This is a genomic window from Dellaglioa algida DSM 15638 (assembly GCF_001434695.1).
In the GTDB taxonomy this organism is placed as follows: Bacteria; Bacillota; Bacilli; order Lactobacillales; family Lactobacillaceae; genus Dellaglioa; species Dellaglioa algida.
In genome coordinates, this window is the sequence record NZ_AZDI01000011.1 from 1 (window position 1) to 45122 (window position 45122).

At 36.3% G+C, this 45122-nt stretch carries 42 protein-coding genes; 35 read left to right on the plus strand and 7 right to left on the minus strand.

Translation table 11 applies throughout. The annotated features are described in order from the left end of the window. Positions 1-28: 28 nt before the first annotated feature. A complete protein-coding gene (locus tag FC66_RS06900; protein WP_057974655.1) occupies positions 29-634 on the minus strand; it encodes a TetR/AcrR family transcriptional regulator in 606 nt (201 codons plus the stop codon). 169 nt (positions 635-803) lie between these two features. Between FC66_RS06900 and FC66_RS06905 the strand changes: the two genes are divergently transcribed. The 8 genes from FC66_RS06905 (at position 804) to FC66_RS06940 (ending at position 8114) form a co-directional block, all read left to right on the plus strand. Further along, positions 804-2234, plus strand: coding sequence for a DHA2 family efflux MFS transporter permease subunit (locus FC66_RS06905; protein ID WP_057974656.1), 1431 nt, complete (start codon positions 804-806; stop codon positions 2232-2234). A 95-nt stretch (positions 2235-2329) separates the two neighbouring features. Beyond that, the gene (locus FC66_RS06910) at positions 2330-2566 is read left to right on the plus strand and encodes a hypothetical protein (RefSeq protein ID WP_057974657.1); all 237 of its coding nucleotides are present in this window, start codon (positions 2330-2332) and stop codon (positions 2564-2566) included. A 76-nt stretch (positions 2567-2642) separates the two neighbouring features. After that, the gene (locus FC66_RS06915) at positions 2643-4028 is read left to right on the plus strand and encodes a TrkH family potassium uptake protein (protein ID WP_057974658.1); all 1386 of its coding nucleotides are present in this window, start codon (positions 2643-2645) and stop codon (positions 4026-4028) included. Between the two features lie 95 nt (positions 4029-4123). Then, a complete protein-coding gene (locus FC66_RS06920; protein WP_057974659.1) occupies positions 4124-4903 on the plus strand; it encodes an AzlC family ABC transporter permease in 780 nt (259 codons plus the stop codon). A 2-nt stretch (positions 4904-4905) separates the two neighbouring features. Next, a complete protein-coding gene (locus FC66_RS06925) occupies positions 4906-5238 on the plus strand; it encodes an AzlD domain-containing protein (protein ID WP_057974660.1) in 333 nt (110 codons plus the stop codon). Between the two features lie 126 nt (positions 5239-5364). Continuing rightward, the gene (locus FC66_RS06930) at positions 5365-6291 is read left to right on the plus strand and encodes a hypothetical protein (RefSeq protein WP_057974661.1); all 927 of its coding nucleotides are present in this window, start codon (positions 5365-5367) and stop codon (positions 6289-6291) included. Positions 6292-6385: 94 nt separating this feature from the next. Then, entirely contained in the window at positions 6386-7447 is a 1062-nt protein-coding gene (locus FC66_RS06935; protein ID WP_057974662.1) for an ABC transporter permease, read from the plus strand. A gap of 10 nt (positions 7448-7457) precedes the next feature. Continuing rightward, positions 7458-8114 (plus strand): ABC transporter ATP-binding protein, encoded by a 657-nt coding sequence (locus FC66_RS06940; RefSeq protein ID WP_318530524.1) that lies wholly within the window; start codon positions 7458-7460, stop codon positions 8112-8114. A 103-nt stretch (positions 8115-8217) separates the two neighbouring features. Here FC66_RS06940 and FC66_RS06945 read toward each other — a convergent pair whose 3' ends face one another. Together FC66_RS06945 and FC66_RS06950 are read right to left on the minus strand one after the other, a co-directional pair. Further along, positions 8218-10596, minus strand: coding sequence for a phosphoketolase family protein (locus FC66_RS06945; protein WP_057974664.1), 2379 nt, complete (start codon positions 10594-10596; stop codon positions 8218-8220). A gap of 148 nt (positions 10597-10744) precedes the next feature. Then, positions 10745-11467, minus strand: a complete 723-nt coding sequence (locus FC66_RS06950; protein WP_057974665.1) for a GntR family transcriptional regulator — start codon at positions 11465-11467, stop codon at positions 10745-10747. A gap of 172 nt (positions 11468-11639) precedes the next feature. Between FC66_RS06950 and FC66_RS06955 the strand changes: the two genes are divergently transcribed. The 3 genes from FC66_RS06955 to FC66_RS06965 all read left to right on the plus strand — a co-directional run bounded on the left by FC66_RS06955 (position 11640) and on the right by FC66_RS06965 (position 14663). Continuing rightward, positions 11640-12716 (plus strand): AI-2E family transporter, encoded by a 1077-nt coding sequence (locus FC66_RS06955; RefSeq protein WP_057974666.1) that lies wholly within the window; start codon positions 11640-11642, stop codon positions 12714-12716. After that, positions 12700-13905: a MalY/PatB family protein gene (locus tag FC66_RS06960; RefSeq protein ID WP_057974667.1), complete on the plus strand. Its 1206-nt coding sequence runs from the start codon at positions 12700-12702 to the stop codon at positions 13903-13905. Before FC66_RS06955 ends, FC66_RS06960 begins: the two co-directional genes overlap by 17 nt. Positions 13906-13976: 71 nt before the next feature. Next, the gene (locus FC66_RS06965; protein ID WP_057974668.1) at positions 13977-14663 is read left to right on the plus strand and encodes a 2,3-diphosphoglycerate-dependent phosphoglycerate mutase; all 687 of its coding nucleotides are present in this window, start codon (positions 13977-13979) and stop codon (positions 14661-14663) included. A gap of 135 nt (positions 14664-14798) precedes the next feature. Here the strand turns inward: FC66_RS06965 and FC66_RS06970 are convergent, their stop codons facing one another. Next, positions 14799-15473, minus strand: a complete 675-nt coding sequence (locus FC66_RS06970; protein ID WP_057974669.1) for a YoaK family protein — start codon at positions 15471-15473, stop codon at positions 14799-14801. A gap of 388 nt (positions 15474-15861) precedes the next feature. On the opposite strand from FC66_RS06970, the gene FC66_RS06975 reads away from it, so the two are divergent. The 10 genes from FC66_RS06975 (at position 15862) to FC66_RS07025 (ending at position 27308) form a co-directional block, all read left to right on the plus strand. Beyond that, the gene (locus FC66_RS06975) at positions 15862-16797 is read left to right on the plus strand and encodes an agmatine deiminase family protein (RefSeq protein ID WP_057974670.1); all 936 of its coding nucleotides are present in this window, start codon (positions 15862-15864) and stop codon (positions 16795-16797) included. 317 nt (positions 16798-17114) lie between these two features. Further along, positions 17115-17887, plus strand: a 773-nt coding sequence (locus tag FC66_RS08205; protein ID WP_420911480.1) for a serine hydrolase domain-containing protein, incomplete at its 3' end; no start/stop codon positions are given. A 474-nt stretch (positions 17888-18361) separates the two neighbouring features. Beyond that, positions 18362-19021 (plus strand): deoxyribose-phosphate aldolase, encoded by a 660-nt coding sequence (deoC, locus tag FC66_RS06990; protein WP_057974673.1) that lies wholly within the window; start codon positions 18362-18364, stop codon positions 19019-19021. 10 nt (positions 19022-19031) lie between these two features. Further along, complete coding sequence (locus tag FC66_RS06995; protein ID WP_057974674.1) at positions 19032-20219, plus strand: phosphopentomutase; 1188 nt, start codon at positions 19032-19034, stop codon at positions 20217-20219. A 40-nt stretch (positions 20220-20259) separates the two neighbouring features. Next, entirely contained in the window at positions 20260-21207 is a 948-nt protein-coding gene (locus FC66_RS07000; RefSeq protein ID WP_057974675.1) for a sugar-binding transcriptional regulator, read from the plus strand. 18 nt (positions 21208-21225) lie between these two features. Beyond that, positions 21226-22524 (plus strand): pyrimidine-nucleoside phosphorylase, encoded by a 1299-nt coding sequence (locus FC66_RS07005; protein ID WP_057974676.1) that lies wholly within the window; start codon positions 21226-21228, stop codon positions 22522-22524. Between the two features lie 63 nt (positions 22525-22587). Then, a complete protein-coding gene (gene deoD, locus FC66_RS07010) occupies positions 22588-23298 on the plus strand; it encodes a purine-nucleoside phosphorylase (protein WP_057974677.1) in 711 nt (236 codons plus the stop codon). A gap of 16 nt (positions 23299-23314) precedes the next feature. After that, the gene (locus tag FC66_RS07015; protein WP_057974678.1) at positions 23315-24520 is read left to right on the plus strand and encodes a NupC/NupG family nucleoside CNT transporter; all 1206 of its coding nucleotides are present in this window, start codon (positions 23315-23317) and stop codon (positions 24518-24520) included. 23 nt (positions 24521-24543) lie between these two features. Beyond that, positions 24544-25845: an NCS2 family permease gene (locus FC66_RS07020; protein ID WP_083478989.1), complete on the plus strand. Its 1302-nt coding sequence runs from the start codon at positions 24544-24546 to the stop codon at positions 25843-25845. Positions 25846-26072: 227 nt separating this feature from the next. After that, on the plus strand, positions 26073-27308 hold the full coding sequence (locus FC66_RS07025) for an MFS transporter (RefSeq protein ID WP_057974679.1): 1236 nt from the start codon (positions 26073-26075) through the stop codon (positions 27306-27308). 82 nt (positions 27309-27390) lie between these two features. Here the strand turns inward: FC66_RS07025 and FC66_RS07030 are convergent, their stop codons facing one another. Then, positions 27391-28272, minus strand: a complete 882-nt coding sequence (locus tag FC66_RS07030; protein ID WP_083478990.1) for a polysaccharide deacetylase family protein — start codon at positions 28270-28272, stop codon at positions 27391-27393. A 288-nt stretch (positions 28273-28560) separates the two neighbouring features. Here FC66_RS07030 and rbsK point away from each other — a divergent pair, with 288 nt between their 5' ends. The 11 genes from rbsK to FC66_RS07085 all read left to right on the plus strand — a co-directional run bounded on the left by rbsK (position 28561) and on the right by FC66_RS07085 (position 40818). Continuing rightward, on the plus strand, positions 28561-29496 hold the full coding sequence (gene rbsK / locus FC66_RS07035) for a ribokinase (protein WP_057974680.1): 936 nt from the start codon (positions 28561-28563) through the stop codon (positions 29494-29496). A gap of 29 nt (positions 29497-29525) precedes the next feature. Next, complete coding sequence (gene rbsD, locus FC66_RS07040) at positions 29526-29948, plus strand: D-ribose pyranase (RefSeq protein WP_057974681.1); 423 nt, start codon at positions 29526-29528, stop codon at positions 29946-29948. 32 nt (positions 29949-29980) lie between these two features. Next, positions 29981-30895, plus strand: a complete 915-nt coding sequence (locus FC66_RS07045) for a GRP family sugar transporter (protein WP_057974682.1) — start codon at positions 29981-29983, stop codon at positions 30893-30895. A 227-nt stretch (positions 30896-31122) separates the two neighbouring features. Beyond that, the gene (ptcA, locus tag FC66_RS07050; protein WP_057974683.1) at positions 31123-32154 is read left to right on the plus strand and encodes a putrescine carbamoyltransferase; all 1032 of its coding nucleotides are present in this window, start codon (positions 31123-31125) and stop codon (positions 32152-32154) included. Positions 32155-32187: 33 nt separating this feature from the next. Continuing rightward, on the plus strand, positions 32188-33546 hold the full coding sequence (locus FC66_RS07055) for an APC family permease (RefSeq protein ID WP_057974684.1): 1359 nt from the start codon (positions 32188-32190) through the stop codon (positions 33544-33546). Positions 33547-33570: 24 nt separating this feature from the next. Continuing rightward, positions 33571-34668: an agmatine deiminase gene (gene aguA / locus FC66_RS07060; protein WP_057974685.1), complete on the plus strand. Its 1098-nt coding sequence runs from the start codon at positions 33571-33573 to the stop codon at positions 34666-34668. A 9-nt stretch (positions 34669-34677) separates the two neighbouring features. Continuing rightward, on the plus strand, positions 34678-35613 hold the full coding sequence (arcC, locus tag FC66_RS07065; RefSeq protein ID WP_057974686.1) for a carbamate kinase: 936 nt from the start codon (positions 34678-34680) through the stop codon (positions 35611-35613). Positions 35614-35698: 85 nt separating this feature from the next. Then, on the plus strand, positions 35699-36802 hold the full coding sequence (gene aguA / locus FC66_RS07070; RefSeq protein ID WP_057974687.1) for an agmatine deiminase: 1104 nt from the start codon (positions 35699-35701) through the stop codon (positions 36800-36802). A gap of 1 nt (position 36803) precedes the next feature. Next, positions 36804-37577, plus strand: coding sequence for a MurR/RpiR family transcriptional regulator (locus FC66_RS07075; protein ID WP_057974688.1), 774 nt, complete (start codon positions 36804-36806; stop codon positions 37575-37577). 487 nt (positions 37578-38064) lie between these two features. Further along, positions 38065-38664 (plus strand): WxL domain-containing protein, encoded by a 600-nt coding sequence (locus tag FC66_RS07080; RefSeq protein ID WP_057974689.1) that lies wholly within the window; start codon positions 38065-38067, stop codon positions 38662-38664. A 117-nt stretch (positions 38665-38781) separates the two neighbouring features. Further along, positions 38782-40818: a lectin-like domain-containing protein gene (locus tag FC66_RS07085; protein WP_057974690.1), complete on the plus strand. Its 2037-nt coding sequence runs from the start codon at positions 38782-38784 to the stop codon at positions 40816-40818. Positions 40819-40887: 69 nt separating this feature from the next. Here the strand turns inward: FC66_RS07085 and FC66_RS07090 are convergent, their stop codons facing one another. Beyond that, positions 40888-41253, minus strand: a complete 366-nt coding sequence (locus FC66_RS07090; RefSeq protein ID WP_057974691.1) for a DUF805 domain-containing protein — start codon at positions 41251-41253, stop codon at positions 40888-40890. Between the two features lie 267 nt (positions 41254-41520). On the opposite strand from FC66_RS07090, the gene FC66_RS07095 reads away from it, so the two are divergent. Next, a complete protein-coding gene (locus FC66_RS07095; protein ID WP_057974692.1) occupies positions 41521-43335 on the plus strand; it encodes a glycerophosphoryl diester phosphodiesterase membrane domain-containing protein in 1815 nt (604 codons plus the stop codon). Positions 43336-43452: 117 nt separating this feature from the next. Beyond that, positions 43453-44256: a Cof-type HAD-IIB family hydrolase gene (locus tag FC66_RS07100; protein WP_057974693.1), complete on the plus strand. Its 804-nt coding sequence runs from the start codon at positions 43453-43455 to the stop codon at positions 44254-44256. A 53-nt stretch (positions 44257-44309) separates the two neighbouring features. On the opposite strand, the gene FC66_RS07105 is transcribed toward FC66_RS07100, so the two are convergent. Further along, the gene (locus FC66_RS07105) at positions 44310-44711 is read right to left on the minus strand and encodes a pyridoxamine 5'-phosphate oxidase family protein (RefSeq protein WP_057974694.1); all 402 of its coding nucleotides are present in this window, start codon (positions 44709-44711) and stop codon (positions 44310-44312) included. Positions 44712-44920: 209 nt separating this feature from the next. On the opposite strand from FC66_RS07105, the gene FC66_RS07110 reads away from it, so the two are divergent. Further along, the coding region (locus FC66_RS07110; RefSeq protein ID WP_162253182.1) for a PadR family transcriptional regulator at positions 44921-45122 on the plus strand (202 nt) is incomplete at its 3' end.

A 45122-nucleotide genomic window follows, 5' to 3' on the forward strand; every position in this document is an offset into this window, starting at 1 on the left:
TAATTTAGAAACTTATGTCACAGCCTCCTTATTTTTTTTGTTGGGCTAAGATGGCTGGTAAAACAATCCGATCAACAATCCGAACTGCAAAATCAGTAACGAATTGTGGTGTCATATCATTGGGTGTCATCATTGCCTGATACTGTAATAAATTAAAAGGTAAAAGCTTAATATCCTCAGTAACAGTGTATTGAAGCTCGCCAGAGAGCTGGGCTTGTGACAATAATTGATCCATTAATGATAAGTTTTGTTGGCGCATTTGATTTGAATATTTTTGAACAGACGGCGTGTCTTGACCAAGTTCGAATAAGAAAGCACGCATGAACTGAGATGATGCATTGAAATGACTAAGTATTGAAATTAAATTATCACGTAATGTTTTATCTGAAAAATCAATAGTTGAATAATCGGAAATCTCATCTTCTGAGAAATAATCAACGGCATCTAGAAGTAAATCAAATGGCGTTTTCCAACGGCGATAAAGGACGGGCCGTCCTGTTCCTGCCAGTCGAGCAACATTTGAAAAAGTGACATTTTCATAGCCTTCTTCATTTAAAATATTGATGGCTGATTGAAAGATATCTTTAGTTAATTCTTTTTTTGTTTTCCGGGGTGCTCTTTTTTTATCCGTCATTATCTTTAAATCCCTTCATTTTAGGTACGTTAAGTATAACATAGTTACATAATGTTATTAAAATAAATACAACATGTAATTAAAAGTTGACTTTGAGTTTACGTTGACGTATATTATATTTAAGATACAACGTGTACTTTAAATATAATTATTAGGAGATTTATTAAATATGAAGAATAAAAATTTGAAACTTGAACCAATTCCGCATAACTTGGTTATTATTGCGTGGATTATGGTACTTGGTATTATGGCACCAATGTTAGATTCCACTATGGTTAATATTGCAGTTAATCAGTTAAGTATTGATTTTCATGTCAGTTTATCAATTGTTCAATGGACGGTTACCGGATTTATTCTGGCTATGGGTGCTGCCGTACCATTTTCAAGTTGGTTAGTAATGAGGTTCTCTGGTAAATCTGTTTATCTGTGGGCAGAAATCGCTTTTGGAATGGCATCTTTATTGGCGGGTATTTCTTGGAATATTAATGGTTTAATTATCTTTCGATTAATCCAAGGATTTGCTGGTGGACTATTAATGCCGGTGATGTTCACCTTGCTTGTTGATTCCGTTGGTGGTGATAGAATGGGACGAATGATGGCCGTTATTGGTCTTCCAATGACCCTTGGTCCAATGGTTGGTCCAATAATTGGCGGACTATTAGTTCAGTATCTCTCATGGCGCTGGATTTTCTTTATCAATGTACCGGTCGTTATTGTGGCGATTATATTACTGATACTTAAAGTACCGCAGGTTGCACCAAAAAATAAGTCTATAAAATTTGATTATTTTGGTGTTGCATTGCTAATTGCCATTTCTACGACAAGTATCTATGGCGTTGTGCAAGCCAGCACTAAAGGAACGTTTAACAATACGGCGACGTTATCATACGTTGGTACCGGAATCTTTCTAGCTATGATCTATGTAGGGTACGCACTATTGAATAGTAAAAGGGTCGTGATGCCTTTACATTTATTTAAACAACGTCATTTTTCTGGATCCATGTTAGGAATCTTTTTATCGGGATTTGTGACCTCTGGACCAATGTTACTTTTACCTCTTTTCTTTCAAGATATTCGAGGTGAAAGCGTAATTGTTGCGGCGGTATCTTTGATTCCACAATCAATTGGGATGCTAGTTTCGCGAACTGCAATTGGTAATTTAATTGATTCTTTGGGAGCTCGTTGGGTTACTATTATTGGAATTGGCATAACGCTCGTTGGGACTATTCCATTTAGTTACTTTGACGCATCAAGTCATTATTTATTAATTGCAATTGTCATGTTCATACGAGGAGTTGGTGGTTCAGCGGTAAAATCTGCGACGCAAGCGGATGCTTATGTGGGATTAGATAAAGTAGACTCAGCAGCAGCCTCACTTAGTTCTAATTTATTTCAACAAATTGGTGCTGGGTTTGCAACAGCCATTTTAGCGACGGCTGTCACAACCTATACGACGACGCATCATGTTGTAAATGTTACGCAGTTGGCTCAGGCGTATCACTATGGATTTATGTGGTCGGCAATATTCGTTGTCAGCCTTACCATTCCAGCTATGATGTTGAGTCGTAAAAGACAAACTGGCGGGATAAAAGAACTATAGATGAGTTATATTTGGTTAGCACTAATGGGTCGTAATCATCATTGAAAAGCGGTATACTGTATTTATTAATATTTAAAACAATAGGAGGCCAAATTATGTTAAGTCATTTTGATGAAAAAAATCTTGAAGTCAACGAAAAAGGGATTCCATTCCCAGCTGATACACGCGTTAGTTTCGAAACTAACAACGAATTCTTTACTGGGGTCGTTGAAAAACAACTAAAAAATTCGGCTATTATTAAATTCGATAAGGAATTTATTAAGAACGAAACGGCTGAAGAATTAAAACAAAAAGTTGTCATTAGTTATGCAGGATTAGAACTAATTAAATAATTAGAATGAGAGGTTAGCGTGCGTACTTAGCGCTAACCTCTTTTTTTAAATTAAACTAAAAAAGGGGGATGACAAGATGAATAGATGGATTCAAAAATATCTAGATAAAGCCAATCTGTTGGCATCCCCCGTACAAATTGTCGTGTTTTATTATTTGTCATTAATTGTGGTTACTAGTCTCTTGTTATGTATCCCATTTTTTAAACAACCGGGTGTGAATATCTCGTTTATCGATACGATCTTTATGGCCGTTTCAACTGTTAGTGTTACCGGACTGACGACATTTCCGTTAGAGCAAGTCTATAATCAAAATGGTATTGTTTTACTCGAAATATTATTTCAAATAGGTGGTTTTGGAATCACCATGTTATCGACATTTATCTTGGTAATTGCTGGACGTCGAATTGGATTACAACAGCGACGACTGATTCAGACCGATATGAATCAACCACGTTTAAGTGGGAATGTTCGTTTGGTTTACACGATCTTTGGTATTATGTTGGCAATTCAGGCCGTATTTGGCGTAATTTTTTCATGTTACCTGTACGCACGTGATGGATTTGAACATCTAGCCAAATCAATTTTTGACGGTTTTTATATTTCGATTTCAGCACTGACAAATGCGGGCTTTGATATTACTGGTCAATCCATTATTCCGTATTCAAAAGATTACTTTTTTTTATTTTTAATTATGATTTTAATTTTTATAGGTGGTCTTGGGTTCCCAGTTATCATTGAAGTATTAGCGTGGATTAAAATGACTTGGTTTAAGCCGGGTAATCAGAAATTTAGATTCTCACTATTTGCAAAATTAGCGGGTAGCTTCGCGGTTGGATTCTTCTTTATTGGAACTATTCTGATATTTTTATCTGAGAATAATGGCTATTTTGCAAATAAAACGGTTATTGAGAAAACAATCACGGCCATGTTTTATAGTGTGACAACGCGAAATGCGGGATTACAGATAAATCAAATTGGCGATTTTAATACAACAACTTTACTGATTTTCTCTATTTTAATGTTTATTGGTGCCAGTCCGAGCTCTGTTGGTGGTGGTGTCCGAACGACGACAATTGGTATTTTGGGGTTATATTTACTCTCATTTATCCGGGGGCATAAGAACGTGAATGTCTTCAACCGAAGAATTCATGAAAATGATATTCAAAAATCGATTGTCGTTGTTAATTTGTCCATCTTGATGTGTCTGATGGCGGTTTTTATTTTAAGTATTACGGAAAACCAATCACTCATTTCGTTAATTGTGGAAGTAACCTCTGCCTTTGGGACAACGGGATTATCAACAGGTATTACTAGTTCGCTTAGCGTCATTGGTAAAATGGTCATTATTATCCTGATGTTTGTTGGACGTGTAGGGATGTTATATATGTTGATATTCTTCGTTTCGAAAAAAGATCGGGATGAAAAATACCGTTTTCCTTCAGAACAAATCATTATTGGATGACTTTTCGATTAAAGTTATTAAATAAAGAGTATTAAAAAACAGATGTATGCTATAATTTATACCGCAAAACCATTTTATATTACTGGAGGATTATCGTGAAAGAAACGGAAAAACGCTGGCTCACAGTCCTAAAAATTGCGCTGCCACTTTGTCTGAGTTACATCCCAATTGGACTCGCATGTGGGATTTTACTCCATGCGGCAGGCTTCAATACGATATTAGCAGGATTAGTTTCCGTGCTTGTTTTCTCAGGTGGTGCACAGTTTTTGATTGCATCTATGCTGACAATTCATTCGCCGATTCTTTCGATTGTTACCATGTTATTCTTCCTTGAATTGCGTTACGCCTTATTAGGTGCTAGTTTATCGCAATACATTCGAGGGACTAGTCGTAAATTCCTATACATATTTGCGGCATCACTGAACGATGAAAATTATGCAGTTAATTACTTAAAGTTTGCGACAGATAAAGAATGGAAACCAAAAGATGCCTTGATGGTTGAACATTACTCATTATTATTTTGGACAATGAGTAATGTTGTGGGTAGCCTCATTGGTGCCGGATTAAAAATTAATTTAAGTATTGTTGAATTTGCACTAACATCACTATTTATTTATATGATTGTTATGCAACTCAAAAATTACTTAACAATCCTGATTAGCGTCTTGTCAGGAATATTGGCAATTATATTTATGACGTTATTTCAAAGTACGATGGGATTAGTTGTAGCAACGTTGTTAGCCTCTTTTGTTGGGTTCTTAATAGAGCACGAAGTCGTTAAAAAAGGTAAACGTAGCAAGTTATTGAATACGATTAAACCAAGAGCAAGTCGACATACGATCAGTAGAAAATCTAAAGTTTCTGAGGAAAGTTAACTATGGAAATGACAACAATGGATCATTTTTTATTAATTATTTTATCTGCGTTTGTTGCATATTTACCTCGATTCATTCCATTACGAATTTTCGCATCTCGAGAAATTCCGGAATGGTTTAATGAATGGATGAAGTATGTACCCGTTTCTTTATTTTCAGCATTAGTTTTTAAAGATCTTTTTATTAATTCAAGATTTCAGTTTGTTGGTGTAGATAACGTAACAAAGTTAATAGCAGCAGTAATCGTCTTTGCGATTGCTTACCGTACGCGGTCAATGGGTCTATCAGTTGTTCTTGGACTCTGTGCTATTATGTTATTGTCACTTGTTTTGTAGATATAAATTAAAATAAGAATTCGGTTTCATTGGGAATCCGAATTCTTATTTTTGATTAGCGATTGAACAATATTCCGTGATATAATGGCGTTAGTATAAATATGATAATTAAGAGGTGTAGTTAGAATGAAAAAATGGGTATGGGGAATAGTAGTGATCATCATTGTAGGTATGTTTGGTGGTTACGGGTTAACAAAACACGCGGAAACTGGAAAAAGTTATGATACAGCAATGAAGGACGGTAAAGCCGCAATCAAGGATGCAGAGTATGCTAGCGCTGAAAAGTACTTCGACATTGCTTTACAAAAGAAATCAAATGATGTTACTGCACAAGCTTATAAGACACAGGTAACTCATTACAGGACTGTTCTTGATAAGGTTGAAGCACGCCAGTATGCTAAGGCAAAAGATGCAATAAGTGTTGTTTTAGCAGATCGTGATGCATCTACGGTTATTAAAAAACGTGCGACAAATTTAGAAAAAGAATTAACAACAGTTATTAAAAAACGTGAATCATTTACAACAAGCTATGATACTGCAAAAGATTTAACTGCAAAAAATAGTTATACGGCATCGAATACTGAGTTAGACAAAATTTTAAAAGATAGTGATATTGATAAAAATTATTATTCAGATTTTAAGAAAGAAGCAACTGATTTACAAAAGAGCAATGATAAGAAATTAGCAGCTATTGGATATCCAACAAGTAGTTCAACGAGCTCAAGCTCATCATCTTTATCATCAAGTAGCAGTAGCGTTACTTCGAAGCCTAATACCGATTCTGGTTCATCATCAGCGGAACTAACATCAGAAGAAAAGGATGATGCGGCGAAGTATTCTGGATCAAATGAGTACACGACGAATTCATCGGATTATGTTGATGCAAGTAGTGATAAAATTACGGCAGCACGTATCAAGGAAGCACGTGACGCAATTAGATCTGCTGGGGTAAATCCTAGAGCGTTTAGCGATTCAGACGTTGCTAAAATTATTAAACAGTCTATTAAAGAAAAAACAACTGTTAAGGCCATTGCAGCACGTGATTACAAATAAAATACTTTTAAGAGCACGATCCTTGATTTTACTGGGGTTGTGTTCTTTTTCTTAAGTATTCATATGACATAGTAAAAAATTGGGGGAATAGGTTATGTACTTAGCTATTAAAGAAATAAAACATAATAAGTTTCGATATGGGCTTATTATTTTCACGATCTTTCTAGTATCATATCTCATCTTTTTTTTAACGGGTTTAGCATTCGGACTTGCGAATAATAATCGTTCATCAATTGATAATTGGCATGCAGATAATGTTGTTATTAGCCAATACGCGAATGATAACTTATCATCATCGGAAATTCAAAGTAACGCATTACCTGAAATTTCAGGATCAAGCTCTGACTATGCTTACTTAGGTCAAATGATGGGTGTCGCTAGTCGTAAGAATGAAAAAAAAGCTAATATCAGCGTTTTTGGTATTCAATTTAATAAGTTTTTGAAACCAAAATTAATTCAAGGACGTATGCCACAAAAAGCTAACGAAGTTGTTGTTGATAATGGATTGGAAGCAACTAAACTAGGTCAAAAAATAAAAATTAATAACGTGGATGAAGTTTATACGGTCGTTGGATTAACTACCAGGAACAAATATACGACATCACCTGTTGTTTACTTACGATTAACTGATTATCAGACATTGAGGTATGGGCCGGGTAGTTCAAATAAAAAAATAAATGCAATCGTTTTAAAAAATTCGGCAGGTATAAAAAAAGAAACACAATTTACAACGTTAACAACGAATGAATTAATTAACAATATACCGGGATACGCTCCAGAGGTAAAAACATTTGCATTAATGATTGGGGCTCTTTTTGTTATTATTGCGTTTATCGTCGGTATATTTATGTATATCTTAACGATTGAGAAAACGGCTGTTTATGGTGTTTTACGGGCACAAGGGATTTCTGGTGGAACCTTAGTTAAAAGTTTAATCTGGGAATCATCATTGTTAGGAATAGCAGGGATTGGGCTTGGAATTATTGCGGATGTGGCAACGGCATTGACGCTACCGGCCGCTGTGCCATTTTTAAATAACGCGTTTTTAGTTTCTGGATTCTCACTTGTTTTATTGCTAATGATTATTCTGGGATCACTATTTTCAATTTCTAAAATATTACGTGTTGATCCGCTTGATGCAATTGGGGGTGTCTGAATTGAGTTTAATGCGATTATCGAATGTGTCCAAGATGTTTGGAAAAGGTGATAGTGCCAAATTAGCACTCAAAGATATTAATTTAGTTGTTGAACCTGGAATGTTTATTGGATTAACTGGTCCTTCAGGCTCCGGAAAAACAACGTTGTTAACAATTATGGGTGGGCTGCAGGGACTAACCGATGGTGAAGTTTATTTTAAAGATTTAGAAATTGGTAAATTAAGTGAAAAAGAACGCACGCATTTACGATTTAACGAATTTGGATTTATTTTACAAGGCTCAAATTTAGTTCCTTTTTTAACAGTTTTAGAACAGTTTGAGTTAGTAAGTAAAATGCGTAGTAAAAAAGGGAATAATGATCCTGAAGCAATGTTACGTGAATTGGGCGTATGGGACCAAAGAAATCAGTATCCGGCAAGTCTTTCAGGTGGACAAAGACAACGTGTTGCAATCGCTAGGGCATTGTTTAGTCAGCCAGAGATAGTCTTTGCAGATGAACCCACGGCAAGTCTGGACAGCAAAAGAGCAAAGCAAGTTGCTAAACAGTTGGCCGATATTACGAAGAAAACAGGTCAAACGATTATTATGGTTTCGCACGATGAGGATGTATTAGCTTATACAGATAAAACATTCTTTATGCGGGACGGACAATTGACGGAAGAATAGTAATGGATAAATTAAAAGACAGTATTCTTATTTAAAAAGAATGCTGTCTTTTAATTTGGAACAAAAAAAGAGACGCAATTGCGTCTCCCTTTAATTTAATAGTTTATGATCTTAATGATGTCCATTTCCAGTTGTTAACTTCTGGAAGATCATCACCATGTTCGCGAATGTAAGCTTCATGTTCTGCAATCTTAGCATCCATTTCTTTAACAAATGCATCACCCATAGCGCCTAAATGGCCAGCTTGTAAGACAGCATCTTTAGCAAGGTTGAAACGATCCATTTGGTTCAAGACACGCATATCGAATGGTGTAGTAATATCACCATTTTCACGGTAACCATGAATTGCGATGTTATGGTTGTGACGATCATAGAAGATGTCACGAACCATAGCTTCGAAACCATGGAATGCGAATACGACTGGTTTGTCAGTTGTGAAGTAGCTATCAAATTCTTCATCAGAGAAACCGCGAGGGTCAATCTTAGGATGACGTAATTTTAAGATATCTACAACGTTGATGAAACGAATTTTTAATTCTGGGAAGGCTGCGTTTAAAAGATCAACAGCAGCTAAAGATTCCAAGTTAGGTTCTGTACCAGCAGCGGCAATAACGATATCAGCGTCGTCGCCCTTAGCAGTACTTGCCCAATCGATAACTTTCAAACCGTTTTCAACAAGTTCTTGAGCTTCATCAGCTGAGTAGAATTGAGGACGTGGATGTTTACTTGAAACAACCAAGTTAATCAATTCTTCGCTTTGAAGTGTTGTATTCATAACAGCTAATAAACTGTTAGCATCAGCTGGTGTATATTCACGGATGAATTCAGGTTTCTTATCAGCTAAATGGCCAAGGATACCTGGATCTTGATGAGTATAACCATTATGATCTTGTTGGAATACAGTTGATGTTGCAATAACATTCAATGATGGGTAATGGTTGCGCCATGATTGTTCTTTGGCTTTACGTAACCACTTGAAATGTTGTGTCAACATTGAATCAACAACGCGTAAGAATGATTCATAACTAGCGAAGAAACCATGACGTCCAGTTAAGACGTAACCTTCCATCCAACCTTCAGCTTGATGTTCTGATAATTGAGAATCAAGAACACGGCCTACAGGACTTTGCCATTCATCGTTACCTTTTTTGATTGGTTCTAACCATTGACGGTTAGTTGCTTCAAAGACAGCATTCAAACGGTTTGATTTAGTTTCATCTGGTCCGAAGATACGGAAGTTTTTAGGATTTTCTTCGATAATATCACGAGCAAAATCACCGAAAACAATCATATCTTGTGCTGTTACAGCACCTGGAGTTGATGTATCAACAGCATTTTTCTTCCAGTCTGGCATAACTAATTTTTGAGGATTAATCCCACCGTTAGTAATAGGGTTCATTGCCATACGTTGGTTGCCTTTAGGTGCCATTTCTTTTAATTCAGGAATTAATTTACCATCTTTTGTAAATAATTCTTCTGGACGGTATGATTTCATCCAATCAACAAGTGAGTCAATATGTTCCATGTGACGTTGTGTTACAGGAATTGGCACTTGGTGAGCACGGAATGAAGCTTCGATTGGTTCGTTATCCCATTGTGCTGGACCAGTCCAGCCTTTAGGTGTACGGACAATCATAACAGGCCATTTAGGCATTGTTGCTTCTTCAGCTGGATGTTTGCGAGCTTCAGTTTGGATTGCTTTAATTTTTTCGATAGCAAGATCCATTTTTTTAGCCATATCAGGATGGATGATCTCAGGATCAGTTCCTTCAACGAAAATTGGATCCCAACCCATACCTTCAAAGTATTTCGTTAAATCTGCATCAGATTTACGTGATAAAATTGTAGGATTTGAGATTTTGAAACCATTCATATCAAGAATTGGTAATACAGCACCATCATTAACTGGGTTAATGAAGACATTTGAGAACCAACTTGTTGCTAATGGGCCAGTTTCTGATTCACCATCACCAATTACTGTAGCAGCAATGACATCAGGGTTATCAAGAATAGCACCAGCAGCATGAGATAATGAATAACCTAATTCGCCACCTTCATGAATTGATCCCGGTGTTTCAGGAGCAGCATGAGAAGCAACACCACCTGGGAATGAAAATTGTTTGAACAATCTTTGCATACCAGTTAGGTCTTGAGTTATTTTAGGATAGATTTCTGTATAACTACCATCAAGGTAAGCGTTAGAAACCATTACTTGGCCACCATGACCAGGTCCTTCAATATAGAACATGTTTAAGTCGTACTTGTTAATTGCACGGTTTAAATGAGCGTAAATAAAGTTTTGGCCTGAGATTGTTCCCCAATGGCCAATAGGGTTAACTTTGATGTCTTCAGGAACGACGTCAGTTTGTAATAATGGATTTTGTTTTAAATAAAGTTGACCAACTGAAAGGTAGTTTGCTGCACGCCACCAAGCATCAACTTTATCTAAATATGATTTAGATGAAAAATCAGTTTCTGTCATAGTTATACACTCTCCTAAAGGTTTTATTTGTTAAATTAATAACGCTTACTATATGACCATAATAACAAACATCAAACAGAAGTCAATCATTTAGTTTATTGGAACGTACCAATTTTTTAAAAAATTAAATAAAAAGCCGTTAAATGGGCTATTTAACGGACATAAAAGTATTGAATTTAGAGAATTTATAATGGAATCTCATGCTTGAATATTCAAATGGTGTGCCATCATCTAGAAAAAAAATACCGTCCATAATGCTGACTGGCTCTGTTGATTTTAAATCTAAAAGGGCTTGATCATTTTCGGTAGAAGGTTCAGCATAAATTGAAATGGAAGACTTGGTAACCGCCTGATTTTGAGCATCTTCTAAATAATTAAAAATGGATCCCTTAACGATAACACGTGATAAATTAGGAACAATTTTGATGGGAATATATCCTGTCTCAATCATGAATGGTGTTTTTTCAAATAAACGAAGACGAACAATTTTGTAAACAAAGTCATCCGCATTTAAGAAAAGGTTACGCTGTAAGTCTTCTGATGGGGCAATTACTTCAAAACTTAACACCTTAACTTTGGGACTTTTTCCGTTCATTTCGAAACCATCTGTGACACCTAAGTTAGTTCCCGCATAATTGAAAACCGTTTTGTTTTTTAAATATAACGGGTTAATAAATGTCCCAGATCCTCGTTTTTTAAATATAATGCCATCACTGGCCATCTGACCTAGGGCCCGTTTTACTGAACTACGACTAATTTCGTAAGTCTCACTTAGACTACGTTCATCGGGGAGTTTCATGTCGGGGAATTCATTCGCAGTGATTCTTTTTTTTAGTTTACTAATCAGTTGTTTATAAATTAATTCGGCCATAAAATGGGACTCCTTTCGTAGCGTTAATAATCATAGTTAAACATAAGTTTTAATATTCAACAAGTCGATATTTTTTGAAATAGATTGATATTATGTAATTAAAAAGTAAGAAGTACAGACATTTCAGTGATTTTTTTGTACAATGAAGACTGTGATTAAAGGAGTGTGTCTATTGGAAATTTGGCAAAGTTTTATTGAAAATATTAAGTTACGTAGATTCGTTGTTCTATGTACAATTATTGGGGTTATTTTCCTTGCAAAAGATGTTATTAGTATTGTGTTATTAACGTTTATTTTTACATATTTAATGGTTAGGTTGATAAATATGATCCAGAGACATTTACCAATTAATAGCCAATTAATCGTTATTGGCGTGTATCTGGCAATTCTCGCATTATTGTATTTGGCAATTACTAAGTACTTACCAATTTTAGTTATGCAGACAGTTTCAATGACTCATTACGTGATTAATTTTTATCAAAATCCGGGTGATGAAACGAATGTGATGATGGAGTGGTTCGTTAATTCTATTGGTAAGTCTCAAATTATTCCACAATTAAAAAGTGGATTCACACTCGTTTTTAAATACTTAACAAGTATCGGATTTATGGCGGCAACGTTCTTGTTGTCATTAATATTAAGTTTCTTCTACACGATTGAAAAAGATCAGATGGCAAAATTCTCAAAAAACTTTTTATCAAGTGAGTTTGGCTGGTTCTTCCAAGATGTTTACTATTTTGGTGAGAAGTTCGTGAAGTCATTTGGGGTCGTGATCGAAGCCCAATTTTTTATCGCAACAGTTAATACAATTATTACGATTACCAGCCTGTACTTTATGAATATTCCGCAGTTATTGCCTTTAGGAATTTTAATTTTCTTAATGAGTTTAATCCCTGTGGCTGGTGTACTGATTTCATGTATACCGTTAAGTTTGGTTGGATATTCTGTCGGTGGTATTCGTGATGTTATTTATATCTTAATTATGATTATGGTGGTTCATTTACTTGAAGCTTATGTGTTAAATCCTAAGTTCATGTCGAGTCGGACAGAATTACCAATCTTTTTCACATTTGTAATTCTATTGGTCGGTGAAGAATTATTTGGGACATGGGGTTTGATTGTTGGAATTCCTATTTTTACCTTCCTTTTAGATATCTTAGGTGTGAAGTCGATTCCTGGGACTAGAGGACGGGGCGTTAAAATCAAAAGACTAAGGAGAGATAAGCAAACTGATGGCAAAGAAAAATAAATTTTTAGCTGAATTTAGAGTAAACAGAAAAAATACAAACTCAGTTAAGTGGGATAACTTAAAAGAACAATATGGTGACGATCAGCTATTACCATTGTGGGTTGCGGATATGGATTTCAAATCACCTAAAGCGGTGACAGATGCCTTAGTTGCCCGTGTACAACATGGTGTTTTCGGGTATTCAACAATTCCTGATTCATATTATGATGCTTTTTTTGAATGGCAGCAAACCCGTTATGGCATCGAGATGCATAAGGAATGGATGCGTTTTGGGACAGGAGTCGTTAATTCATTATACCAATTAGTCGATTTAATGACCGAGCCAGGTGACAATGTTTTAGTTCAAACACCTGTGTATTACCCATTTTATAGTGCGATTGAAGACAATCAACGACGTGTGATTCGAACGCCTTTAAAACATGAAAATAACCAATATGAAATGGATTTTGAGGCACTTGAACGTGATATTAAAGAGAACCACGTTAAGTTACTGATTCAATGTTCACCACATAATCCAGTGGGTCGCGTCTGGACGGAAAGTGAGTTAACACAACTGCTTGAACTATGTCGTGAGAATCATGTCATGGTGATTTCTGACGAAATTCATCAGGACTTAATTGTTGGAAATAAACCTTTTATATCGGCGTTATCAATAGATGATGGTCGTTACCGAGATAATATGGTTGTTGTTAACGCACCATCAAAGACGTTCAATTTAGCCGCATTACAAAACTCACATATCATTATTCCAAATTCTCAATTACGTGCTAAATATGACAAACTTGTGAAACATTTAAACAAACCAGAAGGTAGTTTAATGGGACGAGTTGCAGGCGAAGCTGCCTATCGTTCAGGCGCAATCTGGTTGGATGAAATTCTAAGTATTGTCAGAACGAATTATTTAGAAGTCAGTCATCAGTTAGTTTCTAAATTTCCAGAGATTAAAATTAGTGAACTAGAAGGGACTTATCTGATGTGGATAGACCTTTCAGCTTATGTCAGAGCGGACAGAATGAAAGAATTTATGCAAAAAGAATGTGGCTTGGCCGTTGATTATGGTCAGTGGTTTAGCGAAGAAACTCCAGGGTTTATTAGAATGAATTTAGCGACGGATTTAGGGACAGTTCAAATCGCCGTAGATCAGTTGTTAAAAGGGCTCAAGGGTGCTAAACTGAATCACTTAAATTAGACTATTAATTTAGGCGATTTCAGTGTAAAATGTACCAGTAAACTAAAAATAGAAAAAGAGGATTTTATCTTATGGCAAAATTAGTATTTATTCGTCACGGACAAAGTGAATGGAACTTATCTAACCTTTTCACAGGTTGGGTAGATGTTAACTTGAGCGAACAAGGCGTTGCTGAAGCACAAGCAGCTGGTGAAAAGATTAAGGCAGCTGGAATCGAATTTGATCAAGCTTACACATCAGTTTTAACACGTGCTATCAAAACGTTACATTACGCACTTGAAGGTTCAGACCAATTATGGGTTCCTGAAATCAAATCATGGCGCTTAAATGAACGTCATTATGGTGCTTTACAAGGCCAAAATAAAGCCGAAGCAGCAGAACAATTCGGTGAAGATCAAGTTCTTGTATGGCGTCGTTCATACGATACATTACCTCCACTTTTAAGTGCATCTGATGAAGGTTCAGCAGCTAACGATCGTCGTTATGCTGATTTAGATCCTAAAGCTATCCCAGGTGGCGAAAACTTAAAAGTTACTTTGGAACGTGTTATTCCTTTCTGGGAAGACGAAATCGCTCCTAAATTACTTGAAGGCAAAAATGTAATCGTTGCTGCACATGGTAACTCATTACGTGCCCTTACAAAATACATTGAAAACATTTCTGATGCAGATATCATGGGTGTTGAAATGGCAACTGGCGAACCAGTTGTTTACGATCTTGATGACAAATTAAACATCGTAAGTAAAATCAAACTTTAATCTAAATTTAAGACCGTCCTTTTGGACGGTCTTTTTTTGTGCAAAGCAGCCGGGGTGGCTGCGGATAATATTGGTGCAATAAAATTAGTCAAAAAAATAAGAGTAACTATCGGTTTCTTGATAGTTACCCTTATTTTATTTATTTTTGGTCGAATAAGTGAGCAAGAAAAGTGGCATTAAAAGAATTATTGCTGACAAAACAATCGTTTTTTCAGCAAGATAAGGGACAACCGCGCCAGTTACAGCAGCGCCAACAGTAAAACTAGAAATAATCGTACCAATTTCAACTGCTTTAGTTCTCGCGACTGTATCGTGTCGGACAATACCTTCGAAGAGAGATTCAGCTAAGGTTCTAATATTTCCGGTCATCATAAGTGAGGCGAATGGGCCATTGTTGAGTCGTCTGAATTCTTGAAGTTGGGCTGCGGCCGCGATTGAGACGAGGGCGCTTGCTAACATGTCAGGAATAACAGGTGAAATAAAAGCGACTAATAAGAGCAAGATAATTTCAAAAGTAATAATTAGTTGTTTGCGTCGTACCAAGGTATCACTTTCAGGAAGCCTATTTTGAAGATAGTGCGCCAAAATGGTCCCCAGCATGAAGGATAACAAGGGTACTAAATAATGTAAGGCAGTGGAGAAGCTGAGCTGACCAATGTGTGTACCAAGTAAAATTAAATTCCCAGTTTGTAGCCCGGCAAAAACTTCACCGTGAACCAGGTAGGTATAAGCATCAAATCCGCCAGCAGCTGCTGCTAGAAAGCTGCTGAAAAGTAATTTTTCGTGTATTGGGGTTATCTGTTTCATCATTAAATTCCTTTCAGTATTCGTTCAATAAATTGAGTATAAGCGTTCCCAAAAAAAGAAGCGACTAAAAGGTCTTTCAGAGTTTCGCCAAGTAGAAACGTAAAGATGGAAATTTGAGTTGTTACTAAATTGAATCAAGTCGTCCCATTTATTTAGTAGGCATAGATATGGTCAGTATTTTTTTATAATAATTATATATTTATTATAAAAAGGCATGTCAAGGGGCAAAAAGATGAGGCGTGGCGGACTTATATATTTATTATAATTATATAAAGAAAAGGCGTGATACACTGTAAAAAACAGTAAAAGGGGAGCTAATCTTATGAAGAAAAGACGAAGAATATGGATTGGTATTGCAATAACTTTTACGCTTATCATAGGAGGATTAATAATGTGGTTTACAATTGGCAAACAAGAAACGAAACCGAATAAAGGTGGCGTCATTTTTACAGCATTACCTTTGAAGTCGAATGATTATTATCAACCGCTATACCAAGAATTAACTCAGTTCAGTAATCAATTTGCGAAAAAAGCCGAAGGGCAAGATTCAGTTAAAACTTTAACGAAGGACTCGAAAGTTTCAAAAAGAATTAATACGGACTATGATGACATTTGGTTGCGTGATGTGGCACCGGTAGTGGCAAATAAAATGGTAAAATTTCGCTATCAACCCTCTTACTTACCAAAGAAAGATGCAAAATATTTGGATAAGTCTTTCAATCGATTTTTGAAGCAAAATGAAATTAAGACAGAATCTTCTAAATTGATTGTGGACGGTGGAAACGTTGTTTGGAATAAAAAAGACGTTGTTGTAATGACTGATCGCGTTTTTGAAGATAATGATCAATTAACGGAAAAAGAAGTTATTCAGACGCTTAAAAAACAACTAGATGTTAAAACAGTGATTATTATTCCTGCAGAGGAAGAAGATGCTTTAGCACACGCCGATGGTATGATTAAATTCATTGGTCCTAAAAAGATGTTTATTAGTGATTTTCAAAAAGATACAGCATTTCAGGCCAAAGTTCGAAAGGCAATTCTAAAAGGGATGCCAGATGCTGAATTCGTTGAATTAAAATCGGCATATACTGAAAAGGGGCAGTACGATAAAGATATATTCTCCGCTAAGGGCTTATATATTAATATGTTGGAAACGGATAAAGTAATCTATGTGCCACAATTCAACATGAAACAAGATCATGAAATGCTAGAATTTATTCGTAAGAACGTAGATAAACCAGTTGTTCCCGTTAAAATTGGAGATATTTCAACAATGGGAGGCGCACTGAACTGTTTGACATGGTATTACCCACCGATTAAGGATTAATATGAAGAGAAGACTTATAAAGGTCAGCTATCAACTAACTTTTATAAGTCTTTTCATGTTGGATTCATTTTTCTAGTCGAAATTAAAAAAATACGTTAATATAATATTTTAAAAGAAAAATAATTTTTTTTAAAGCTTGCTAAAAGTAACTATTAATTTTTAATAATTACGGTATAATAATAAAATAGGTTTTTTACAATTAAATAAAGAGGGATTTTACAATTAATATGAAAAAAAATATGAATGTATTTCTGGCCGGTGTTATTTTAGGCCTGATAGTTATGGGGATAGGGCTTCTAGTTATTTATAGGCCAATGATGCTCAATAAAGAAAGTCTTTGGAAAGAATCAGTTATTGCAAAATCAAATACCGAAATAAACGCCGCAAAAAAAACAAATGAAACATCAAAAAAATTAGATAAGGACCTTCAAGTTCTTAATAATGATTTTCAAAAGAAAATGAAACAAACTAATTTTGTTGGATCGTTTTATGGGGTTAAAGACAATGAAGAATTTACTGATACTGGTTTAGGCTATGCCAACGCTAGTAAAAAAATGCTAAATGGTAAAGATTCTATGTATAGTATCGCTTCTATTCAAAAAGTAATGACGGCTATCCTATTAGGACAGGCGTTACTACAGACAAAACACAACTTGGATGAACCGTTGAGTAATTTCTTACCTGATGTACCAAATGCGAAAAATGTAACTTTAAGATCAATGCTTCAAATGGTATCTGGGTATGGTCCTCAGGTGGCACCTAAAGGGAAAAATCTAAGCGGGCAAAAATTATATGAATATATAATCAACAACATGAAAATGACTAGTGTAGGGACCTACAAATATGCACCCGTTAATTACTTATTGCTAACCTTTGTAATTGAAAAATTAACGGGTAAATCTTACGAAGACTACTTTAAAGAAGTTATTAAACAACCGTTAGGGTTGGCACATACCGATTTTCAACAAGATATTGTTAATAATGAAGAACGGGCAGTCGGTTATAAATCAAAGACTAAGGATAACTATAAGGAAATATCTGAGATGACGATGGCCCAGTATAATTATGAAAAAGGGACCGGCAATTTATTNTTATGTCGAGTAAAGACCTTTTCAAAGTATTGAGCCAATATTTAAAAGGGAACATAGTTCCGATGACAATGGTTAGAGAATTGAATAGACCAGAGGGTCAGACAACTTACTGTGGCGGATTATATCATAATGACTCACGTGTAACGGCACATGGTATGGAGAGAGGCTTCGAGCCCACCGTATTAATGTCTTATGATGGTAAAAGTGGGATTGTTTCTCTAGGTAACATGAAATTGAAAGAATACACTAATATGAAATCACTGATTAGAATTTATCCAACCTTGTTTAAGCAAGACCAAACGATAGCATAATCTTAAAAACGACTGCCTCAGGCAGTCGTTTTTTTTGTTTAATTATAACGATAAATAGAGGGAATAATAAATATTAAGTTTACAAAATTTACAAAAAACTATTTACATTTGTAAAAGTAAGCGCTATCATTTAACTTGTAAAGACGAAAGGAGATACACAAAATGAAAATTACAACAGGGGAACTAGCAAAATACTTAGATCATACTAAATTAAATCCGGATGCAACGAAAATGGATATTGAAACGATTTGTGCGGAGGCACGTCAATATAATACGGCATCTGTCTGCGTTAATGCGCATTGGGCATCATTGGTTACAGAAAAATTGGCAGGAACGGATGTTAACACATGTGTTGTTGTCGGATTCCCATTAGGAGCAACAAGTACACAGTCAAAGGTGGCAGAAACAAAAACTGCCATTGAAGATGGCGCAAAAGAAATTGATATGGTCATTAATATTGGCGAATTAATTGGTGGAAACAATGAAGCAGTTGAATCCGATATCAGTGCGGTTGCACAAGAAGTTCATAAATCGGGTAAATTATTAAAAGTTATTATTGAAACATCATTTTTAAATGATGAACAAATTGTTAGAGCTTGTGAATTATCTGAAAAAAGCCATGCAGACTACGTTAAGACATCTACGGGATTCAGCGCTTCTGGTGCCAAAGTAGAAGATGTGAGTCTGATGCGTAAAACAGTCGGTGATCGATTAGGCGTGAAAGCTTCCGGTGGTATTCATAGTCGCGAGGAAGCAATTGCAATGATTGAGGCAGGAGCAAGTCGATTGGGCGTTAGTGCAACTAAGAAAATTCTAGAATAGGGTGGAAAAAATGAAATATAAACGTATTTTTGGACTCGTTCTTGATTCTGTCGGGACGGGTGCTGCAGATGATGCAAAAAATTTCGGCGATGAAGGGTCTGATACATTAGGACATGTCGGTGAAGCTTACAAAGGTATGCTGAAAATACCTAATCTCCAAAAGTTAAGTATTTCAAACATTCGTGAGAACACTATCGAAGGCGTTGCTGCCGAAGAAGAGCCTTTGGCTAGTTTTGGAAAAATGAAAGAAATATCAGTTGGAAAAGATAGTATGGACGGACATTGGGAAATGATGGAATTACCTGTTGTTCAAAAACTAAGCTTCTTTCCAAATGGGTTTCCACAAGAATTACTTGATAAACTAACAGAATTTTCTGGTCGTAATATTGTGGGTAATCGTCCTGAATCGGGAACTAAGATTATTGAAGAATTGGGTGAGCACCAATTAGAAACTGGCGATTTAATCGTTTATACGTCGGGCGACTCTGTCATTCAAATTGCAGCAAATGAAGCAATTATTCCCGTTGAAGAATTATACCGTATTTGTGAATACGCGCGTAGCCTAGTCAATGGTCCTGAATATACAGTTGGACGTATTATTGCTCGTCCTTACATTGGGAAGACCAAAGATACATTCACTCGAACAGCCAATCGTCATGATTTTGCGTTAAAACCAACTGGAAAAACGGTTATGGATTACCTGCAAGAAGATGGGTTTAAAACAATCGGAGTTGGTAAAATTAATGATATATTCTCGAAACAAGGGATTGACGAGGGTTATCATAATGAAAGTAATATGGACGGAATGGACCATGTTGACCATGTTATGGCAGAAGATTTTACAGGTTTTTGTTTTATTAATTTAGTTGATTTTGATGCTATGTACGGACATCGACGTAATCCGATTGGGTTTGGACAGGCATTAATGGATTTTGATGTACGTTTGGGTACAGTTATTGAAAATATGAAACAAGATGATTTATTGATGATTACTGCAGATCATGGGAACGATCCAACATTTAAGGGTAGCGATCATACAAGAGAAAATGTGCCATTATTAGTTTACTCACCACAAAATAAAAAGAGCGTAAATTTAGGCACTAGAAAAACATTCTCAGATTTTGGTGCAACAATATTAGATAACTTTGGTGTTCAAGGTGAGGACAGGGGAACTAGTTTTTTAGATAATCTTGAATAATCAATATGAATGAAATAGACAATGGGGGAAACAACGAACTATGAAAAGCTACGATGAAGAAAAAATAAAACAAATGCTACTAATTTCTCATTTGTATTATGAAAAAAATATGGGACAAGTAGAAATTTCCAAGAAAATAGGACTTTCTCGTCCAACCATCTCACGTAGTTTGCAAACGGCTAAAGAAATGGGATTAGTAAAAATTCAAATTGAAAATCCATTTGTGGATTTTAAAGAACTGGAACAACAATTGAGCGATAAATATAAAGCTAAAATTAGCATTGTGCCGACTAATTATAAGGGAGAGACGACAGCCTTAAATAGCGTTGGTATGTTTGCGGCGGAGTATTTATCACGAATTATTAAACCAGAAGATATTATTGGAATTGGCTGGGGTAAGACGGTTCACGCGGTTACGAAACATATAGAAAAACGAAATATTTTAGGTGTTCAGGCTGTTCAATTAAAAGGCAGTGTGAGCTTCGAAAACGAAAGAACCTATGCTTACGAAAGTATTACTGAGCTAGCTAAAGCATTTAACACGCAGGCACGATATTTACCATTACCAACAATTTTCGACAATGTGGAAACAAAAAAAATGGTGGAGAAAGATCGTTTTATCAAATCAATTTTGGATTTGGGAAGGCAAGCTAATATTGCCATTTTTACTGTTGGTGTTATTGGAAAAGATGCGCTTTTATTTCACTTAGGTTACCTAAATGATGAACAAAAAATGGAACTAGAATCTAAAGCGGTAGGAGATATCGCATCCCATTTTATTGATGAAAAAGGGGAGATTGTTAGTCAGGAATTAGATGACAGAACCATCGGGATTCAATTAGAGGACTTAAAAAAGAAAGAGCATTCAATAGTGGTAGCTTCTGATGTTGAAAAAGCAGCAGGCGTAAACGCTGTTCTAAAGGCAGGGTACGCAAATACTGCGGTCATAGGTAGCAGCTTGGCGCAAAATTTAATTGACTATAAATAAAATTGGAGCGTGAAAAAAATGAGAATGGTAGATGTCATCGATCAAAAAAGAAACGGTAAGGAATTATCTGATGAAGAAATTCAATTTTTTGTGGACGGTGTTGTAAATGGATCTGTGCCCGATTATCAAATTAGTGCTTTACTAATGTCTATATATTTTCAAGATATGACTGATCGTGAACGTGCTTCTTTAACGATGAAAATGATGGAGTCCGGTGAACATTTAGACCTATCAGACATCCCCGGTATTAAAGTTGATAAACATTCGACAGGTGGCGTTGGCGATAAGGTTAGCTTACCTTTAGCCGCAGTTGTAGCGGCGGTCGGAATTCCTGTACCCATGATTTCTGGTCGTGGCCTTGGACATACGGGTGGTACTTTAGATAAATTAGAAGCTATTCCAGGTTACCAAATAGAGATAAGTGATGAAGCCTTTATTAATCAAGTTTCAAAAGAGAAACTGGCAATTATTGGTGCTACAGGTGGTATCGCCCCCGCTGATAAAAAAATATATGCCTTGCGGGATGTTACAGATACCGTCGATTCGATCCCGCTGATTGCTAGCTCAATAATGAGTAAAAAGATTGCATCTGGAACGGATGCATTGGTGATTGATGTTAAAACTGGGTCAGGCGCATTTATGAAAACACTGGAAGATTCTACAGCTTTGGCCACAGCACTTGTTGAAATTGGAAAAAGTGTTGGAATGGATTGTATGGCAGTTATTTCTGATATGAATCAACCTCTGGGTAATAAAATTGGTAACTCGTTAGAGATAGAAGAATCAATTGATATTTTGAAGAATAAAGGTCCTGAAGATTTACGTGAGCTGGTGTTAACTTTGGGAAGTTATATGGTTATTTTAGGCGGAAAAGCTGAAAAATTTGATGAAGCTAAGCAATTATTGGAAGAAGCTATTGAATCAGGAGCTGCTTTAGATCGATTCCGCGCGATGATTAAGGCACAAGGCGGAGATGAAACGGTCATTGAAGACTATTCAATCATGCCACAGGCCCAGTATAAATTTGAGTTGCCAGCTTTAAAGAGTGGAGTAGTAGCTAAATTAACGGCCGACGAGATTGGTATCGCAAGCATGATGTTAGGTGGTGGTCGTCAAAAAGCAGGGGATCAATTAGATTATGCAGTAGGTATTGAATTGCATAAAAAAATTGGCGATAAAGTTGAAAAAGACGAATCGTTAATGACTATTTACAGTAATCGTGAGGATATTGAAGACATTAAGTCATTAATTTATGACAATGTTGAAATTGCTGAACGTGCTGAAAAACCACAAATGATTTATAAAATTATTAAATAGAGTTTCAAATAGAGTTTCAAAAAGACTAGTTTTTAAACTAATTGAAAAGTGAGGATGATTTTAATGAGTACGCACATTGGAGCACAAGCTAATGAAATCGCAGAGGTTGTTTTAATGCCAGGCGATCCTTTACGAGCTAAGTATATCGCTGAAACTTTCTTGGAAGATATTCACCAATATAATACGGTTCGCAATGCTTTTGGTTACACTGGTAGTTATAAGGGACATAGAGTATCTATTCAAGCTTCGGGCATGGGAATTCCTTCAATTTCTATTTATGCAAATGAATTAATCCAATTTTATGGTGTTAAGAAATTAATTCGTGTTGGAACTTGTGGCGGTATGGGAACCGATATTCATGTTAGGGATGTCGTCATTGCGCAAGCAGCAAGTACAGATTCAGCTATTATTAATAATACTTTCGGAAGTGGCATGTACTATGCGCCAACTGCTGATTTTAAACTATTGTTAGCTGCGCACACGGCTGCACAACAACAAGGAATTACGGTTAAAGTTGGCAATATTTTATCGGAAGACCGTTTTTATAATGATGAAATTGATCGTAATAAATTAATTGAATATGGTATTTTAGGTTCTGAGATGGAATCCGCAGCATTATATATGCTGGCAGCTAAGTATCATGTACAGGCTTTAGCAATATTGACCATTAGTAATCATATTATAACGGGTGAGGAAACAACGGCCGAAGAACGAGAAAAATCATTCAACGAAATGATAGCGCTTTCTTTAGAAACTGCTATCTCCGCTGATTAAGGGAAGAGGCAATATCATGTTTATTATTATTAATATTATTGGTCTGTTATTATTTGTAGGATTAGCTGTTTTATGTTCCAAGAATCGAAAAGATATTAAATGGTATTCAATTGGAACAATGTTAGTCGTCAATTTGGTTGTTTCGTGGTTATTAACTGGCTTCCCAATTGGTAGAGATATCGTGTTGGGTGCAGCTAACGGCTTTAATGCGTTAGTTCAGGTAGCTTACACAGGTATTGCATTTGCTTTACCAAGTTTGGTTCACGTTAAACAAATGGATTTTGTTGTGAGTGTGTTATTACCCATTTTAATGATTATTCCATTGTTTGATATTTTAACATATATCGGCGTTTTACCATGGATTATCAAATGGATCGGCCGAGGGTTGGCAAAAGTAACAGGTCAACCTAAATTTGAATCATTCTTTGCAGTTGAAATGATGTTTTTAGGTAACACAGAAGCTTTAGCAATTTCTGGAATCCAATTAAAACAAATGAATAAACAACGTAATTTAACTTTGGCGATGATGTCAATGAGTTGTGTGACCGCTTCAATTGTTGGGGCCTACACGCAACTTATGCCAGGACAATTTGTATTAACTGCAATTCCGGTTAACGTTATTAATGCTATTATTATTACTAATATTTTAAATCCAGTCGTTGTTCCAGTTGAAGAAGATACAATCGCAACAATGTCAGCTGAATCCGGCGAAAATGGTAAAGAACCATTCTTCTCATTTTTGGGAGATTCAATTTTAGGCGCAGGTAAATTAGTTTTGATTATTACTGCAAATGTTATCGCCTTTGTTGCATTGGCAGCTTTAGTAGATAAACTATTAGGTATCGTAAATCCATGGTTAAGTTTGGAACATATCTTAGGTATTATTATGTTCCCATTCGCTTGGTTAATGGGACTAAATACAGCAGATGCTTTCCAATTCGCGCAATACATGGGAACGAAATTAGTGACGAATGAGTTTGTTGTTATGGGACAAATTACCAATTCGGTTAAAGACCTCGCGCCTCATTACCAAGCCGTCTTAACTGTTTTCTTAACGTCATTTGCTAACTTCTCAACAGTTGGTATGATTATTGGTGCGTTCAAAGGGTTAGTTAACCATGAGAAAAACGAATATATTGCTAAGAATGTTGGCTTTATGCTCTTATCAGGTGTGTTAGTTTCATTACTTTCAGCAGCAACAGTTGGTCTCTTTATCTGGTAATTATAAAATAAGGTGTGAGTGAGATGTTACAAGGTTTAAAAGAAATGATTAAAAGAAGGACTAAAGCGACTATTGGTAAAAATGATCTTAAAACTGAGATTTTAGCGGGTGTGACAAGTTTCTTTGCGATATCATATATAATGATTGTTAATCCACTTATTTTAAGTGACGCAGGTATCCCCGTTAATTTAAGTATTTTTGCAACAATTATTATTTCAGTATTAGGTTGTTTGTTGATGGCAGTTTGGGCGAATGCCCCCATTATTTTGACACCTGGGATGGGTGTTAATGCTTTCTTCACATACACATTAGTTGTTGGTATGCATTTTACATGGCAAGTGGCAATTGCCGTTTCCTTAGTCAGTAGCTTTCTATATCTGGTGATTGCTTTTACACCATTAAGTCGTGTTTTGGCGGAAAGCATTCCGGATGTTTTGAAAACGGGAATTACGGTGGGAATAGGGTTATTCTTAGTTGAATTAGGGCTGGAAAAGGCAGGTTTAATTACCGCCGGATCAAATGGATCTTTACTGGCCTTTGGTTCTTTACAGAACCCAACAACGTTATTAGCACTGTTTGGATTAACGTTGACCGTTATACTATATGTTAAAAAGATTCCGGGAAATTTTATTATTGGGATTATTGTGACAAGTCTTGTGGGAGCAGCTTTTAAGATTAAAGGGCAAGCAACTACAGTTGATGTCACACAAATTAAAGAATACGGTAAGTTATTGTTTCAGGGCGACTTTCAAGAAATTGGTCAATTAAAATTCTGGTTGGCCGTCTTTTCAATGACGATGATTTTGGTTTTTGAATCGATGGGACTACTTGAAGGACTCTTACCCGATAAGAGTAAATTTAAAAAGTCATTTCAAAGTAGTGCAATTACCGCTCTTCTATCAGGTATCTGTGGAACAAGTCCAACCGTGGCTGCTGCTGAAAGTGCCGCTGGTATTGAAAGTGGTGGTCGCACTGGGATTGTGGCGGGAGTTGCTAGCCTACTGTTCGCTAGTTCAATTTTCTTAGTTCGATTTTTGAAGTATGTGCCTGAGGCGGCAATTGCACCCGTAATCATTATTACAGGTGCTTTAATGATGCAACAACTTCAACATATACAAATTCAAGATTTTAGTGAGTGGTTCCCAGCCTTTTTGATTATCGTTTTAATTCCTTTATCAGGAAGTATTGCGATAGGATTATCATTTGGATTTGTTAGTTATCCGATACTAAAGATAATGACAAAAAAGACAGATATTTCGGCAATCATGTGGATTTTAAGTATGCTTTTCTTAATAAATCTGGTGTGCACCGCATTTTTAAATTAGTAAGATAATTTTATAAAATATAAAAAAGTATTTCGTTAGGTAAGAGCATTACTAGGCATCTTAAAACGAAGTACTTTTTAGTTTGTTCAAAATGAGTAGTTTTTTTATGTGAAGGGAGTTCTCTTTTTTAAAATGGATTCACCTTGTAATACAAATGCATTTGGGATAAGATTTAGAAGATTAAAATAAAGAGCGACAGTGAGCGCTCATTTTAGGAGGAATTGAATATGCAACAGACAACGGCAGTGAAACAACACCAGAATCGACTAACTAGTTATCAAGGAAAGGTCGTCGCCTCAGCAACTGCGGGCTTTGGACTGGAGAATATGGATGTCATGTTCTTGTCCTTCGCCCTATCTTCAATTATTGGGGAACTTCACTTGAATGGGTCACAAGCTGGATTGATTTCATCAATTACTAATGTAGGGATGTTAATGGGTGGTGTGATTTTTGGCATGTTGGCGGATCGATTTGGGCGTATTAAAACGTTCACTTATACGATTTTCATATTCGCATTTGCAACTGCGGCCATGTTTTTTGCCAGTAATTTAACGACTATTTATATTTGTCGGTTCTTTGCAGGTATTGGTGCGGGTGGTGAATACGGAATTGGAATGACCATTCTAGCAGAGAGTTTTAAGAAGAAAGATATGGGCCGCATTTCATCGTACGTTGGTGTTGCAGGACAGGGTGGCGCTATTTTAGCGGCAGTTTTGGCAGCATTTATATTACCACAATTTGGTTGGCGAGCCTTGTTCCTATTTGGGCTAATCCCTGTACTAATTACATTCTTTGTTCGTCATCATTTGAAAGAAAGCAAGGCATTTGAAACAAGTAAACATGATGGAAAAGGTCAATTTAAGGCTTTGTTCGCTACACGTCAGTTAACACATCAAACACTAGGATTAATGTTCATGGCAATCGTTCAGATAGCTGGCTATTTCGGATTAATGAATTGGTTACCAGCAATTATGCAAAAACAATTGGGATTAACAATAGCGGGATCATCAACGTGGATGATTTCAACAATCATAGGTATGAGTGCTGGAATGTTAACGTTTGGCTGGGTTTTAGACAAATTAGGTGCTCGATTAGCTTACGGAATATTTTTATTAGCTTCGGCGGTCAGCGTCTATATTTTGACGATACCAACGAATACCATGATGATGCTTTTTGCGGGTGCATTGGTCGGTTATTTCGCTAATGGCATGTTTGCCGGGTATGGTGCGGTTGTTAGTCACTTGTACCCAACGGAAGTTCGTGCAACTGCCAACAACGTGATTATCAATGTTGGACGTGCAGTTGGTGGGTTCTCATCCGTGGCAATAGGGTTTATCTTGGATCACTACAATGTAATGGCGGTCATGATTTTCTTATCATTACTCTACCTGATGAGTTTTGTTGTAATGATGAGTATTAAAAATTTAAGAAGAAAAGAATACCTGTCATTTAATCGTGATTAAAATCGGCGTTAACAAATTAAAATAAATCAAAAAAAGGATTAACCTGCTGATAATTAACAGCGAGTTAATCCTTTTAAATTTGCTACATACCGTGTTCTAAAAGATATTGATATGTAACGTCTGATAAATCGGGTGAAATACGGACACGATGTAAGGTAAATAGTCCTTGATTCTCATTAGCTAGGCCTGGCAAAGTTGTTAAACCAAGTTCATAACCTGCGGCTTGGGCCAACTTAGGTGTTTGATCGTTAAAGCGGCCAACGGGATAGCAGATAATTGAAGTTTGTTGATGAAATTTATCATTTAACCATTTCTTTGAGTCCACAAATTCAAACGTCTGTTGCGCATCGGTCATTTGATTGAGCTCTTTATGATGAACGGTATGACTTTCGATGGTTACTAAACCGGATTGGCGCATTTCATTCATTTGTGGAATCGTTAATTTATTTTTATGCCCAAAGTGATTTGTAATATAGTTAATAGTTGCTTTTTTATGATATTTTTTTAGGGCCGGATAAGCTTTTTCGTAATTATCTTTGTAGCCGTCACCAAAAGTAATCCAAACGATTTTATTAGCAGGCTTTTTATGGGTTTTAAAAACCTCAATGGCCTCAGCAGGCGTTAAAGTATGATAACCATTTTTTTGAAGCCATTGCATTTGATGTGCGAATTGGGCTTCGGGGATGCGTAATGAATTTCCGACAGAGATACTATGATACATTAAAATAGGAAATTCAGTTTCTCCTTTAAAGGATTGCCAATGTGAGCTATCAATCTTTTTTTCCGAAAGGGCCTTATTTTTCTGAATGGCTTTTTTTGGAGTAGAGGGATGATTTTTTTTAATTGGGTTACTTTGTTGGTGTGAGGCAGAGGGTGTTTTCTTCCCAATAAAAAATGATGTCCCGGCACCGATGGAAAGGATAAGTAATAATAAAATAAACCAAATCTTTTTTTGCTTTAACATAATGAACTCCTTTTAGTTTAACTACCACTATTTAATTTACCATTATGATGTGGGAAGTTCCAACATTTTAAGAATAGATGATAAGCTAATTCGATAAATAATGTCAGAAAATATAGCTAATTTTATTTATAATAATGAGAGCGGTTTAAGAGAAAACCGGAAAGCGCTTGCTAAATATAGAAAATATATTTATACTATAATAATTGAAGACGCTTCCTATTTTTTTATAACGAATGAATCAAGAAGAATGGTCTGATAAATATACTAAAGAATTGAAGGACAAGTGCAATGGCAAAAATTATTACTGTTTTAGGATCAACTAATATTGATAAGGTTATTTCTGTACCCCGTTTTGCAACTAGTGGAGAGACTTTACACACACCCAATCATCAAATTGAAGCAATGGGTGGAAAAGGCTTGAATCAAGGCGTTGCAGCTGCACGTTCTGGTGCTAAAACTAACATGATTACTAAAGTTGGTAAGGAATTCGATACGTCAAAAAATATGAATGTCGAAAATTTGAGTACAGATCATGTGATGGTTTCAGAAACTGAAGAAACAGGACAAGCTTATATCACTGTTTCAGCAGAAACTGGAGATAACATTATTCATATTTATGGTGGCGCTAATGCTGATATGACAGCTGCAGACGTCCGCGCTCATGAAGCCGCTATTGCCGAATCAGACTTTTTGATTACACAATTAGAAATTCCAATGGAAGCAGTTATCGAAGGATTCAAGATTGCTCGCGAAAATGGCGTTAAAACAATTTTAAATCCTGCTCCAATGCCTGAAAATGGTGGATTACCAGCAGAACTATTACAATTAACTGATATTATTACACCTAACGAACATGAAACATTCTTATTAACTGGTATTGAAGTGACTGATGAACATTCAATGTTACACAATGCTGCTTACTATTTTGAACGCGGAATTGATACCGTTATTATCACAATTGGATCAGAAGGTTCTTTCTTTATGCGCGATAATGGTGAAGAAGGAATTGTTCCAGCATTCAAAGTTAGTGCCGTTGACACAACTGCTGCCGGGGACACATTTATTGGCGCTACAGCTACACGATTACATGCTAACTTAGATAACTTGGCTGAAGCAATGCGTTATGGATCGGCCGCCTCATCTGTAACTGTTTCACGTGCCGGCGCACAACCAAGTATTCCAACTGAAGCTGAAGTTTTAGCCGTTTTAGATGCTCACAAATAAATTTATATTTTTTGAATAGGAGATAAATTATGCGTAAAACAAATCTTTTGAATACAAAATTATCAAATGCAATTTCTGAAATTGGACATACTCAATGGTTAACAATTGGTGATTCAGGGCTTCCAATCAAGGATGACGGTCGTAAAATTGATCTTTCAGTTATACGTGGATTACCATTATTTATTGATGTCTTGGCCGCAACATTATCTGAAATGAAAGTTCAAAAGGTTTTCTTAGCTGAAGAAATTAAAACGGTAAATCCTGAACAATATACAGCTATCAAGGCATTATTGGATGATGACGTTGAAATTATTTTTATCTCTCATGACGAACTAAAATCGATGAGCCGTGATGATAATAATATTGCTACAGTAAGAACGGGCGAAATTACGCCATTTTCAAATATTGTTTTGGAATCAAATGTTGATTTTGAAGGCGAAGCAATTAAATAAATTATTAATTTAGGAATAGGAAGATATATATAATGAATATGTTAGGCTTATTTTTTTCACTTTTAGCAATTATTGGTTGGAGTGCTTATCCAACGTTAGTGTCATACTTTGGTGGTAAACCAGTTCAAGGTATTTTTGGCGCAACATGGGGAACTTTGATTGTCGCAATTGTTCTCTCATTAGTTACAGGAATGCCAATGTTACATGGCTCTAACTTCTGGTTAGCATTCTTGTCAGGTGCTGCCTGGGCCTTCGGTAATGTCTTAACAATTATGGCCTTTGGTATGAAAGATCAAGAAGGTAATGCCTTAGGATCCGCAAAAGCAATGCCAATTTCAACCGCTTTCCAAATTACAGCGAATGTTGTATGGGGAGTTCTAATGCTTGGTAACTGGGGTCCTGTCTCATCAAAAACTTATGGATTTATAGCCGTTGTTATTATTTTGATTGGTGCTTACTTAACGACTTACCAAGAGAAAAAATCAGCTGGTAATAAAGAATTACTTACAAAAGCAGTTGGTGTGTTATTAATTGCTCAAGTAGGTTACTCATTATATGGAATCTTGCCACAATATACTAAAGGAACTGACGGTATGCATATGTTCCTAGCGCAAGCAATGGGAATGGCAGCCTTTGGGTTAGTTCTCGGAATATACGAAGTATCAAAAAACAATAATAATATTTTTACACAAAGTGTTACGTATAAACAAATTTTTTCAGGTTTCTTCTTTGCAATGGCAGCATTAGGCTACCTTGTTTCAGCTCAACCTGCAATGCTTGGATTGGCAACTGGATTCGTCCTTTCACAAGTTTCAATTGTCGGTGCAACAATTTCAGGAATTATCGTTATGCGCACTAAGAAAACGGGTAAAGAGTGGTTAGTCATTGCTATTGGTTTAGTCATGATTGTGATTGCCGCTGCCGTAACAGTTTTCTTGAAAAATTAAGTAGTATCCGTTAAATAAATGATAAATACGAAAAAGTCTTCAAAACATTAATTTGTTATGAAGACTTTTTTGTTTCAATAAAACAAGTGTATTTTGTTACGCAAAATGGAACAAAATACACAGTATTATGGTAACAAACGATAGGCGCTAAAAGGCTGTTAATTAGTCTTAAAACAACTTATATTAGGGGTGTAGAAAAAATAAAAAATATATAGGAGATGCTTATTATGAAAAGAGATTTTATCGATACTAAGACATACACGAAAGACGAAATTCAATATTTAATTGATTTAGGAATTCAAATGAAGAAGGATATTAAAGAAGGCAATTATCCTCAACTATTAAGTAACAAGACTTTAGGTATGTTGTTTGAAGAATCATCAACCAGAACACGTGTCGCATTTGAAACAGCTATGACACAACTTGGTGGACATGCACAATACTTAGCACCAGGACAAATTCATTTAGGTAGTTCAGAAAGCGAATCATTGGGAGATACAGCAATTGTTTTAGCTCGTTTGGTAGATATTTTAATGGCTCGTGTTGCTAAACATGAAACGATTGAGATCATTGCAGAAAAATCAACCGTTCCTGTATTAAATGGGATGAGCGATTATAACCATCCTACACAAGAAATTGGCGATATCATCACAATGGCTGAAAACTTACCAGCTGGTAAAAAATTAAGCGATTGTAAAGTTGTTTTTGTAGGGGATGCAACCCAAGTTTGTGTTTCATTAATGTTTGTTACAACTAAAATGGGCATGCAATTCGTTCAATATGGTCCTAAAGGCTACCAAATCAAACCAGAAACATTAGCAATTGGCCAAAAAAATGCTGAATTATCAGGTGGTAGCGTCTTAATTACTGAAGATGTTGAAGAAGCAATGAAAAATGCAGATTTCGTTTATACAGATGTTTGGTATGGCTTATACGAAGCAGCATTGACATATGACGAACGTATGGCAATCTTCTATCCTAAATACCAAGTTAATGACGCATTAATGGCTAAAGCAAATGCCAACGCCAAATTCATGCATTGTTTACCAGCCAACCGTGGTGAAGAAGTGACAGATAGTGTCCTAGATTCAAAAGCATCAGTTGCATGGGATGAAGCAGAAAATAGATTAACAGCAATGAGAGCATTATTAGTTTACCTAATGGCACCAAGTATGAATTATTCCGACGAATTGCTTGATTCTTTGAAGGATGACACGCTAAAAAATTTATTGATAAATCGAGTTGATTCAACGAAATAATTTCTGATTTGTCAATAAATGGAGGCGGAGACTATGCAAGAAAAGAAACAATTCAGACTGTTTGATGCAGTCTTAATGTCGGTAGTTGTAGTATTAGTTGTTGAATCTGCAGCACCTGCGGCCGCTATTGGACCATCACAATTTTTCTGGTGGGGAGCACTTCTCTTATTCTTCTTTCTACCTTATGGGTTAATTTCCGCGGAATTGGGAACGACTTATAATGATGAAGGTGGTATTTACGATTGGGTTAAAAGAGCCTTTGGTAGAAAATGGGGCGGAAGAGCTGCTTGGCTCTATTGGATTAATTTCCCCATCTGGATGGCTAGTTTAGCCGTTTTATTCAATGAAGTAATTGAACAAATTTTCCGAGTTAAAATAGGAACGGGAATGGGTATTGGAATCGAACTCTTATTCATTTGGGGCGTTACTATTATCTGTTGTTACCCAATTGCGGATAGTAAATGGATCTTGAATTTAGCCGCAATTGCGAAAGTGATTATCATGTTGAGTGTGGGTGGCCTAGGTATTTACCATGCAGCTACTCACGGTTTGGCTAATGATTTTTCAGGAACAGCGATGTTACCTAAATTTGACGCAACAAGCTTAGGCTATATATCTGTAATTCTATTCAACTTTTTAGGATTTGAAGTTGTGGCTACAATGGCCGGAGATATGAAAAATCCTAAGAAACAAATTCCACAAGCTATTATCTGGGGTGGTGTTCTAATCGCCGTCTTCTACCTCTTTGCTGCATTTGGAATGGGAGCTGCTATTCCAAGTAGTCAACTATCAACATCTGGTGGATTAATGGATAGTATTCTATTATTAGTTGGACACTATAACTGGTTTGTTGTTACGATTGGGGTACTCTTCATGTACACCTTGGTTTCTAATCTAGTTTCTTGGTCAGCAGGGGTTAATTATGTTGCCTTATACGCTGCTAAAAATAACGACTTACCAAAAATATTCAAAAAAGAAAGTAAAAAAAGCCATATGCCAATTGGGGTAACTATTTTAAATGGTGTTATCGCAACTGTCTTGGTTATTGCCGCACCATTTATCCCCAATCCCAACATTTTCTGGGCATTCTTTTCATTAAATGTTGTTGCACTATTGGGTTCATATATATTAATGTTCCCATCATTTTTACGCTTACGTAAGATTGATGGCGATCGGGAACGCCCATTTAAAGTTCCAGGCAGACCACTAATGATTAAATTAATGACTTGGATTCCAATGGTCCTCTTAATTTTGACATTGATTTTAACGGCCTTTCCGTTGAATGGTGGTCAAGCAGAAATGAGTAGTAAAATACCAGTATTAGTGGGAACCGTTATTACAATTATTATTGGTGAAATTTGTATTAATTATGCTGAAAAACAAGGTAAATAAACCGAGAGAGGAAGTAATTAAATTATGAAAACTTTAGACACATCTCCAAAAACAGACGGATACCATATGCCAGGTGAGTTCGAGGAACATAAAGGTGTTTATCTTTTATGGCCAGAACGTCCAGATAACTGGCGAGAAGGGGCAAAACCAGCCCAAGCTGTTTTCGCTGAAGTAGCAGCAGCAATTGCTAAGTTTGAGTCAGTAACAGTTGGTGTTAGCGATCGTCAATATACGAATGCGCGTCATGTACTTGCTGACAATATTGAAGTGGCAGAAATATCAAGCGATGATGCATGGATTCGTGATTGTGGACCAACATTTGTTGTTAATGACAAAGGCGACGTTCGTGCCGTTGATTGGACCTTTAACGCTTGGGGTGGCCTAGTTGATGGGCTATATTTCCCTTGGGACAAAGATGATAGAGTTGCACAAAAAGTATCAGAGTTAGAAGGCCGCAATCGTTACCGACTAGATGACTTTGTGCTAGAAGGTGGATCAATCCATGTTGATGGGGAAGGAACGTTAATTACAACCGAAGAATGTTTATTATCTGATGGACGTAATCCTCAATTATCAAAAGAACAGATTGAAAGTATATTAAAAGAATATTTAAACGTTGAAAAAGTTATTTGGTTAAAAAATGGGATTTATTTAGATGAAACCAATGGTCACGTTGATAACATTGCTAATTTCGTTAAACCAGGTCAAATCGCTTTGGCATGGACGGATGATCAAGATGATCCGCAATATGCAATTTCTAAGGAAAATTATGATATTTTAACAAACGCAACAGATGCTAAAGGTCGTAAAATTCAAGTTGAAAAATTATATGTTCCTAAACCAGTTTTAATTACGGCTAAAGAAAGTGAAGGCGTTGATGCAGTTGATGGGACATTGCCACGTTTAGAAGGCGATCGATTGGCAGCTAGCTACGTTAACTATTACACAGCTAACGGTGCAATTATCTACCCACTTTTCGACGATCCAATGGATGAAAAGGCTAAAGAAACCTTACAAAAATTATATCCTGATCGTGAAATGGTCGGCATCTTGGCACGTGAAATTTTATTAGGCGGTGGCGATATTCACTGCATTACGCAACAAGTCCCAGTTGGCAGATAGGAGATTATGATGGCGAAAATTGTTGTCGCGCTTGGCGGTAATGCAATCTTATCGAATGATGCATCTGCCAATGCTCAAAAAGAAGCAGTTCAAGGAACAGTCAAAGCGTTAATTAAATTTATTGAAAATGGTGATCAGTTAATTATTACGCACGGTAATGGACCACAAGTTGGTAATCTATTGCTACAGCAACAAGCAGCAGATAGTGAAAAAAATCCAGCTATGCCTTTAGATACTTGTGGTGCTATGACTCAAGGAAGTATTGGTTACTGGTTCCAAAATGCCATGCAAGAACAATTGGCTAAAAAGCAGATTGATAGAAGTGTCGTTTCAATTGTGACACAAACGATTGTGGATGAAAATGATCAAGCATTTGAGAAACCAACTAAACCAATTGGTCCTTTCTATAAGGAATCAGAGTTAGAACAGATGACTCAATTGCATCCTGACTGGACGCTGGTTGAAGATGCTGGGCGAGGTTATAGAAGGGTCGTCCCTTCACCTCAACCGCTTGAAATCAAAGAATATCCGGCCATTAAACAAATTGTGGATGCTGGTATTATTCCAATTGTCTCAGGTGGTGGCGGTATCCCCGTTATTCGTAAGGGAAATCAATTAATTGGAACTGAAGCAGTTATTGATAAAGATTTTAGTGCTGCTAAGATTGCTGAACTAATCAATGCCGATCAGTTAATTATTTTAACCTCTGTTGGTGGCGTCTTTTATAATTATGGTAAGGCAGATCAGGAAGAAATTTTTGATGTTACGGCCGAGGAAATACAAGGACATATTGATGCTAAAGAATTTGCTGCGGGTAGCATGATGCCCAAAGTAAAAGCTGCCGTTCAATTTGTGCAAAAGACAGGTAATCCTGCCGTGATTGGCGCTTTAGAAGATGTTCAAGATATTATCAGTGGAACAAAAGGAACCACAATTCATCAATAATTAGAGAAGTAACTAGTCGTCTCAAGCTAGTTACTTCTTTAGTGTATACTGATTAAAGGAAAGAAATACGGAATGGGGTTCATTTATGAAAATTATGGGATCAACACCTCGAAAAGATCATTTTTATCTACCTGCAGAAACGATTCGACACCGTGAATCAATAATGATGTGGCCAGAACGCCCCGACAACTGGCGTAATGGCGCAAATGATGCGCGCCGTGCCTTTATTGAGATTGCGGTAATTGTAAGTCGCTATGAACCAGTGACTATGTTGGTTTCAAGACAACAATATAAACATGCCCGCCATTTATTGCCAGAATCAATTAGGGTCATTGAGATGAGCTTTGACGATGCTTGGATAAAAGATATTGGGCCAACCTATGTATTGAACGACCAAGGCGATATTCGAGGCGTCGATTGGCGCTTCAACGCATGGGGCGGACTAGTTGATGGCCTATACTTCCCATGGAATATGGACGATCAAGTTGCAGAAAAATTATGTGAACTTAATCGACTTGATTATTATCGATTAGAAGAATTTATCCTGGAAGGCTGCGCTTTTCATACCGATGGTGAGGGGACTCTGATTGTTACGGAGGAATCCATCTTGTCAGAGGGTCGGAATGGTCAAATGACTAAACCTGTTGTAGAAACGATTTTGAAAGCCTATTTAGGTGTTGAAAAAATTATTTGGCTTAAATATGGCTATTATATGGATGAAACTAACGGCGACGTTGATAGTATGTTGAGTTTTGTGCAACCTGGGGAATTAGTACTCACTTGGACTGATGATGTGGATGATCCGCAATATGTAATATCGCAACAAGCATATGATGTTTTAAAAAATGCTACAGATGCGAAGGGTCGCCAATTTAAGATTCATAAATTACAAATACCAAAACCTTTATTTGCTACTGAAGATGAAAGTAACGGCGTTGACTTGGTAAATGGTCTTCTGCCACGCTATCCAGGAGATAGATTAACAGCAAGTTATGTTAACTTCTATCTCGCAAATGATGTTTTAGTTTTACCCGTTTTTGATGATCCGCAAGATAATATTGCTATCGAAAAAATGTCTCAACTATTTCCAGATCGTAAGATAGAACCTGTTTATGTACGAGAACTTTTGTTAGGCGGAGGTAACGTACACAGCATCGTGGACGCATTGCCAACGCATACGGGGGTGTAAAATGAACTTTTATGAAATTGTTAATGGAAACATTGAGAAAATTAATAAGAATGAACAAATTTTATTAGATTTTGTCATTAAAAATATGGATAGCATTAAAAATAAAAATATTCGTGAATTGGCAGCGGAATGTTTCGTATCTACCACAACATTTCTAAGATTTGTTCGTAAAATTGGTTTTTCTGGTTATAGCGAATTCATAACCGTTATTAAATATACAATGATCACTCAAAATAATATTGAAAAAGATAAAACCTTTGCGATTAACCAGGTAGAATATCGCGAAGAATATTTAAAAAATATCAATGAAACCGTCCGTGTTTTAGACAATGATAAATTAAATAGAATAACAGCAGTAATGAATAAACGACCACATTTATATATTTTCGCGAAGGGTTTCAGTAAGTATGCAGCTGAATATATTGAATATCTTTATACATTAAATAATTTTATTGTTATTTTTCCTAAAAATTTTGAACAACGTCAATTGGCTTACCGTAATATACAACCTGATGATTTATTATTTGTCTTCAATTACGATGGTGAGGACAAGGAACTGATTGAGATTCTGCAAATTATTGAAAGAAAACGTGAATATGCGTTATTAGTTTCCATTACGGGTGCGAATAATAATACCATCCAAAATATGAGTAATATCAATTTATATTTATTCACCGATGAACTTTATCAAAATCGGATTGAAATGACCTCGCATGTTTCTTTAATTGCTATTATGGAATTGCTGTTGTATCAATATAATGAAGGTATTAAATAAGGGTCAGAATAAAAAAGTCATTCTTAGGGATGTCTTTTTTTATTACTTATAAACCTAATAAGACTAATAAGACTTTAGTTAAAGGCAGATAAATAATAAGTTATTTATCTAAAATAGCTACCCTTTATAATTGTATACGGGGTTAATTTAATGTTATTATACAGTGTGCGAAAGCTTTACGTATAAACTTACATAGTTTTAGAGGGTAGAAAGGAATGACCGTATGAGATAAATATTGCGCTAGTTGCAATATTAGAAATGGTTGGGTTAAGTATAAAGGAGTGTTGGTTTTATTCGAGGGCCAATGCTTAGGCAGAATTAGACCGAAACAAAATGCTACGGCGGGGGCCATAATAGCGATGCGAGATGATGTGCTTTGGGAAATATCATCTGATGCGGATGGATGAACCAGGTCCGATTTTGATTTCAATGAATATCATAGCGGATAAAATAACTATGGTATTCATATAACTGTGGGGGAAACAAAATGATTAAATATATTTTAGCAATTTTTAGTATTAGTATTATGTTTGGAATAACGGCTTCAAAAGTTTTTGCTGCAAGTGATCCGGTATTGAACGGGACAACTGACGCAACGGTTAATTTAACGGGAGGGGCTAGCGGGCTTTCAATCGCAGCGGCGCCAAATTTTAATTTTGGTAAGTCTGAAATAAGTAGTGTGGCAACGACGTTAACTTCCAGTGGAACAGCAAGTGATGGTTCAGCTATAGCGGCGCAGGTTTCAGATGCTCGTGGAACAGGTGAAGGTTGGGATTTACGAGTTTCGTTAGGTTCTCCTTTTAAATTAAGTGATTCAGAAGGTGGTCATTTATTAAATGGAGCCGTTTTAAAATTAAGAACGAAAACGGCGACGAGTACGGGTACCGGACAGGCACCAGGCACCTTAGTAAATGAATTGACACTGAATGCTGCTTCACAATCAAGTGTTAGAGCTGATGTCGGTCAAGGCATGGGAACTTGGAGTATGCCTTATACGAATGCTACTTTGATGGTTCCGGCGGGAAATTATATTGGTGATTATACGGCCACAATTAATTGGTCGTTAACTGATGCGCCACAAAAATAATCTGCGACAGTGGGGCTGTCCCGGGTTATTTTGTATTGAGATAAGTAAACTTAAAATGCCGTTTTGTTAGTACATAGGTTAAAAAGACGGCCAGCACGTAAAAAGGGGATCTCTGAAATGAAAAGAATGATTTTAGCAATCAGTATGGTGGGTATCATTTTTAGTTACATGATACTGGGGGAAACTCACATCCAGGCGGCATATGAAAATAATCCACCTCAAAGTATTAAATTAGATAATATCTTTACGACACCAGCCGGATCTGATAGTACAGTTGTCCAAAATGGGGCAACAAAGAAGAGTTACGTCCAGGTTACCCCGGATGAAGGAAAAAATAAAAATGGGGCAATTTGGTCAACAGCTAATAATACACTGGACTTAACGAAAGATTTTGAATCATCAATGTATGTCTATTTTGGTGGGATGGGTGAAAATGCTGCCGATGGTATGGCTTTTGTTATGCAAAACGATGCTAGACAAGGTAACACCATCATTAAGGGTAGTGGTGCTCAAATGGGCGTTTGGGCCAGCGATGTACATTATGGTCCGTTCGATGGCATTCAAAATAGTTTTGCGGTAGAATTTGATTCTCATTATAATGATGGGTTTGATTGGAACGTTGGTAAGAGTATTGGTGATCATTTAGCATGGGGATTCCCAGGTCAGAAATCAACGTACAAGGATGAGGGCGAAGGGAACCGGATATTAAATCATAATGCTGTACAAAGTATTCAGCAAATGTCGAATGATAGATGGTATTCATTCAACGTTAAATGGAATGCGGCAACCAAAGTTCTACAGTATTCTTATGGAGATGACCGGGCCAAAAACCCGGTAGTCAGTGTTAACATTGATCCACAAACTATTTTTGGTGGGACTGATGTTGTTTGGGGATTTACTGGGTCGACAGGTAGCAGTACCGAAAATAATCAAGTTGCTTTCGCTAAAGTTCCTGGACTAGTTAACGAAGAAGCTACCGAGACGGTAACCAATAGTTCTGGTGACGTTGTTGCCGGTAAAGATGTTACTGGTAAGAAAGTTAGTTTGGGCGATAACTTACATTATAAAGTCGGTTCAAAATATACAAGTGGTAAACAAGATTGGGAAAATATCTTAGCTGACTTCAAGTTAGACGGGGACGTGACATACAAACCCGGAACGCTTAAAGTTGTTAAAAAAGCGCAAGACGGAACTGAAAAAACGACTTCGTTACCCGACTCATCTTGGTCAAACAAGGCGTTATCTAAGGTTAATTTAGGTAAATTGGGAACGTATACTACCGATGCTAATAGTTCGGCTTATATTACTTTTGATGTGACTGCCGATAAGGTAGGGATGGTAAAACAAAGTGAAGCCGCATTGAACGGTGACAACTATTTAACAAAAACTAATGCATTAAGTTATGAAATCTCACAAAACAAGGCACCCACTCTTACCTTGGCTGATGCCGGTAAATCAGTTGATGTGACTGAGGGTGATGCTTACAAATTTAATGGTACTTGGAAAGATGTTGATAGTGATACCGCCAACTTGTCTTATTCTGTAGATGGCGGTAGCGCCGTTTCATTTGCGAGTGACGTTAAAAATGATCCAAAAGGGCAAGATCATAATTATTCAGCAACGGTTCCGGCCACTTCGTTACCTTTAGGAACAAATAAGGTAAGTGTTTACGCCATGGATTCGGATGGCGCTAAATCAAATGTTGAGACAGTTACGATTAATGTTGCAACTGCGGGGCTTTTACAGTTTGTAAATATCCCTACGACAACCAGTTATGGATCAATAGAAATACCAGCGGGCAAAGAGTCCGTTGATATTAGTAGAGGGAATGACTGGGACGTTAGAGTGAAAGATACCCGAAAAACGGGTAGCCATTGGCACGTTGACTTAACGTTAACAGAGCCTTTTACAACAGGCAAGGGGACGGCAAATGAACACGTGCTGAAAGAAGCATTAGTTTATAAAACGGGTACCAGCCAAACAGAATTTACCGTTGGAACGGCGGTAAAGGTATACGATAAAACAACCGTAAATGGCGATGACGTACCTATTAAATGGGCGGATGACCAAGGTGTTTTGATGGTCGCGCATAGTGCTGATTATAAAGGCGCATACGCAGCCAAACTCAACTGGGCATTGGTAGATGCACCGTAGAATATAAAAATAAAGAGTCGCACAATCAATTACGATTGCACGACTCTTTATTTAGTTAGTTTATTGAAATTAGCTCCAGCGATTTGATTTTCCTGGTAAAACCATTAAAATGATGAACCAGATATAACCAATGATAGGGATTAGTTGAAGTAAAATCCACCAGCCAGAACGATCCGTATCATGTAAACGACGAACGGTTACTGATAAGTTTGCAAGCCATACTAAGAATACGACGATATTTCTTCCGGTTGCAAGAGCCAGATCGCTGAAATTGTAGATATCCGTTATCGGATGACCTACAGAAAAGGTATAAATATTAACAATTAAGAACCCAACAATGGTATTAATAATAGCTGGCCACCAAAAATCTGATCTACGTGCCGTGTCAGAGAAATTAGTGATGTTGTTCCAGAAATTTTTATATGATTCGATCATGATAATAGCCCCCTTTTTATAAAGCTTTTAAAGTCATCATTTTTGGACTAAATATAGTTAAACACTAAAAAAATATATATTAGTATTTAACTACATGTTACTATTTTATCCTTTATAAGTATATTAATATGCATTATTGTAAAAATTTGACTATTATTACTGATGAATGTGATAATCATTTTAATATGGAAGGTTGATAAATGTAAAAATGAATAAGGCTGTGATATTATGAGAAGTATAAATTAAATATTTAATTGGAGGATACTTATGCATCGAACCTTACATTTTTTAAATAAAAGTTATCGAGTATTTTTTCGTCATTGGAAATTGTATCTTCTCCTAGTAATTGGGACAAATTTCATTTTATCGCAGGTGATCCAACCTATACTGACTGTGATAGTCAATACGATACTCAGTAGTAATCATGTTGAATATTTAACTTACACTAATATCATCTCGGTGATTGTAAATAGGCCAATCCTGCTGATTGAGCTTATTCTGGTAATATTAGCCATTTTAGGAATCGTGTACGTTCAGATGGCTTTTATGATTAGAAGTATTCGATCTATTCGTTATGATTTGAAAATTGGGTATAAGGTATTATTAAAACAATCTATCCACGATGTCCTTGCGTTACGTCCTTTGACGGCATTACTCGTAACTTGGTATTTTGTATTGATTCTGCCTTTTGGGGAAGTATTATTTAAGTCCTCCCTGTTGAGTAAAGTGACAATTCCCGATTTTATTATCCAGGATATGTGGGCGAGCCCAACTATTTGGGGACCTATACTGATTGTTTATGGATTGGCCTTTTTCTTCTCTATCCGATTAATTAGTTTTTTACCAACATTATTATTTAGTTCTGAAAAAAGAACGGGTCAATTAATTAAGCTAAGTTGGGATTCAGCCCGCGGCCGATTTTGGACAACCTTATTGAAAGGGTTAGTTATTACAACTTCTCTGGCGATTTTGGCAGTGATTAGTCAAATTGGCTTATACGCAATTCAAAGTTATGCGGACACTCATTTACAGGGGCAGGCACTAGTAATAGCTATGGTTAATTTACTTCTTCTAGAATTCTTTAGCCAAGTTGTTCTTGCGTTAAGTGTTGTTTTGTTATTGGGTATCGCTTTGGATATTTTTGAACAACATCAACCACAGCTACAACCGGTTCAAGAAATACACACTAAAAGTAAACGAATGATTGGATTGCGTCGAGCCGGTGTAACGCTTGCTATTTTACTGATTGCGGGAACCGTCTCCATCTATAATTATGGTTATTTAAAAGGGATGCTTGGAGACTATCCGGTCCTTATTTCACATCGGGGAGTTGACGATGGAAACGGGGTACAGAATACAATTCCTGCATTGGAGAAGACCTCCGCAGAGAAGCCGGATTATATTGAAATGGATATTCAGGAGACAAAAGATCACCAATTTGTTGTGATGCATGACCCTAACCTAGAAGCTTTAGCTGGGGTTAACCGAACTGTCCATGATTTAACGTTGTCAGAATTAACTGCATTAACGGTTAGTGAAAATGGGTATTCAGCAAAAATTCCGAGTTTTGATCAATATTTAGATGCGGCGGAAAAACATCATCAAAAATTATTGGTTGAAATTAAGGTATCTCCACAGGATAGTCCCAATATGACTAAAAATTTCGTGAAAAAATACCAGAAAAGAATGCTAGCCGATAAAAATAGAATTCATTCTTTGAGTTATGACGTTGTTTCACAAGTGAAAAAACAAGCGCCAAATCTCTATGTCAGTTTTATTATGCCTTATAATATTTCGTTCCCTAATACGCCAGCGAATGCGTATACCATGGAAGCAACAACTTTAAATGACACCTTTGTTAGTCAGGCCCATGATAAGAAGCAAGACGTGTACGCCTGGACTGTGAATGATGATAGCGTTATGCAAAATATGATGTTTATGGACGTAGATGGTATTATTACGGATCAGTTAAGTACGCTTAAAGATGTGGTTAAGGCCAATAATGATCATCCAAGTTATGCAAATAGACTATCATTATTTTCAAATCAGTTATCTGGGTTTGATGTAACTGTTGAAAACTAGTTGGTGGTTTATAACAAGAGTCAAAACTATGTTACCGTTTACACTTGCTGGATAGCATGCTATGCTTAAACCGTTATTGAACTGAAAATATGATTGAATTAGGAGTGTGCAGTATTTATGATTAAAATTATCGCATCAGATATGGATGGCACATTATTGAATAATGAAAATAGTATTTCTGAAGGTAACGCGAGTGCTATTAAGAAGGCACAAGCAATGGGAGTAACCTTTGTAGTCGCAACTGGACGCAGTTATGATGAAGTTAAACCTTTGATTGACGCGGTGGGCATCAATGCACCAATGATTAATTTCAATGGGGGCGCTACAACAACTGAAACTGGGGCGCAAATTCATAGTTTTCCAATTTTAAAAGATGAAGCAAAAAAAGTGATTGAACTTTTAAAAAATGAACATGTATTTTTTAAAATTATGACATCAGACGGCGTTTACTCGGATGACCCACTTAAATATGATGAGGCTGTTGTTAAATTGCAATTACAGCCGATACATTATGTTGATAGCTATAACGAAATAATTGATAATACAGAGATAGATCTGTTTAAAGTACTTATTCGAAAGACTGATGGAGCTGATGATTTATCGGTTATAAAAAATAAGATTGAAGAAAACACCACGCTGGTTGTTACTTCTTCTGGAGACAATAACCTTGAAGTGAATCATGGTAACGCGCAGAAGGGCATTGCATTGAAACGATTTGCTGATGATCTGGGTATTCCAATGTCAGATGTAATGGCAATCGGTGATAACCTGAATGATATCTCAATGTTGAAAGTGGCAGGCGTTAGTTATGCCATGGAGAATGGGCATCAAGAAAATAAAGATGTTGCTAACCATCGAGCAAAAACAAATGTTGAAGATGGTGTTGGAATAGCAATTTTGGAACAATTATCTCAGGAATAATAACGAAAAAAGACTGAATACCATTTATGGTATTCAGTCTTTTTGGTTAAAATTTAATCGGCAATCATGTCGCCGGCTGTTGGGCCGGCATCTAATTTATAAATACGTTCGATATCAATAACGACGGCATAATGTGTTTCTGGCAAATGACGTTCTGCACCAAATGCTACGGCATTATCAAAAATTTCACCCGAATTAAATAAGTGAGCCGTTCCTTCAAAACGGAACCCTTTTAAGTTAGGACGATCAACAACGGCAACCGCCGCACGACTATTATCTTGAAGGTTGTGTAAGGCTTGTTTTGCCGTTTCTTCATTGTAAATTAAATGTGTATCATCAAAAACACGCATTGATCCTTTTGGACCAACTTGTGGAAAGCCATTTTCATCTGCGGTTGAGAGAAAATTAAGTTGTTCAGAAATCATTTTTTTCATATCTTCTGTTAATTTTGCCATTGTAAGATCTCCTTATTTAATTAGTTATTGTATCTAGAATTTAGCACACGACTGGTAGATTGGCAAAGAATAAGCTTTATAAGAGGATAAATAAAAAAAGATAAACTATATTTAGAAAAAAGGTTGTAAATATGTCTAAAAGAACTATACTTATATGAGTCTAACAGACATGTCTAAAAGAAGTATTGGAGAAAGGATTTTAAATTTATATGTATGAGCTATTAATTCTAGCGGCGTTAATGAGTCGCAATATGTCAGGCTATAAATTACGATTGATTTTGGAAAATGCAATGTCGCCAAGAAGGAAAATTTCAAATGGCGTTTTATATCCCGTTCTGGATAAACTAAAGGTTAAAGGGTACATTTGTTTTGATGAGGACCAGAATGCTCGTGGGACTAAGACGGCGTATA

What these genes read in the sequence shown, in the direction of transcription:
- FC66_RS07080 (WP_057974689.1), top strand. Translation starts at nt 38,065, where the DNA reads ATGATTAAATATATTTTAGCAATTTTTAGTATTAGTATTATGTTTGGA.
- FC66_RS07025 (WP_057974679.1), top strand. Translation starts at nt 26,073, where the DNA reads ATGCAACAGACAACGGCAGTGAAACAACACCAGAATCGACTAACTAGT.
- FC66_RS07085 (WP_057974690.1), top strand. Translation starts at nt 38,782, where the DNA reads ATGAAAAGAATGATTTTAGCAATCAGTATGGTGGGTATCATTTTTAGT.
- FC66_RS06975 (WP_057974670.1), top strand. Translation starts at nt 15,862, where the DNA reads ATGTGGTTTACAATTGGCAAACAAGAAACGAAACCGAATAAAGGTGGC.
- deoC (WP_057974673.1), top strand. Translation starts at nt 18,362, where the DNA reads ATGAAAATTACAACAGGGGAACTAGCAAAATACTTAGATCATACTAAA.
- FC66_RS06925 (WP_057974660.1), top strand. Translation starts at nt 4,906, where the DNA reads ATGGAAATGACAACAATGGATCATTTTTTATTAATTATTTTATCTGCG.
- FC66_RS07020 (WP_083478989.1), top strand. Translation starts at nt 24,544, where the DNA reads ATGTTACAAGGTTTAAAAGAAATGATTAAAAGAAGGACTAAAGCGACT.
- FC66_RS07105 (WP_057974694.1), bottom strand. Translation starts at nt 44,711, where the DNA reads ATGGCAAAATTAACAGAAGATATGAAAAAAATGATTTCTGAACAACTT.
- FC66_RS06940 (WP_318530524.1), top strand. Translation starts at nt 7,458, where the DNA reads ATGCGATTATCGAATGTGTCCAAGATGTTTGGAAAAGGTGATAGTGCC.
- FC66_RS07015 (WP_057974678.1), top strand. Translation starts at nt 23,315, where the DNA reads ATGTTTATTATTATTAATATTATTGGTCTGTTATTATTTGTAGGATTA.
- FC66_RS07095 (WP_057974692.1), top strand. Translation starts at nt 41,521, where the DNA reads ATGCATCGAACCTTACATTTTTTAAATAAAAGTTATCGAGTATTTTTT.
- rbsK (WP_057974680.1), top strand. Translation starts at nt 28,561, where the DNA reads ATGGCAAAAATTATTACTGTTTTAGGATCAACTAATATTGATAAGGTT.
- FC66_RS06995 (WP_057974674.1), top strand. Translation starts at nt 19,032, where the DNA reads ATGAAATATAAACGTATTTTTGGACTCGTTCTTGATTCTGTCGGGACG.
- ptcA (WP_057974683.1), top strand. Translation starts at nt 31,123, where the DNA reads ATGAAAAGAGATTTTATCGATACTAAGACATACACGAAAGACGAAATT.
- FC66_RS06950 (WP_057974665.1), bottom strand. Translation starts at nt 11,467, where the DNA reads ATGGCCGAATTAATTTATAAACAACTGATTAGTAAACTAAAAAAAAGA.
- aguA (WP_057974687.1), top strand. Translation starts at nt 35,699, where the DNA reads ATGAAAATTATGGGATCAACACCTCGAAAAGATCATTTTTATCTACCT.
- FC66_RS06930 (WP_057974661.1), top strand. Translation starts at nt 5,365, where the DNA reads ATGAAAAAATGGGTATGGGGAATAGTAGTGATCATCATTGTAGGTATG.
- FC66_RS06915 (WP_057974658.1), top strand. Translation starts at nt 2,643, where the DNA reads ATGAATAGATGGATTCAAAAATATCTAGATAAAGCCAATCTGTTGGCA.
- FC66_RS07005 (WP_057974676.1), top strand. Translation starts at nt 21,226, where the DNA reads ATGAGAATGGTAGATGTCATCGATCAAAAAAGAAACGGTAAGGAATTA.
- FC66_RS06905 (WP_057974656.1), top strand. Translation starts at nt 804, where the DNA reads ATGAAGAATAAAAATTTGAAACTTGAACCAATTCCGCATAACTTGGTT.
- rbsD (WP_057974681.1), top strand. Translation starts at nt 29,526, where the DNA reads ATGCGTAAAACAAATCTTTTGAATACAAAATTATCAAATGCAATTTCT.
- deoD (WP_057974677.1), top strand. Translation starts at nt 22,588, where the DNA reads ATGAGTACGCACATTGGAGCACAAGCTAATGAAATCGCAGAGGTTGTT.
- FC66_RS06945 (WP_057974664.1), bottom strand. Translation starts at nt 10,596, where the DNA reads ATGACAGAAACTGATTTTTCATCTAAATCATATTTAGATAAAGTTGAT.
- FC66_RS06935 (WP_057974662.1), top strand. Translation starts at nt 6,386, where the DNA reads ATGTACTTAGCTATTAAAGAAATAAAACATAATAAGTTTCGATATGGG.
- arcC (WP_057974686.1), top strand. Translation starts at nt 34,678, where the DNA reads ATGGCGAAAATTGTTGTCGCGCTTGGCGGTAATGCAATCTTATCGAAT.
- aguA (WP_057974685.1), top strand. Translation starts at nt 33,571, where the DNA reads ATGAAAACTTTAGACACATCTCCAAAAACAGACGGATACCATATGCCA.
- FC66_RS06970 (WP_057974669.1), bottom strand. Translation starts at nt 15,473, where the DNA reads ATGATGAAACAGATAACCCCAATACACGAAAAATTACTTTTCAGCAGC.
- FC66_RS07075 (WP_057974688.1), top strand. Translation starts at nt 36,804, where the DNA reads ATGAACTTTTATGAAATTGTTAATGGAAACATTGAGAAAATTAATAAG.
- FC66_RS06965 (WP_057974668.1), top strand. Translation starts at nt 13,977, where the DNA reads ATGGCAAAATTAGTATTTATTCGTCACGGACAAAGTGAATGGAACTTA.
- FC66_RS07090 (WP_057974691.1), bottom strand. Translation starts at nt 41,253, where the DNA reads ATGATCGAATCATATAAAAATTTCTGGAACAACATCACTAATTTCTCT.
- FC66_RS07055 (WP_057974684.1), top strand. Translation starts at nt 32,188, where the DNA reads ATGCAAGAAAAGAAACAATTCAGACTGTTTGATGCAGTCTTAATGTCG.
- FC66_RS06960 (WP_057974667.1), top strand. Translation starts at nt 12,700, where the DNA reads ATGGCAAAGAAAAATAAATTTTTAGCTGAATTTAGAGTAAACAGAAAA.
- FC66_RS06900 (WP_057974655.1), bottom strand. Translation starts at nt 634, where the DNA reads ATGACGGATAAAAAAAGAGCACCCCGGAAAACAAAAAAAGAATTAACT.
- FC66_RS07030 (WP_083478990.1), bottom strand. Translation starts at nt 28,272, where the DNA reads ATGTTAAAGCAAAAAAAGATTTGGTTTATTTTATTATTACTTATCCTT.
- FC66_RS07045 (WP_057974682.1), top strand. Translation starts at nt 29,981, where the DNA reads ATGAATATGTTAGGCTTATTTTTTTCACTTTTAGCAATTATTGGTTGG.
- FC66_RS06910 (WP_057974657.1), top strand. Translation starts at nt 2,330, where the DNA reads ATGTTAAGTCATTTTGATGAAAAAAATCTTGAAGTCAACGAAAAAGGG.
- FC66_RS07100 (WP_057974693.1), top strand. Translation starts at nt 43,453, where the DNA reads ATGATTAAAATTATCGCATCAGATATGGATGGCACATTATTGAATAAT.
- FC66_RS07000 (WP_057974675.1), top strand. Translation starts at nt 20,260, where the DNA reads ATGAAAAGCTACGATGAAGAAAAAATAAAACAAATGCTACTAATTTCT.